Here is a 57,405-nt window from a genome sequence, read left to right as displayed (position 1 = left end):
GAGATTCTCGTCGTCGAGCCACCAATCAGGCGTCGGGCGCTTGAAGTCGCTGCCGGTGCTGTACCAGTGCTCGCCCTCCCACAGGATGGGTTCGCCCGTGCGCGGGCAGCTGACCGAATCACCAGCCCATCCACCGCCGGCTGCGACCCAGACGACGTTCGGTGCGTCGAATGCTGCCGAGGTGACGAGGACGTCGTCGCAGTTGGCGATGACGACGGTCTCGGGATGCCGGGCCAGTCCGGCGCGCAGTTTGCGTTCGATCATGTTGATCTCGCCCACGCGGTCGAGCTGATCGCGACTGAGGTTGAGCAACACGATGGCCGCCGGTTCCACCTCGTCGGACACATGGGGGACGTGCAGTTCGTCGACCTCGAGAGCCGCCAGTTCGGCATCGAAGTGTGCGTGCAGGGCCGCGACGATGCCGGCGTCCATGTTCGCGCCGTCGGCCTGGGTGGCGACATCGCCCAGGGTGGCCAGGGCAGCGGCCGTCATACGCGTGGTGGTGGACTTGCCGTTGGTGCCGGTGACGATGACGGTGCGTCGTCCGCGCCCGAGCCCACCGAGGATGTTCGGATCGATCTTCAGGGCGACGAGTCCGCCGATCATCGAGCCCTTACCTCGACCCGCTTTGCGAGACGCCCAGGTCGCCAGCTCCGCCGCGCGCAGTGCCACACGGCCACGTGCACCGATACGTCTGCGCTCACCCACTTCAACCATCCGCCGAGTCTGGCACAGAAGAGCGTGCAGTTTCACGTCGGCGGTTTCTACCCCTCGGTCATTCCGCAGGCTCCACTCCCGCTACCCCCGGGTCGTTCCGCAGGCTCCACTCCCGCTACCCCCGGGTCGTTCCGCAGGCTCCACTCCCGCCTCTCACACCGGTGCTTTCTCCCGAACTTCGACCGACCGTCGCACGGCCATGCCGCCGAGGCATCCGCCGATCACGACGACGCCACCGATCAGTGCGAGCACGGACGGGTTCTCGCCCAGGAATATCCAGGCACCGGCGATTCCGACAACGGGAACCAGCAGCGAGAACGGCGCGACCAGTCCGGCAGGGTTGCGGCTCATCAGGATGCTCCAGAGACCGCTGCCGACGATGGTGGCGGGAATCACGATGTAGGCCAACGCGACCAACCCGGGCCAGCCCTGAGGACCGAACGAGTCCGCCAGCGCATGCCAGCCGGTGCTCGGGCCCTCGAAGATCGCGGACAGCGCCAGCATCGGCAGCGGCGGAACGACGGTCATCCACAGCATCAGCGTCATCGGCGAATCGGACTTGGCGAGTCGGTTTCCCAGATTGCCGAACGCCCACCCGAGGCCGGCGAGGAGGGTGAGGATCACCGGGAGCAGGGAGGCGTTCTGGGCGCGGTCCCATCCGATCAGGACCATTCCGAGGACGGCGACCGCGATGCCGATCGCCTGTCTGCGAGAGACGTGTTCGCGCAGCAGAACAGCGCCGAGAACAACGGTGAACGGGGCGGACGACTGCAGCACGAGTGACGCCAATCCGGTGGGCATGCCTGCTGCCATCGCCGCGAACAGAAATGCGAACTGCAGAAATCCGAACCCGAAGCCGTAGAGCAGCAACCACTTCAGCGGCACTTTCGGTCTGGGGACGAACAGGACGACCGGGATGGCGATCACCAGGAAGCGCAACGCGCCGAAGAAGAACGGCGGAAAATGATCGAGTCCGACGCGAATGGCGAGGAAGTTCAGTCCCCACAGCACGGCGACGGTCAATCCGAGGAGGCGGTCGCGAGTGGTCATGGCGTCCATCGTGTCCGCTGCAAATGATCAGCACAATCGAATATATCCGCATCAACAGTTAAGATTTACTGCATGAATGTCGAGCGGTTGCGGATCCTCGCGGAACTCGCCGACCGTGGAACTGTCGCAGCGGTGGCCGACGCGATGTCGACGACCGCCTCGGCGGTATCCCAGCAACTCAAGCTGCTGGCCAGAGAAGCGGGTGTGACGCTCCTCGAACCGGACGGTCGTCGGCTCCGGCTGACCGATGCGGGACGCGCTCTGGTGCTGCGCACCGACGAGGTGCTCGCTGCGGTCGCCCGCGCTACAGCCGAGATGGATCGGTACCGTGCGTCCCCGCGGGGACGCGTCCGAGTCGCGCTGTTCCCGTCCGGTGCTGCCCTGCTGCTGCCCGGGGTGCTGACGCGATTGGGGAACTCGGACGTCGACATCGAGGCACGCGACGAGGACCTGCCTGCATCCTCGGTGCCGGAACTGTTGGCCGACTACGACGTGGTGCTCACCCACCGCGACGAGCGGGCCCCGTCGACCGCAGGCCCGCGCATCGAAGTGACGACACTGATGCGTGAGCCGATCGATCTGGTGCTCCCGCCCGGTCATGGCCTGGCGCAACACGAATCGATAGACCTCAGGGACCTGGTCGACGAACGGTGGATCAGTGTTCGCGGCGGATTCCCGGTCGACGACGTGCTGCTCTCGGTAGCCGCTGCCACTGGCGTCGAGCCCCGAGTGGTTCAGCGGGTGAACGATTTTCGCGTCACCGAGGTGTTGGTGGCGGCCGGTCACGGCGTGGCACTGATGCCGCGATACGCCGTGGTGCATCCCGGTCTGGTGCGTCGAGAACTGTCGGGCGTTCGGGCCGGGCGCATCTACGAACTTGCGACCAGGCCCGACGCTCGACGCCTACCGGCGATCGCTGCCGTGCTCGATGCGTTCCGGGCGGAGGCAGACCTCAGGACAGAGCTTTGGCCTTCAGCGTCCTGAATTCGTCCTGATCGATGGTTCCGTTGTCCAGCAACGTCTTTGCGTGTGCGATCTCCTCCGATGCGGACCGACCGGCCACTTCTTTGATGTAGTTCTCCTGCTGGTCCTTGGCGTGCTGCAGGGCGGCAACCTGGCGCTCGGCCATGTTGCCGCCGTTCACGATGAGGTAGATCAGCGCGGTGAAGAACGGCGCGATGATGAGGAAGAGCACCCACGCGGCTTTCACGAGCCCGGATGCTTTGTGGTTTCGGAAGAGGTCTCCGATGATCGACAGCATCACCATGAGGTAAGCCACGAATGCGAAACCGACGATGAGAAGCCAGAGAAAATCCCAGAAAGAATCCATGGCGAACTTCCATTCCTTGTGTGCCCCGACAGCGAAATCATTGTCGCACGGGGCGTAGCATCCGGCCGCGGATCAGCAGCGAAAAGCCGCCCATTCGTGATGAATGGGCGGACGTTCGGCCGATCAGTGTCGATTCGACGCGGTCGTTTCCGGTAGCGATTCGATGGAATCGACGAGGTGGCAGGCAGCCATGGAACCGTCGGCGTGTTCCTCGAGCAGCGGCTCCACTTCTCGGCACAGCTCCACCGCGTAGGGACATCTCGAGACGAAGGCGCATCCAGTGGGTGGGTGCGCCGGATCGGGGGAGTCACCCTCGAGGATGGTTCTGGGGCGTGCCCGTTGGATCGAGGGGTCGGGGACCGGGATGGCTGACAGTAGCGCTTTCGTGTACGGGTGTGATGGACGCTCGTACACCTTTGCAGCGGAACCTATTTCGACTACACGCCCCAGGTACATCACGGCAATTCGATCGCTGATGTGTCGAACTACGCTGAGGTTGTGGGAGATGAATATGCACGTCAGATCGAATTCCTCGGTCAGGTGCACCAGAAGATTGATCACTTCGGACTGGGTCGACACGTCGAGAGCCGAGACCGCCTCGTCGGCGATGATCATCTTGGGATCCAGTGCCAGGGCTCGGGCTATGGCCACCCTTTGGCGCTGGCCGCCGGACATTTCAGCGGGGTATCTGGCAGCGAAATCGCTGCGCAGGCCCACCTTCGACAACAGGTCGGCAACTTTCGCTTCGCATGTGGATCGATCGACGTGATCGTATATCCGAAGCGGTTCGGAAATGGAGGTACCCACCGTCTTACTGGGGTCGAGTGAGGCGAACGGATCCTGAAAGATCATCTGTAGATCTCGGCGCTTCTTCCGCATCGCACTTCGACCGAGAGTCAGGAGGTCGTCGCCGCCATAGATGATCTTGCCGCGTTCGGGCTTCTCCAGCCTCAGGATGGATCGGCCCAGCGTGGATTTTCCCGATCCCGACTCGCCGACTATTCCCAGCGTTTCTCCCTGCCTTACAGTGAGACTGATGTCGCGAACTGCCTGGACCGTCTCGCGGGGCCTACCGAGGAGATCGCGGGAGCGAACGAACGACTTCGACAACCCGACGACATCCAACAGTATCGGCTTTTCGGTGATGGTCATATCCGACCCTTTCTCTCCGCCTCGACCATGGTGGTTCTCGCCGCGGACGTGTCTGCCTGGGTGCTAGGAATCTCGGGCACCAGTGTCGTCACGGTGCCGTCGACGACACGGATGCACCGGGTGCTCCGCTCGTCGTCCCCTGTCACGAGTGCTGGGTGGTCCGCATCGCAGAGTCCTGGAACGGAATAGGTGCACCGTGGGCTGAACCGGCAACCGGGTGGCATGTTCTCGGGCCTGGGTACCATTCCGGGGATCGCAACGAGGTCGTTTCCGGGCTCGATGCGTTGGGGCAGTGATTCGAGCAGTGCGGCCGTATAGGGGTGTAGAGGTCGAGAGAATAGGTCGCCAGCGTGTGCGATTTCGACCGGCTCGCCCGCGTACATAACGGTGACCTCATCGCAGAAGTCGGCGACGACGCCGAGGTCATGCGTAACGAGCAGTACTGCGGTTCCCAGATCTTCCTGCAGCCTGCGGAGCAATTGCAGGATGCCGGCCTGGACCGTGACGTCGAGGGCGGTGGTCGGTTCGTCGGCAATGAGAAGCTTCGGGTCGCATGCGATCGACATCGCGATCATCGCTCGCTGGCGCATGCCGCCGCTGAAGCTGTGTGGGTAGTCCTTCGCCCTTTTGGCCGCTGCGGGTATTCCCACGAGGTCCAGCACTTCCACCGCCCGATTCCAGGCTTGCTTTCTGGACTTGCCGAAGTGGGTACGTACGGTCTCGGCGATCTGCTCGCCGACGGTGAACACCGGGTTCAGACTCGTCATCGGTTCTTGAAAGATCATGGCGATCTCGCGGCCGCGGATTGCGCGCATCTGTCGTTCGGACTTGGTCAGAAGGTCCTCGCCGCAGAAGTCGATGTGGCCGTGCGTTATTCGACTGTTGTGCGCTGGTAGCAGTCCGAGGATCGACAGGGCGGTGACAGTCTTCCCCGAACCGGATTCGCCGACCAAGGCCCGTGTTCCGCCGCGCCCGAGATCTAGCTGGCCACCGAGAACAACGGGGGTCCAGCCGTTCTCGGTGCGAAACTCGACCTGAAGACCCTGGATCGAGAGCAGGCTGTCGGTCTCTGGTCGTTCATGCTCGATATCGAGTGCGGTCATGCCTTTCTCCGTTCCTGTCCGACGGCGTCGCGAATTCCGTCACCGAGCATGTTGAGGGACAGAATCGTCAGCATGATGGCAAGCCCGGGCGGCACCACCATCCATGGACTCTGAAATCTGTTGTCGAACGCACCGCGCAGCATCGAGCCCCAACTGGCGGTAGGTGGTTGCACGCCGAGTCCGAGGAAACTCAGCCCTGCCTCGGCGAGCAATGCCAAGGACAACATCAGGGTGAGTTGCACCAGGAGGGGAGACCGGACGTTGGGCAGTACGTGGACCAGAACCGTTCTCGAAGTAGAACATCCGACCACCTTGCTCGCCTCGATGTAGGTCTCTTCCCGGACGTTCATCGCAGCACCGCGTACTACGCGAAACAGGCGAGGCGCGGTGGCCGCTCCCACCGCCAGCATTGCGTTGGTCAGACCGGGTCCGAAGATCGCGATGATCGCGAGAGCGAGAACCAGAGCCGGTAGCGCAATGAGGGCGTCGGCCACCCGTCCGGCGATCCAGTCGAATTTACCGCCGAGGTATCCGGCCAGTAGGCCGAGAGGCAAACCGGTGAGCGCTGCGAATCCGACCGCGATCAGCGGAGCAACCAGTGAAATCTGTGTCGCGTAGACGAGTCGACTGAGGGTGTCTCGGCCGAGCTGATCCGTTCCGAGTAGGTGATTGTCCGAGAACAACGGCAGAAATGCCGAGGCCAACTTTTGGTAGGCAGGATCGTAGGGTGCGATCCACGGTGCAGCTACGGCCACAACCGCCAGTAGTCCGAGAAATACCAGGCAGACCACGTTGGTGCGGGACTTGAGGATTCGACGGATGAACACCCGTCCGGGAGACGGTGGCGCAGGATTGGAGCGCACTGCGCCGATCGGTGCGCCGACTGTTCTACGGACACCCGGTGCAACGCGCGGTACCGAACGACTGATGGTCATGCCTGCCTGACTTTCGGGTTGAAGTACGCGTAGGAGATGTCCACGGCTAGATTTATCAACAGCACGAACAACGTGATGACCACGACGAATGCTTGGATAACCGGGAAATCTCGTTCCAGAATCGCCTTGAGCGCTACGGAACCCAATCCAGGCATTCCGAAGACCTGCTCGATGATGACGGCACCGCCGACGAGTGCGGCGGCCTGCAGCCCGAAGACGGTGACGACCGGTATGGCGGCGTTCTTGGAGGTGTGTTTGACGACCACTTTCCACCGCGGTAGTCCCTTGGCCGTCGCCGTTCGGATGTAGTCCCGCTCGAGGACGTCTATCACCCCGGCGCGAGCCTGGCGGGCGATCTCAGCGGCGGTGACGGTTCCCAGAGCGAAGGCGGGCAGGGCGAGATGCGCGAACCAGGCGACGAAACCCTCGCTCAGCGGGGAGTACCCGGTGGCGGGGAAGAGTCGGAGCTGCAGCGAGAAGAAGGTCACGAACAACAGGCCGAGCCAGAAGCTCGGCATCGAAATGCCGAGTGTCGTCAGGCCGGTCAGCGTTCGATCGATCCAGGTGCCTCTGCGTAGTCCAGCAAACACGCCTGCGAGGACGCCGACGACGAGCGACCAGGACAACGCAACGAAGGCCAGCGACAATGTGACCGGAAGTGCTTCCAGAATTGCATCGATATTTCGGTGGCTGCTCAGCAACGAGGTGCCCAGATCGCCGGTCATCAGGTTGCCGATCCAGCCGAAGTACTGCACGACGATGTTCTCGTCGAGACCGAGTTGGCTCCTGGTGGCTGCTATCTGTTCGGCGGTGGCTGCATCGCCCGCCGCGACCACCGCCGCATCGCCGGGGATCAGATGAATCATCGAAAAGCTCAGGATCGTGACGATGAACAGGACGGGAATGGCCGCAAGAATTCGTTTGACCATGAAAATCAACACAATTCGATCACCTCTTCTTCGTACGCGGCACAGCTACTTGCTGATGTCGAGTGTTCGTAGGCCGGTTCCACCTGTTTTGTAGAACTCGTAGTTGGCGAGATTTCCCTGTGTAGCAACCGACGCGACGGAGTGGCACAGAACGATCTGGGCGGGCCCCATGTCAAATGCCTCGGCGAGGAGGTCTGCATACGCTTCAGAGCGTTCGTCGACCTCCGTGGAGCGGGCTGTTTCGGCGAACAACTCGGCCATCTCGGGTGTCGAGAGGTTGCCGGGGTTGTCGCCACCCCCCTGCATGTAGGCGGACTGTACGTAGAGGCCGGGGTCGGTGCCGCCGCCGTACTGACCGACCAAAGCGTCTGCGTCGCCGGTGACGAAGCGCGCCCTCGCCTGTGTCGCATCCATTACTTCGATACGCATATCGATGCCGACATCGGCGAGGTTCTGCTGGACGACCTGCGCATTGTTCTGGTAGATCGACAGGCTGGGAACGGCTGCGGTGAAGGTGAACCCGTTCGGCAGTCCGGCCTCGGCGAGTAGCTCTCGGGCGCGGTCGGGGTCGTACGACGACCAACCGGAATCGTCCAATTCGTCGCTGTGCGCAAAGTACCCCTCGGGATACGGCTGAGCCCCGGGGATGCAATCGCCCGAATACAGCACCCTCGATATCGCTTCACGATCGATCGCGAGGTTCATCGCCTGACGTACTTGTTTCTTGGCGAATTCGCTCCGTTCGGTATTCAGAGAAATTCGAGCCATGCTGGTACTCGCGCCGGAGGAGGTGAACACTTGAAGTCCGCCGGCCGCGGCTTCGTCCTTCTGCGGACCCACTACACCGGTCATCGTGGACTCGCCTGCCTGCAGCGAGTTCATCCGAGTAGCGGTATCGAGTTGGATGAGAAAGGTCAGATTGCTGAATCGGTACGCGTCGTCGTCCCAATAGTCCGGTCGGCGCTCGAAGTAGTACGCAGTTCCCGGGATGGAGCGGGTCATTGTGAATGCTCCGGCACCGACGGGATTTTGATCGAGGTCCGGGTTGGCCAGTGCGGCCGGCGACACGAGCATTCCCGGACGAGAGGCGAGCAGCGTGGGGAGCGCTCCACCCGGTCCGACCAGATTGAGTCGAACGGTGCGTGAGTCGAGTACGTCCACCGAACCGATCGTCGTGGCGATCTGTCCCCTGATCGTCGATTGCGGGTCGGTCAGGATCCGATCGAAGTTGGCCTTGACCGCCGGTGCGTCGACAGGGGTCCCATCGGAAAATGTTGCATCCGAGCGCATTACGAGCGTGAACGTCTTACCTGACTCGTCGAGCGACCAGCTCTCGGCGAGCATCGGAATCGGGTTGCCGTCGGTGTCCACGTCGGTGATTCGATCGTAGATGACCGCGAGCAGTGGTAGGTCGTTTTCGGTGACTCCACGATGCGGGTCCAGGCTGCTGGGCACCACGATCTGTCCGTAGACGACTTCGGCCTCGCGATCCAAGGCATTCGGATCGAACGTTCGTTGGTCGATTCCCGCGCAGCCGGTGCCGAGTAGGCAGACGGTGAGAATCGAGACTGCGACGGTGAACAGCGGCCTGGCCGGCATTGGCCCTCCAATTCGATGCAGCGGACCACGTCCCGGTCGGGTGGCGAAGCCGCAGCGTTCCCAGATCGACTGGGAGGGTGGGCCGTCGAGACTTCACTGGTGGTCGGTGCCTGTGTGACAGGCGATTTCTAGAAGGATGTTCTAAAACATCAGGACTGTCAAGGGTTCGGCCGAATTGGTATGAACCGGACACGGGGGTCTTGACAATCGCGGTGCACGTCGGTCACGATTTGCTAGATTTCAGTTCTAGAATCACATTCTGGATGCGCTGCACGCGTCTTCACCACCGATCGAAAGGAAGTCAGGACATGGTCGATTTCGCCCTGAACGAAGAAGAAGAATTGATGCGCAAGTCCGTGCGTGCATTCCTGGAGAAGGAAGTTTTCCCCTTGGAGAACGAGGTACTCAGGAACGAACGAGAGGGCCGACCCGGTTTGCCCGACGGTGAGGTCAAAGCACTGCGGGAGAAGGCCAAGAAGTCGGGATTCTGGGGAATCAACACCCCGGAGGAATATGGTGGCGCCAATCTCGGCCCCGTCATGAGCGCAATCATCGCTGCGGAGGCCGGCCGCACCTTCGTACCGTTCTCCTTCGGTGGCTCGGCCGACAACATTCTCTACGGTGCCAACGAAGAGCAGAAGCAGAGATACCTGATCCCGACGATCGCCGGTGAGCGCCGATCCTGCTTCGCCATCACCGAGCCCGGTGCCGGATCCGATGCCCGCAGCATCAAGACTCGTGCGGTCAAGAACGGATCGGACTGGGTCATCAACGGTGAGAAGATTTTCATCACCGGCGGCAACGAAGCCGATTTCGTCATGGTCTTCGCGGTGACAGACAAGGAGAAGGGGGCCAACGGCGGCGTCACGTGCTTCATCGTCGACCGCGACATGGGGTGGACATCGACTCCCATCCCCACCATGGGTCAGTGGGGTCCTGCTGCGCTGTCCTTCGTGGACGTACGGGTACCCGAGAGCAATGTTCTCGGCGAGGTGGGAAAGGGCTTCGATCTCGCTATGAGTTGGATCGGTCAGGGGCGGTACATGATCCCCGCCCGTGCGATCGGCTCTGCCGAGCGGCTGTTGGACATGGCGATCGAACATTCCAAGAACCGAGTGTCCATGGGCCATCCCATCGCCGAATACCAAGCCATTCAGTGGCAGATCGCGGACTCCCATGTGGAGATCGAGTCGACCAAGTTGCTGACGCTACGGGCGGCCTGGGCGGTCTCGCAGGGCGTCGACGCCCGTCACGTCTCCTCGGTCGCGAAGTTGCACGGCAGCATCATGGCCAACAACGTCGTCGACCGAGTACTGCAGATCCACGGCGGAATGGGCTACACGAAGGAACTCCCGATCGAGCGCTGGTACCGCGAATTGCGCCTGCTCCGAATCTTCGAGGGCACCGACGAGATCCAGCGTCGAACCATCGCTCGAAATCTGATCAAGGGATATGTCAATTCCGACGGCTTCGGACACTGACCACAGACATGCTGGCTCACAACTCGTAGTCACTCGAAGACAGGATTCTTCATGACCAAAGCGACAGTTCAGGGCATGGACCTACGCGCACTGTTCGAACCCCGGTCCATCGCGCTGATCGGAGCCACGGACAAGTCACCGTGGTCGCTCAACACTTATCAGAACATCAAGGACTCCGGTTTCGGGGGAAGCGTCTATCTCGTCAATCCGACCAGCCCGATCGTGCACGGAGAGAGGACGTTCGACGCGATCTCCGGCCTGCCCGAGGTGGTGGACCTGATCTTCGTGATGGTTCCCACCACCGTGGTGTTGCCGACCCTGCGTGCGGCCGTGGAGATCGGCGTGCGGGCCGCGGTCATCCTCACTGCCGGATTCGGCGAGACCGGTCCTGTCGGGCAGCAGATGGAAGACGAGATCATCGATTTCGCTCGATCGAGTGGATTGACCGTACTCGGCCCGAACGGGAACGGCTTCATCAATGCGGCCGAGAACATCACTCCGTACGGTCTGCCGATCGGTCGACCGCTGATCGAAGGAACAGTCGGCTTCGTGCTGCAGAGCGGTGCGTTGGCGAGTTCGGTGCTGCAGTTCGCGCAGTCACGGAACATCGGGGTGAGTTTCCTGACAGCGATGGGAAACGAATCGCTGATGTCGGTCACCGACGTCATGAACTACCTGGTCGACGATCCGAACACCGCGGTCATCGCCTTGTTCCTGGAGTCCGTTCGCGACCCGGTCGAATTCCGGCGAATCGCACTGCGTGCGTTGCATGCCGGAAAGCCGATCGTCGCGTTGAAGATCGGGCGCAGTGTTCTCGGTGCCCGCGCCGCTCTCGCTCATACGGGAGCGTTGGTGGGTGACAACGCCGTCATCGACGCTGCTTTCGAGCAGATGGGCGTCATCCGGGTCCGTTCGCTCGAGGACCTGATCACCACCGCCGGTCTCATGGCGAGCCTCGGAGGTGGTCTGCCGGGCCCACGAATCGGAGTGGTGACGCCGTCCGGAGGTGCCTCCGAGATCATCGCCGATCGCGCGGAGGACGAAGGACTGGTGCTGCCCGGGTTCTCGGAGGAGACCATCGTCAAGCTCGGTGAGATCGTCCCTGCATTCGCGACGGTGCAGAACCCACTCGACGTGACCGGTTACGTTGTCATCGATCGCACGTTGATGCGCCGCTCGCTCGCCGTGGTGGCTCAGGACCCCAATGTGGACTTCGCAGTTCTGCTCTCGGAACTGCCTCGGGTACCGGCCGCCGATCCGTCGCTGACGATGACTGCCTACGGGGAGTCCGCTCGTAACATCCGCGAGACCGACGTACCTACCGTGGTGCTGAGCACAGTACTGACCGACGTGACGGAGTATGGACGCTCGGTCGCCGACGCCGTCGAGTTCCCGCACGTTGTCGGTGGGATCGAACACGGCTTGACCGCGCTGGGCAACGCGGTTCGGTGGTCTGCGCTTCGCGCCGCCGCGTCTGCGACGCCGGAAGAGCTCGATCCTTTTGTGGCACCGGTGGACTTCGAGACCGAGCCGACCGGGATCTGGACCGAGCATCGATCCTCGGAATTGCTCTCCCGCAACGGAATACCGGTGGTCCCTTCGAGTCTGGTCGGCTCCATGGAAGAGGCGCAGGAGCGCGCAGCCGCGTACGGGTATCCGGTGGTCCTCAAGGCGGTGGCCGACGGACTCGGTCACAAGAGCGACATCGGCGGTGTTCGCCTCGATCTACGATCGGCGGACGATGTGGCAGAGGCCTACGACTCGGTGCTCGCCACGCTCGCCGATGTAGGTGCCACCGGGGCTGCGGCGCTGATACAGCCGCAGCGGCCGTCGAACGGCCTGGAGGTGCTGGTCGGCGTGGTCCGCGATCCGGTGTGGGGCCTGACCCTGGCCGTGGGTCTGGGCGGTGTGTGGGTCGAGGTGTTGGCGGACGCAGCGATTCGGGTGTTGCCGGTCAGCGTGGCAGACGTTCGAGATGCGATAGAAAGCCTGCGCGGAATCGCCCTTCTGCGCGGGACCCGGGGTTCCGAACCGGTGGATATCGACGCGCTCGCGACGTGCGTGGCCGAGATCGGCGACTTCGCCTACCGACTCGGAGATCGACTGCAGGCGTTGGAGATCAATCCACTGATGGTTCGCGGCGGCGAGTGCGAGGCGCTCGATGCGCTGATCACGTGGTCGGAGACGAGTAGCGAGACGGAGGAAGTGTCATGACGGGATTGTGCGACGGCCGCGTGGTCGTGGTAACCGGAGCCGGCCGCGGAATAGGCCGCGCTCACGCGATCGAATTCGCGAGGGAAGGCGCGTCGGTCGTCGTGAACGACATCGGTGCGGAGGTCGATGGATCCGGTAGCGCCGAGGGGCCGGCCGGCGAGGTCGTGGAAACGATTCGTGCCGCCGGTGGACAGGCTCGCGTGGACGGGTCCGATGTCTCCGACGACGACGGCGCACGACGGCTGATCGAGAGCACCATCGAGCATTACGGGGACCTGCACGTACTGGTGAACAACGCCGGCATTTTGCGCGATCGCATGATCACGAACATGACTGTCGCAGAATGGGACGACGTCATCAGAGTGCACCTACGAGGCACGTTCCTGACGCTGCATCACGCCTCGAATCATTGGAAGACACAACATAAGTCCGGATCCGTAGTGGACGCACGGGTGATCAACACGACGTCGTCGTCGGGGATCTACGGCAATATCGGACAGGGAAACTACGGTGCCGCGAAGGCGGGCATCGCCAGCCTGTCGATCATCGCATCAATGGAGTTGGCCCGGTACGGCGTGACGGTCAACGCCGTCGCACCGGCCGCACTGACCCGAATGACCGAGAACTTGAACGGCAACCTTTCGCGTTCGGTTCCCGCGCAGGGTGAGTTCGATGCGGCTGCGCCGGAGAACATCTCACCCCTCGTGGTCTGGCTGGGCAGTGACGAGTCACGGAGCGTCACCGGACGGGTGTTCAATGTGCGAGGGGGATGGATCAGTGTCGCCGAGGGCTGGAAGTCCGGGCCCGAGATGGACAAAGGTGCCAAGTGGGCACCGGGTGAGCTCGGCGAGGTGATTCCTCGCCTGGTGTCCGAGGCGGCGGGAAATGCCGCCATGAACGGGCGCGTCCCGGAGCAGGTGCCCTGATGACACTCGATCACGGCGTCATCGGCGTACCGAGCCCGCCGAGTCGCAAGGCCTGGACGTCGAAAGACGCACTCCTGTATGCGATAGGTGTAGGAGCAGGTCAGGACTCGGCGTTGGACGAACTGGCATTCACGACCGAGAATTCGGCCGACATCGAGCAGTTGGTGCTTCCGACCTTCGCCGTGCTGGCCACCCAGGCCCCGTCGGGTCGCAGGCTCGGTGACTTCGATCCGGCCAAGCTGGTTCACGCCGAACAGGCCTTCGAGCTCTTCGGAACCCTCCCGGTGGAGGGTTGTGTCGACGTCACGTCCACTGTGACCGCAATCGAGGACAAGGGTTCGGGGGCCCTGGTGGTCAGCGACGCCGAGGCTCTCGACGCGCAAACCGGCGGAGTCCTCGCGACATCGCGCTCCTCGGTGTTCATCACCGGGGAGGGAGGCAGTGGCCGTCGAGGGTCGTCGACATCGGCGGCACCGATGCCCGATACGGCCCCCGACTCGCAGGTGACGTATTCCACCCGTCCGGAACAGGCTCTGCTGTATCGACTGTCAGGCGACAGAAACCCGTTGCACTCCGACCCGAAGTTTGCTGCAAGGGCGGGCTTTGCACGCCCGATCCTGCACGGACTCTGCACCTACGGTGTCACCGGACGGGCGCTGTTGCACGAACTGTGCGGATCGGACCCCACGCGGCTTCGGTCGATGGCGGGCCGGTTCACCCGTCCCGTCTACCCCGGTCAGGACGTGACGGTCTCGCTGTGGGACACCGCGGACGGAATCCGTTTTCGAACCTCGCTCGAGGACGGCACGACGGTGATCGACCGCGGAACCGTGGCAATCCGATGATCGAGGCATCGGTGCGGGCCGACGAGACCGTGTCGAGAGAATCCGAATCGTTCTCGGCGGGCGAGGCCTTCTTCGAATCCGACGGCGTTGCATTCGTCCCCCGGATTCATGCGCGCAGTCCGTGGTCCGAGAATCTCGTTCACGGCCGACTGGTGTCGGGCTTGATGGCACGCGAGGTCGAACGACGGCATCTGGGGGCCGATCTGCATCCCGCACGGATGACCACCGATCTGTTCAGGCCGATACCCATGTCGCCGTTGACGATCGACACCGTGGTCCGCCGAGAGGGTAAGCGGTTGATCGTGGTGGAGGTGACCGTGCGGTCGGGTGATGTGCCGGTCGCGCTGGCGACCGTACAGATCCTGAGGTCCGGCGCGCCGGGCCCTGACGTCGCGTGGGTACCCGAGTACTACGCTGCTCCGTCCCCTGAGGTGACCGGCCCACCGCCTCGGGTGGCACCGAAGCACTTCGGAGAGGTCCGACGCGTCGAACAGTCGGTCGGTGGTCGTCGCTTCTCGTGGTTCCGCGAGACGTGCGAGCTACTCGAGGGCCACCGAGACACCCCGTTCGGGACGTTGGCCGCTGCAGCGGACTGGGTCAGTCCCTTCACGAACATGGGCAAGGACCGATTGGCGTACATCAACGCGGACGTGACCCTCTACTGCAGTCGACTGCCGGTGGGCCCGTGGGTCGGCTTCGAGAACCTCGACCACGTTCAGAGCGGCGGTGTGGCGGTCTCGGTGTGCGCCCTGCACGACACTGCCGGACGCATCGGGTCGGCGGCATCCGCTGCACCTCCCTATTGAGCACAACTTCTGCACGACACAAGAATTCGACGACAGAATCGAGCGACCGATCATGACCGGAACGATCGAAGAAATCCGAGGCAAGGCCGAGAGGGTCAAGCGACCACGCGCGAAGATGGCACCGGCACCCACCCCGGAAACGAGACCCTACTGGGACGCGGCCGCGGACGGGCGTCTGTCCGTCCAGCGCTGCCGGGCGTGCTCCCACGTGTACTTCTACCCCCGGGGCTTCTGCCCGGCATGCAGCTCGGACGTCGTCGAGTGGATCGACTGCTCGGGCCGTGCCACCTTGTACTCCTACGTGATCGAACATCGACCGGGGCCTGGATTCGAGAACGACGGTCCGTATGTCGTAGCGGTCGTTCAGCTCGAGGAGGGCCCGCGCATGATGACCAATATCGTGGGCGTCGAACCGCTTCCGGAGAATCTGCCGCTGGATATGGAGTTGACCGTGCAGTTCGATCCGCGCGGTGAGATGTGGGTTCCCGTGTTCGCGCCCGCGGGAGAATCGGCATGAGCGGCGGGGTGGTCATCGTCGGAGCGGCGGAAACCGACGAGATCGGAACTCTGCCGAATCATTCGACGATGAGACTGCACACCGAATCTGCTCGTAATGCTTTGCAGGACTGCGGAATCGACAAGAGTGAGGTAGACGGTGTCGCGGGCGTGTCGATGCCGGGACCGATTTCGGTCGCGCACAGTCTGGGGATCGAACCACGTTGGGTGGATACCACCAGCGTCGGAGGAACATCGTTCCTCACTCATGTTCGGCACGCAGTGGCGGCACTCGAAGCCGGGCACTGCTCCGTCGTGCTGATCACACACGGTGAGTCCGGTCGATCACAGGTCGGTGCGCCTCGCTACACCCCCGATCCGGCCTCGGTCGTCGGACAGTTCGAGGCTCCCTACGGCGTGACCGGGCCACCGAGTAGATTCACCGTCCCGTTCCTCCGCTTCATGAAGGAGACCGGAACGCAGGCGCGGCATCTCGCCGATGTGGCCGTGGCGCAACGGACGTGGGCCGCGATGAATCCACGGGCCAAGTTTCGCGACCCGATAACGGTCGACGATGTGCAGAACTCTCCGGTCATCGCGTGGCCGTTCCACCTCCTCGAGTGCTGCTTGGTCACCGACGGTGGTGGCGCTCTGGTGCTGACCACCGAGGAACGGGCGAAGGATCTCGACGTTGCGGCGGTTCGTGTTCTCGGCACCGGCGAGGGGTACGAAGCCTCAGGGATTTCGATGATGGAGGATTTCACCACCTTCAAGGGATTCAAGAATTCGGGTGCCGATGCGTTCCGTGCGGCACAGATGACGCCCGCCGACATCGACCATCTGATGATCTACGACGCGTTCGCGCACCTGCCGTTGTACGGCCTGGAGGACTTGGGTTTCGTCGGGAGGGGAGAGGCAGGCGAGTTCGTCCGGGCGGGGCACACATCGCCGGGTGGCGCACTGCCGATGAACACCAACGGCGGCGGACTGTCCTATACACACACCGGGATGTACGGCATGTTCGCCATCATGGAGTCGGTTCGTCAACTACGAGGAACGGCTCCGGCGCAGGTGAAAGGCGTACAGACCAGCTTGGTTCAGGGCAACGGTGGAATGTTCGCGGCCGGCTCCACGCTCATCCTCGGCGCGGCGGCCTGACGGCGGCGCGCAGGTTCGGCTTGACCCGGCTCCAATTCTAGAATTACGCTTTACCTTCGGGTGGGTGAAGTAGAAGAGGATTGGTGGGGATCATGAGCGAACGGGCCGGTTCGACGACGTGGCAGTGGAGCAAGACCGGCGAGACCCAGCGCAAGCTTCTCGATGCGGCACAGGAGGTCTTCGCCGAGGCGGGTTTCGTCAATGCCAGCATCTCCGACATCGTCGAACGGGCCGGATCGAGTACGGGCAGTCTCTACCACCACTTCGGCGGCAAATCCGAGCTGTTCACCGCGTTGTGGGACCGCCACAACACGGCACACCTCGAACAGGTCAGGGCGTCGGTCATCGCCGAGCGTAGGGGCGGAACCACGGATCCTCTCGACCTGTTCTGTGTCGGCGCACGCGCGTTCCTCAATGGGAGTTGGCAGCGTCGCGAGGTTGCGTTGGTCTTCGTGGACAACGACGGTCCGCCCGGGTTCGAGAAGCTACGGAGGGACAACCGTATCGAGTGGATCAGGCAGAACTCTGCGCTGCTCGGCCCCGGTGACGACAGTGCGCAGCGTATTACCGTCGGGGTCTTGACCGACATCATCGTCGAATCGTCCCGCGAGGTCATTCTGAACTGTCGGACGAAGAAGCAAGCGGGCGTCGTCGCCGACATCATGTGTGGCCTGATCCGAAAGATCGCCTCCGAGTAGAGTTCAACCTGCCGGCCCGGTGCGCAGTTTCGTTGCGCACCGGGCTTTTTGGGCTTCGTAGCTTCAGTATCCTGCCGTTTCGGTCGTTCCGCGGTCCAATTAGAGAGTACGATTCTAGAAGTTGCTTCTAGAGAGGGCGCGTATGTCTGAATCGAGTGGGGCGATACCGCTGCCTGGTGTCGCCGTTCGGGTTGCACCCCGTGTCGAGCGACTGCTGGCTCCCAACGCCGGGGCGTGGACGTTCGAGGGCACCAATACGTGGTTGATCGGTTCGCGCGATGCCATGGAGTGCGCGGTGATCGATCCTGGCCCGGCGGATGCCGAACACCTGGATTCGATCGTCGCCGCGGCGGGTCATCGGACGGTGACGGACATCGTGCTGACGCATGGACACAACGATCACGCGGACGGGGCGCACGCGCTCGCCGAGCGGACGAAGGCAAGGGTGCTGGCGCAGCGGGCGGTGTTCGGGCGAACTCCGATCGAGCACCTGCAACGAATTGTGTTGGCAGGGAGCGTGACGGCCCGTGTCCTGGGCACGCCCGGTCACACCAGGGATTCGGTGTGTCTGAGTTTGCCGGACGACGACGTGGTGCTGACCGGCGACACCCTGCTCGGTGCCGGGTCGCCGGTCGTTCATCCGGCGTTGCTGTCGGACATGATCGAGAGTCTGCGCATGTTGGCCGACATCGGTCACGGTGGATCGGTGGTCGGACTCCCGGGGCACGGTCCGGTGATCGAGGATCTGGAGGCCGCGGCACTGTATCGACTTGCCGCGCGACGGCGCCGTATCGAACAGGTTGCCGCCCTGCGTGATTCGGGTACGACGGAGATCGAGGATTTGGTCACCGCCATGTACCGGCACATCGAGCACCCGGACGTGTTGAAAGCTGCACACTCGTCCGTCGAGTCCATGGTCGTATTCCTCGACTCGGGCTTCGGCTCGTCCGTGACGGATTCGGGTCGCAGGCGATGACGGCTCGCTCCGATACGGAATGCGCCGGGGCGCAGACGGAGTCGGATCCGCGGTCCGAGCGCCAGGCGATGCGCGATGCGTGGCGAACGCTGTCGGTGGTTGCGTTCGCCAGCATGGTGTCCGGGATGTCGGGCAGTGCACTCAACGTTGCGTTACCGACGGTCGTTCGCCATTTCGACGCCAGCAGTGTGGCCGCCAGTTGGATCCTGCTCGCGTACCTGTTGACCAATACCGTGTTGCTGGTTGCGTTCGGACGAATGGCCGACATGTTCGGCCGTCGAACCATGTATCTCACCGGTCTCGGCTTGTACACCACCGGCAGCATTCTGTGCGGTCTGGCTCCGAATGCCTGGTGGCTCGTGGCTTTTCGCGTGTTGCAGGCCGCAGGAGGTGCCATGTTGCTCACCAACAGTGCAGCGCTGGTGACCGCGGCCTTCCCTCGTCACAGACTCGGGGAAGGGATGGGTATCTACCTCGCGTCGTTCTCCATCGCGCAGTTGTGCGGCCCGACGTTGGGTGGATTGATTGCGCAGCAAGCGGGTTGGCGCTGGGTATTCTGGTTCAACGTTCCGATCGGGATTCTGTGCCTCGTCTGGGGTGCCATCGCGCTGAAATCTCCCCCGCGCGATGGTGCGAAGGGCTATTCGCTCGACCTGCGAGGCAACGCCATGATTCTCGTGGCGTTGACCAGTGGTCTGGCCGCACTGTCCCAAGCCACGTCACTGGGTTGGTCGCACCCGCTGGTGGTGGGCGGTCTGGCGGTGGCCGTCGTGGTGGTGCCGCTGTTTCTGTGGTTCGAGCGACGTGTTCCCGACCCGCTCATCGACGTCGCGCTGTTCAAGCACTGGCCCTTCGGATTCGGACTCCTTGCCTCCTTCATGAACTCGATTTCCCAGAGCGGGATAGTGCTGCTGTTCGCGCTGTACTTTCAAGCCGTATCGGGAGCCAGCCCCCTCGAAGCCGGACTGATGGTGCTGCCCGTGGCCGTCGCGGCCCTGGTCGCGTCACTCGGCTCGGGGCCGCTGCAGCGGAAGATCTCTGCGTCGTCACTGTCCGTCGCCGGAAACATCCTGACGGTGCTGGCACTGCTGATACTTCTGGTTTCGACGACGGGTCGGATGCACTCGGCAGTCGTCCTGACCGGGCTCGCACTCGCAGGATTCGGATCCGGGTTGTTCATGCCCTCGAACGCGACGGCCCTGATGCGTGATCTACCCGACGAACGACTCGGCATCGCCAACGCCATGCGGCTACTGCTGCAGACCAGTGGGTTCGTGGTCGGGACAGCGGTGATCCTGTCGGTGGTGACCAGCGCCATGCCCCTCGAACTGCGCAAATTCGTGTTCGCTGGAACCGTCAGTGACGTGTCGGAAGCCGCGGTGGATCAGCTACTCACCGGATACGGCCGCACCCTCGGCGCGATGATCGTCATCGCGTCCCTCACGGTGGTCGTCTCCATCGCAGCCAGACACTCCAGAACGGCCGAGCAGCGGTGACATCGTGGACTGTTCCGGACAGGTCGCTCCGGACAAGTGACACGCCGCCCACTCGAAGCGAGTGGGCGGCGTGCCGTCGAGCAGAGAACCTATTTCAGTGCACGGTTCACGGCCGAGACCACCGCGCGCAGTGATGCGGTGGTGATCGAGGTCGCGATGCCGACGCCCCAGACGGTGGTGGCGACACCGGCGGGTGAGGTGACCGAGGCCTCGACGTAGGCCGCGGCCTGGGCGTCGTCGCCGGCGGACATGGCGTGCTCGGAGTAGTCGAGGACGCTGACGTCGTATCCGATGGTGGACAGTGCGTCGACGAACGAGGCGAGGGGGCCGTTGCCGGATCCGGAGATCTCCTGCTCCACGCCGTCGACCTTGACCGTCGCGGTGATCGTGTCGGTGCCACCGTCGTGCTCGGCCGCGATGACCGACTGCTTGATGCGCTCGAGGGGGCGGATCGGGGTCAGGTACTCCTCGGCGAAGACGTCCCACATCTCCTTGGGCGAGACCTCGCCGCCCTCACCGTCGGTGATGCGCTGGACGGCCTGGGAGAACTCGATCTGCAGGCGACGCGGCAGGTTCAGTCCATGATCGGACTTCATGATGTACGCGACGCCGCCCTTGCCGGACTGCGAGTTGACGCGAATGACGGCCTCGTAGGTGCGACCGACGTCCTTCGGGTCGACGGGCAGATACGGAACCTGCCAGGTCACGTCCCCGATGTCCGAGCCCTGTTCGTCCGCAGTGACTTTCATCGCGTCCAGGCCCTTGTTGATGGCGTCCTGGTGGCTGCCGGAGAAGGCGGTGTAGACCAGGTCGCCGCCGTAGGGGTGACGCTCGGCGACGGGAAGTTGGTTGCAGTACTCCACGGTTCGACGGACCTCGTCGATGTTGGAGAAGTCGATCTGCGGATCGACGCCGCGGGTGAACAGGTTCAGCCCGAGCGTGACCAGGCAGACGTTGCCGGTGCGCTCGCCGTTGCCGAACAGGCAGCCCTCGATGCGATCCGCACCGGCCTGGTATCCGAGTTCTGCTGCGGCAACACCGGTTCCGCGGTCGTTGTGCGGGTGCAGCGACAGCACGATGCTGTCGCGGCGATCGAGGTTGCGGCTCATCCACTCGATCGAGTCGGCGTAGACGTTGGGTGTCGCCATCTCGACGGTGGCAGGCAGATTCAGGATCAGCGGCTTGGCGGGCGTGGGATCGATGATCGCGGTGACCGCGTCGCACACCTCTTTGGCGTAGGACAGTTCGGTGCCGGTGTAGGACTCGGGGGAGTACTCGTAGCGCCAGTCGGTATCGGGGAACTTGGCTGCTTCTTCGAGGACCTTGCGGGCACCGTCGGTGGCGATCTTCTTGATGACGTCACGCTCGGCCCGGAACACCACCCGGCGCTGCAGGATGGACGTCGAGTTGTAGAAGTGCACGATGACGCTGCGGGCACCCTCGCACGCGACGAAGGTGCGCTCGATCAACTCGGGACGGCACTGCGTCAGCACCTGGATGGTGACGTCGTCGGGGATCGCACCGTCTTCGATGATCTCGCGGACGAAGTCGAAGTCGGTCTGGCTGGCCGACGGGAAGCCGACCTCGATCTGCTTGTAGCCCATGCGAACCAGCAGGTCGAACATGCGACGCTTGCGGGCCGGGCTCATCGGATCGATCAGCGCCTGGTTGCCGTCGCGCAGATCGACGGCGCACCACTGCGGGGTGCGATCGATGATCTTGTCCGGCCACGTGCGGTCGGGAAGGGTGACGTGCTCGACCTCCTCGGCGAACGGCCGGTAACGGTAGGTCGGCATCGAGGAGTTCTTCTGGGTGTTCCAGGCGGGCTGGTCGCTGGGTGCGGGCCGCGAGGGCGGGGTGATGGTGCGAGTTCCCGAGGTGAATGCGTCGGCTGGTGACATGGTCTTCGTCTCTCCGTACAGATCAGAGCAATGTGTTCGACCGGCGCAACGAACCCCGCGACGGGAAGCCAGTCTGGTCTCAGACCCCGTCGCGGCTGTTAAGAAGGAGAGCTCGCAGCATGGGCTGAGTGTACTACCGCGCGCCGACCGCCTACCCCAGGGTTGACGAGTGGAATTCTGCAGTTGCTGCATCGACTCTGCGCTGCCAGTGCCCGATGTCATTCATTCGTCCGACGTCGGTGATCGTCCAGCAGTGCGCGAGGAGTTCGTACCCGAGGCGATCGACCTCGGCATGCTGCGACCACACCCGATGAGCCCACCGCCGATCGTTGTGTGCGGCCTCGGCACCGGCCAACGCGGACCCGACCAGCTCGAACTGGACGTCGCGCCGGGCGGTGAGAGCGCTCGATCCGGCCACGTCCTCGGTGCGCAAGACCGTCAGCAGATCCGCGCTGAGCGTCAGGACTCGGCCGTCGGACCACTGCAATGCGCGCCTGAACGCCCCGGGAAGCAGCAACCACAGCGCAGCGAAGGCCAGAGCGACGCCCACCGTGGTTTCCACGATCCGGTCCGCGACGATGTCCTCCAGAACAGCTCCCGGATGCGTCAGTGTCCCCATCAGCAGGGCGAGCGGCGTGATGAACGTGACGGCCAACCCGTAGTTGCGCGCCACCGAGACCTCGATCGCGAACTGCAACACCATCAACACCACGATGACGGCCAGACCGGTCAGCGGCGAGAGGAAGATGGCGGAGAACAGGGCCACCCCCGCGAGGGTTCCGCCGAGCCGCTGCAGGCCCCGATACGTGCCGTGCACCCGGTCGGGACCCTGTTGCAGTACCAGGACGGCACCGAGGATCGCCCAGTCCGGACGGCTCAGATCCAGCGCGACGCTGATCCCGCCTGCCGCCGCTGCCGCGCAGAAGACCCTGATCGCCGTGGACGATGCGTGTGAATCCCGGTGCAGCGAGCGCCGCAACCGGTAGGCGATGCTCGGCCTCGCGAGCGGCAGCTGATCCGGCACCGAGTCGACTGCCTGGTCTGCATCCATGGTTCGAGAGGTAGTGGCCGCAAACGCCCGATGGGCGTCGAACAGCCTCTGCACCAGCACCGGCCTCGACGACAACCGTGCGGCACCTGCGTCGTACACGGCGGCCCAGGCTGCGTGCAGACGCGCGGCCGCGACGTGACGATCCGCAGCAGACGGCGTCGGCGAAGTCGTGTATTTCTCGATCGCGCCCACCGCTGCTCCGACGGCCTCGCGCTCGGGTCCTCGCGGATCCCACAGCACCCCGGACATCGACACCAGTAGCGCCGACGCCACGCCGATCGCCGCGCAGACCGCTCCGTGAACGGCGCCGATGCCGGCCCCGGGGATGTACGACGACACCGCGCACACCAGCACGAAGAAGAACGCACCCGGCGGTCCCAGTCGCAGCGCAGCGATGACGTAGACCGCCACGAGAGCGAGGAGCGAGAGCAGGGTCACCGGGATCATCTGCGCCCACCCGGTGCTTCCGAGATCGAGCGCCACCTGCCCGGCCGTCGCCCCGAGCCACACCGATGCCACCAGTGCGCCGCCCGCGGTCAGGACGACCCACCAACGCGAACGATAGGGACGCCCCTCGCCGTAGATGACGGCGAAACTTCCCGAGACCACCAGCAGGGCCTCGGTGTGGAACCCGAGAACCCACGCCGCGATCGCGGGGATGCCGAATGCCAGAGCCGAGCGCAGTCCACCCGGCCAGCGGCGGCCGACGGCAGGGAGCCCGAAGAGCACCCGCAGACCTCGCGGGGGTGGGGGTGGGCGGTGCTCGGGAAGGGTCACCCGAACATGTTAGGTCAGGCGTATCCGCAGGCGAACCGCCCTAAAGTCCCAGCTCGGAGCTACCCGGCACACTGCTCGGGGTGCCGGATCGGTAAGGTGACCCCGGAACATTTCCCCGACATTCTCGTGATCGTCGGCTATCCAGCGGAGGTAAACACGCGTGGCTCTCATCGTCCAGAAGTACGGTGGATCGTCGGTGGGGACCGCCGAACGTATCCGACGCGTCGCTGAACGAATCGTCGAGACCAAGAAGGCCGGCCACGACGTCGTCGTGGTCGTGTCGGCCATGGGCGATACCACCGACGAACTGCTCGACCTGGCCCAGCAGGTGTGCCCGGCCCCGCCGGCCCGCGAGATGGACATGCTGCTCACCTCGGGAGAGCGCATCTCCAATGCTCTGGTCGCGATGGCCATCCACTCGCTCGGTGCCGAGGCGCGCTCGTTCACCGGCTCTCAGGCAGGCGTCGTCACCACCAGCGTGCACGGCAACGCCAAAATCATCGACGTCACCCCCGGCCGCGTGCGCAGCGCACTCGACGAGGGCTCGATCGTTCTCGTCGCCGGCTTCCAGGGCGTCAGCCAGGACAGCAAGGACGTCACGACGCTCGGTCGCGGTGGATCGGACACGACCGCCGTCGCACTCGCCGCGGCTTTGAACGCCGACGTCTGCGAGATCTACACCGACGTCGACGGCATCTTCACCGCTGACCCGCGCATCGTCCCCAACGCGCGGCACCTCGAGACCGTCTCGTTCGAGGAAATGCTCGAAATGGCGGCCTGCGGCGCAAAGGTGCTGATGCTGCGCTGCGTCGAATATGCCCGTCGCTACAACGTTCCCGTTCACGTGCGCTCGTCGTACACCACGAAACCCGGAACGATCGTCTCCGGATCTATGGAGGACATTCCAGTGGAAGAAGCAATTCTCACCGGCGTCGCACACGATCGCAGCGAGGCGAAGGTCACCGTCGTCGGTCTGCCCGACACCCCCGGCTACGCCGCCAAAGTGTTTCGCGCCGTGGCGGATTCCGAGATCAACATCGACATGGTGTTGCAGAACGTGTCCAAGATCGACACCGGCAAGACCGACATCACCTTCACCTGCCCCAAGGCCGACGGCCCGACGGCAGTGGAGAAGCTCACCAAGCTCCAGGCCGAGATCGGCTTCGCTCAGGTGCTCTACGACGACCACATCGGCAAGGTCTCCCTCGTCGGTGCAGGCATGAAGAGCCACCCCGGCGTCACCGCGACGTTCTGTGAGGCACTCGCCGACGCCGGCATCAACATCGACCTGATCAGCACCTCGGAGATCCGTATCTCGGTGCTGTGCAGTGACACTCAGCTCGACGAAGCAGTGCGCGCGCTGCACGCCGCCTTCGATCTGGGCGGCGACGAAGAAGCCGTCGTACACGCAGGAACAGGACGATAGACGATGACCACAGTTGCAGTCGTAGGAGCCACCGGTCAGGTCGGTGCCGTCATGCGAACCCTGTTGGAGGAGCGTAACTTCCCCGCCGACACCGTTCGATTCTTCGCCTCCGCCAGGTCCGCGGGCAAGAAGCTGCCGTTCCGCGGCGAGGAGATCGTCGTCGAGGACGCCTCCACCGCAGACCTCGCCGGAATCGACATCGCACTGTTCTCCGCGGGTGCCACGCTCTCGCGTGAGCAGGCACCGCGCTTCGCCGCGGCAGGCGCCACCGTCATCGACAACTCCTCGGCGTTCCGCAAGGACTCGGACGTGCCGCTGGTGGTCAGCGAGGTCAACCCCGAGGATGCGAAGAACCCGCCCCGCGGCATCATCGCCAACCCCAACTGCACCACCATGGCCGCAATGCCGGTGCTCAAGGTGCTGCACGACGAAGCAGGCCTGCAGCGCCTGATCGTCTCGAGCTACCAGGCCGTGTCCGGCAGCGGACTCGCCGGTGTGGAAGAACTCGCCACCCAGGCGCGCGCCGTCATCGGCGACGTCGAAAAGCTGGTGCACGACGGTTCGTCGGTGGATTTCCCGGCCCCGAACAAGTACGTCGCGCCCATCGCCTTCAACGTCCTGCCGCTGGCCGGTGCGTTGGTGGACGACGGATCCGGCGAAACCGACGAGGACCAGAAACTGCGCAACGAATCGCGCAAGATCCTCGGCCTGCCGGACCTGCTGGTCAGCGGCACCTGCGTCCGCGTGCCCGTGTTCACCGGACATTCGCTGTCGATCAACGCCGAGTTCGCCAACCCGCTCTCGGTGGAACGCGCTCGTGAGCTGCTCGCCTCCGCCCCGGGCGTCTCGCTGGTCGACGTGCCGACGCCGTTGCAGGCCGCAGGCGCGGACGATTCCCTCGTCGGCCGCATCCGCCAGGATCCGGGCGTCCCCGAAGGACGCGGACTGGCCCTGTTCGTCTCGGGCGACAACCTGCGTAAAGGTGCCGCGCTCAACACGATTCAGATCGCCGAGCTGCTGGTCTGAGGTCGTGCGCGTTGTGCGTCCCCAGGGGTACGCACAACGCGCACGACGGTCAGTTCAGGCGGTGACCCTCGGCGGAGGCGTCGAAGATGTGCGCGTGCGCGTCGTCGATCCGGACGTGAACGCGGTCTCCCTTCTCGGGTGGGCTGCGCCAATCGGCCCGGGCGACGATGGTCTCGGTGCGGCCGTTGATGTCTGCACGGCCGAACACGAACGCCTCGGAGCCGAGTTCCTCGACCACGTCGATCTCCAATGCGATTCCGCTGCTCGCGATCTCGATGTGCTCGGGCCTGATGCCGAACATCACCTCGGTGGCCGAGCCGAGAGTTTGCCGCGGCACCGGTATCACCTGATCGGCCAGGCGAACGCCGCCGTCGGTGACCGGGACGCGGAACAGATTCATCGACGGTGAGCCCATGAACCCGGCGACGAACGCATTGACCGGCTTCCGGTACAGCTCACGCGGAGTGGCGCACTGCTGCAGCACACCACCTTTCAGGACGGCGACGCGATCGCCCATCGTCATGGCCTCGACCTGATCGTGGGTGACGTACACCGTCGTCGTCCCGAGCCGGCGCTGCAACTGCGCGATCTGGGTGCGCGTCTGGACCCGCAGTTTGGCGTCGAGATTGCTCAGGGGCTCGTCCATCAGGAACACCTGGGGTTGACGAACGATGGCGCGGCCCATGGCAACTCGCTGACGCTGGCCGCCCGAGAGCGCCTTGGGCTTGCGGTCGAGATACGGCTCGAGGTCGAGTAGCTTCGCGGCCTCCTCGACGCGAGTGCGAATGTCGTCCTTGTTCGCCTTCGCCAGCTTGAGAGCGAAGCCCATGTTCTCCGCGACGGTCATGTGCGGATACAGCGCGTAGTTCTGGAACACCATCGCGATGTCGCGATCCTTGGGTTCGGAGTGGGTGACGTCCTTGCCGCCGATGAGGATGCGACCGGAATTGACCTCTTCGAGCCCCGCGAGCATCCGCAGCGACGTCGACTTTCCGCAACCCGACGGGCCGACCAGAACGAGGAATTCACCGTCCTCGATGTGCAGGTCGAGCTCGTCCACCGCGGGGGCGTCGGAGCCCGGAAACAGCCTGGTGGTGCGCTCGAAAGTTATCGTTGCCATGACAGATAGATCCCTCCACCGGCAGGAACGTGCCGGACGATCCGAGTGTGGGGTGACGGCGGGAGCCGACGGGCACATAGTATGGCCCCAATCACAACAAGGAGAGAGGAGGCTCGGTGAGCGGATCTGTGTCCAGGCGAACCGCCCTTCGTGGGCTCGCCGTCGCCGCAGTAGCCGCTGGTGCCGCTGCACTCCCGGTGGCGTCGACGACGCGCCGCGCGATGGCCGACGACTTCCTTCGTGGCCAGAGCCCCCTGCTGTTCCACTCACCGCCCCTCACGCCCTTCCGGGACGAGCTGCCCAGGTTGCCGCTGATCAGCGGTACCGAGGTGACGTTGGACGCGCACAGCTCCACCCACGTGTTCCACGCCGATCTACGGCCGGCACCCACCTTCGGATACGGCCAGTGCGACTACCTCGGACCCACCATCGAGTCGCAGACCGGCCAGCCCTGGACGCTCAAGTACTCCAACACCACCGCGGGCAACCCGCTCGCCGCCGACATCGACACCTCGCTGCACGGCATGAGCGAGATGGACCGCACGATGACACCGACGGCGCTGCACCTGCACGGGGCCGTCACCGAACCGGCGAGCGACGGGCACTCCGAAATGCTGGTGCGCCCGGGGGAGTCGATGACGCACAACTTCTCGGGGCTCAACGACGCCGCGGGACTCTGGTACCACGATCACGCCATGTCGATGACGCGCATCAACGTGTACGCGGGCCTGCTCGGCATGAACCTCGTGCGGGACCGTTGGGACACCGGTACGTCCGACAATGCGCTGGGTCTGCCGTCGGGTGAGTTCGAGCTGCCGTTGGTGCTGCAGGAAAAGATCATGAACCCCGACGGCAGCATGAGCATCCGTTCCAATATCACCGTGCCGCAGGGTAAATGGGAAGGCGGCGGCACCGGAGACGTGGGCGTCGTCAACGGCAAGATCTGGCCGACGATGGAAGTCGCCCGGGGAATGTACCGGCTGCGCGTCGTCAACGCCGGGTCGTACAGCGTGTGGAACCTGTTCTTCACCAACAGGCTTCGCTTCTGGGTCATCGGGAACGACGGGGGATTGCTCGACGCTCCTGTGGAAGCCACCAGCATCCGACTCGCCCCGGCCGAGCGCGCCGACATCCTCGTCGACTTCGGTGCCGTCGAGGCAGGTGCTCTCGTTGAACTACTCAACGACGAGCCGCCGCCGGCGCAGGCCGCGTCCCTCGGAGCCGTCCCGATGCCGATGTTCTGCCAGTTCCGCGTCGCGTCCGCGGCCGGGTTCCGGGGCGGTATGCCGACGTTGCTGCGCGGCGGCAAGGGACAGCCGGATGTGTTGCCGCCGTTGCCGACCGCGACATTCACGCGAACGGTCACCGTCAACCAGCCGTCCGGCGGGCTCAACCTGGACATGACTCTGATGAACCTGAACAACCTGAGGTACTCGGACCCGGACATCGAGATGCCCAAGCAGGGGACCGTGGAGATGTGGAACATCGTCAACACGACGGTGGAGCCGCACCCGATTCACCTGCACCTGGCCCACTTCCGGACGCTGGGACGCATCCCGATCGACCTCGCCGCCTACCAACGTGATTTCCCCAGGCCAACATTCGGTACCAGATGGGCTCCGCCGGTGGAGAAGTTCCTCACCGGTCCGTCGGTGCCGCCTGCGGCGTGGGAAGCCGGGTGGAAGGACACCGTCAACACCTACCCGGGCACCGTCACGCAGATCCTCGTTAGATTCCCGACGGCCGACGAGCTCGGCTTCGACCCCGACGCCACCTTCGCCGGTCCGGCCGCGCACCACGGCGGCGAGCACGGTGGACACGACATGGGTGGGGGCGGCGAACTGCAGGGGTACATGTGGCACTGCCACATGCTCGATCACGAGGACCACGAAATGATGCTCAGGTACCGCACCGTCGCTCCGTGACAAAGCTTGTCGGTGGGTGGGTATAGCTTTCGTGGTGTGAAGACATGGGGGGATGTGTTCGGGCTCGGTGACCAGGATTTGGTCTCCGAGCTCGCTGGCGTGTCCTCCCTCGAAAGTGAGCTCGCTGCAACGAGATTGACGCTGCTGGCGGAGATGGACCGACGCGGTCTTGCCATGAAACTCGGGTACTCGTCGGTCACCCGGTGGTACGCGCGATCGGTGCGTATCACCGACGGGTCCGCGGCCCGTCAGGTGGAGCTGGGGCAGTGGCTCACCGACCGGCCCAGCGTGTTGGGTGCCCTCGCAGGTGGCGATATCCACGCCGCGCACGCCTCGGCGATCGCCGACGGTTACGCCACCGTGGTGGTCGCCGACCCCACCCTCGACGAACGACGCCGCGACGCTGTCGTCGCCGAACTGCTCGAAACCGCCATGCGCAGCACCGCCGGGCAGGTCGCCTCCCGCGCGCAGGCACTGGCGCATTCCGCGGCCGAGGACGCCAGAGCCCGCCACGAGCAGGCCGAGAAGCAACGACAAGAACGGGAGCGGACACAGGAGCGGGAACGGGAGCGAGACCCTGCGAGCCGAGCTGACGCGGGTGGCGCGGGTGATGCAGGTGGCGCGGGCGAGCCCGAACCTGCTGGGCCCGAACCTGTTCCAGCTGGACCGCCGCCGATACCGGTGTCGGAGAACCCGGAGTTGAACCGTTTCGATGTTCACCCGCTTGCCAGTGGCCGCTTCCAGATGGGTGGCAACGTCGACCGGCTCCTGGCCGAGAAGCTGCTCACCGCGCTGTCGGCGTTGACCGCGCCGCAGCCCGGCCCTGGAGGTGAACGCGATCTACGTGGTCCGTCGAAGCGGCGGGCGGATGCACTCGATCGGATCCTCGACCGGCACCTGAGCGGTGGTGGCCGCGGATCGGCGGGCGGGTCGCGGGCATCGGTGCACTTGATCGTCCCGCTGCGGGACCTGCTCGCCGACCGCGGACACACGCAATCGAACAGCGCAACAACGGGTTCGACGACAGACGGTTCCGGTGGCGACTCACGGGCCGGCGATACCGATACGGGTCCCGTTGCCGGCGCTGACGGCGGGCACCACGTCAGTGAGAGTCCCGAAGCCGGCGACAGTTTGCGGACCGGTGATGTCGACGCGGGTCCCGTTGCGGGCGCTGACGGCGGTCACTACGTCGGGTGCGGTGCCGGCGACAGTTCACGAGCCCGCGATACCGAGGCCGGTCCCGATCGTGGCACTGGTCGTCGGGTCAGCGGGAGCAATGCTGGTGCCGGCGGCAGTTCACGAGCCCGCGATACCGACGTCGGTCCCGATCGTGGCAACGGTCGTCGCGTCAGCGGGAGCGGCGCGGGTGCCGGCGACGTCTCACGGACCGGCGATACCGAAACGCCTCCCGCGGCTGGCGCTGATGGCGGTCACCAGGTGAGTGAGAGTGCCGGTGCCGGCGACGGTTCATGGAACGGTGATACCCGCGGCGATCGTGTCGGTCCCAGCACTGGTGCCGGTGACCATCGCGGACAGAATTCTGCACCCGACCCCGGTGATGCCGACTGGCCGTTCCACTTCGACTGGACCGGGCCGATGAGCCGCGCCTTCGCCGAACTCCTCACCTGCGACGCCGACCTCACCCCGGTCATCGTCGACCACCACGGCGTCCCGCTCGCCCTCGGCCGCAGCACCAGACTCGCCAGCGACGACCAACGCATCGCCCTGACCATCCGCGATCGGTGCTGCGTGATGTGCGGCCGCCCCGCACAGTGGTGCCAAGCCCACCACGTGAAATTCTGGGAACACGGCGGCCGCACCGACCTGAACAACCTCGCGCTGGTCTGCGGGGAATGCCATCGCCTGGTCCACCACGGCGACTGGCAACTGCTCATGGGCGACGACGGACACCCCTACGCCATCCCACCCGAATCCATCGACCCCACACGACAACCCATCCCCAGCTACCACCGCCGAAAACGTCGCGCAGCCTGACAACACATCAGTCGCGCCACTCGGCCGCCCAAGCCATTCCCTCTCTCGAAGCCGTGCGCCAGCCGCGCGGCTTCGGCGGGCTGGCCCCCTACGCGCACGGTGCTGTCGATCAGCGCTGACGGGCCAGGCACCTCACGCATCAGCAGTTCTCCTGCCCGCCCGAGCTTTCACCGACGACCGGCTGGCTTTCAACAGTCGGTAGGCATCCATGTGGACCAGGTCGCTGGCGGCACCAGCGGTGGACTGTCCGTCGCCTATCGGTCGCGCAGCGGTCGACGGCCGGTGTCCGAGGGAGCTACGAGACCGCGGTAGTGCGTGGCGATCTCGCCCGGTGTGGTGAACCAGACGCCGTCGCTGTTGTCGAGCATGTGTTGCAGGGCGGACCGGAACCGGCGAAGTCGGTAGGGCTGTCCGGTAAGAAACGTGTGCAGAGAGATCGCGAGCACAACGGGTTGGTGTTCCGAGTTCTCCTTCAGTTCGTCGAAACTGTCGATTATGTTGCGCTCGAACGTCGCTGCGGTCTGGTGATGGTGAACGAACACCGGAAGGTCGTTCACCTCGTGCGGGTACGGAACGCTGAGCAAGGGGCCACCACGGGTCCTCAGCCAGACCGGCTGATCATCGATGGGCCAGTCCAAGGTGTATTCGTAGCCACGTTCGGCCAGCAGGTCCTCGGTCACTCGGCTGGGGTTGGCACCGGGGCTCATCCAACCCCGAGGAGGTTCTCCCTCGTGGCGCTCGATGGCGGTCGTCACCTCGTCGATCAAGCGTCGTTCGGCTTCCTCGTCTTGATCGTTCGGTTGCACGGCGTTCGTTCGTCCGTGCGCGACGACCTCCGCATCGAGGGCGCGGAAGGCGTCGACCAGCTGCGGCGCATGGTCGTACACCTCGGTGTTGACCAGCAAAGTCGGGCGAACTCCACTCCGGTGCAACGTCTCTGCGATCCGGAAGCCGCCGACGCGGTTGCCGTACTCGCGCCAACCCCAGTTGTAGGTGTTCGGCTGATCCATCCCGGGTGTGTAGCCCAGCCCTGGCCCTCCGTCGTCGTACGGAAAGTGCTCGCAGTTGACTGCCACGTACACCGCGAGGCGCGCCCCACCCGGCCACTCGAACTGTGGGCGATCGCCGATGGGGGAGTAGTCGAAGCGGCCATGAGAAGCGAGGGGCATGGCGACAGAATTGCCCATGGTCGATCAGCGCAAACTGTGGTGCCAGCTTGTCTGCGGTCGCCGAGTCGGAGCCACTGCTGCAGCCGGCCGAGGTGAACGCGTGGATCACCACGACTGCGCATGCGGCCCCACGAACAGCGACGGTAGAGATTGTCATCGGCCCTCTTTCGTCTGCTTCGATGCACCATTCGTGCGGCTAAAGCAGGTCGAACCGACCGGATCGTAGAACCGAGACAGTGGAAATGGCTTGGAAAGTGGTGCGCACAGTCCAGTCGACTTTCCGGACAACCGGTGAGATCCAGACCGACTGCTTCCCGAGGCGAACTTAAAGTCAGGCTGGACTGTTTGTTGATTTAGCGCTACTGTGCGAAGTGTGACTACCGACACAGGGCTCGACGACTCAGCGCCCACCGAGCGCCGGACGCAGGCCGAACGCACCGCGGGCACTCGGGCGAAGCTGCTCGACGCCGCGATCGATTGCCTGGTCGAACTGGGCTTCGCCAAGACCAGCACCCAGGAGATCGCGCGGCGTGCCCGTGTCTCGCGGGGAGCGCAGCTGCACCACTTCCCGACCAAGGAATCCTTGCTGATCGCGGCCGTCGAGCATCTCGTCGATCGTCGTCTCTCGGAGATCCTCGAAGCCGAACCGGACCCCGAGCGGGGACCCGAGATCCTCGCCGACGCATTCTCCGGGCCCCTGTTTTACGCCGCGCTCGAGCTCTGGGTGGCTGCCCGTACCGACCCGGCGCTGCACGAGGCGATGATCCCCTTGGAGCGGCGCGTCGCCGAGGCCATTCAGGGCGGTGCCCAGATCGTCATGGGTAGCCGGATGTCCCCCGAATCCATCGAGCTCAGTGTCGAACTCGCCCGCGGGCTGGCCGTCTCGGCGCTGTTCCGCACTCCCGAAGCCGACGCGCAGCTGCGCGGGCGGCTCCTTCCCGTCTGGTCCGAAAAGGTGATGGATTCGTGAACGCAACTCTCCCCGAACAGCTCGACGTGCTGGTGGTCGGAGCCGGCTTCGCAGGCCTGGCCGCGGTGGCGAAGATCCTCGCCGCCGACCCGACCGCCGACGTGACCGTCATCGAGCGCGCGTCCGACGTGGGTGGCACGTGGCGAGACAACACCTACCCGGGGTGTGCATGCGACGTGCCGACCTCGCTGTACTCGTTCTCGTTCGCCCCGAGCCCCAAGTGGAGTCACACCTTCGCGCGTCAGCCCGAATTGTTCGACTACCTGCGTTCGGTGGTGGATCGTCTGGACCTGAACGATCGCATCGTCACGAACTGTGAATTGCAGTCCGCGACCTGGGACGAGGTGAACAAGCGTTGGTCGGTGCAGACGTCGCAGGGTTCGGCGAGCGCGCGTGTTCTGATTGCTGCCACCGGGGCGTTGTCCACTCCGAAGATCCCGGACGTCCCCGGCATCGACACGTTCTCGGGCACCGTGTTCCATTCCGCGACCTGGAATCACGAGCACGACCTCACCGGCGAGCGGGTCGCCGTGATCGGCACCGGTGCGTCTGCGGTGCAGTTCGTCCCCGAGATCGTCGACCGGGCCGAGCGGCTCACCGTCTTTCAGCGCACCCCCGCGTGGGTGATTCCGCGCCTGGACCGCACCATCGGCCGGCTCGAGCGCACGCTGTACGAGCGAATCCCTCTGGCGCACCGCGCGGTTCGCGGTGTCATCTACGGCTACCGCGAGGCCTACGTGACCGTGCTGGCGGACAACCCGTGGCTGCTGCCCGCGGTGAAGGTGTTCGCGAAATCGAATCTGAAGCGTCAGGTCAAGAACCCGGTGAAACGTGCGGCGCTGACGCCCGACTACGCGCCCGGCTGCAAAAGGCTTCTGCTGTCCAACGATTGGCTGCCGACACTGGACCGGCCGGACGTCGACCTCGTCACGTCGGGGCTGACGTCGGTGACCGAGAACGGCGTCGTCGACGCCTCGGGCCGCAACCACGAGGTGGACACCATCATCTTCGCGACGGGGTTCACCCCCACCGAGCCGCCGGTGTCGCATCTGCTGCGCGGCAACGACGGTCGGACGCTCGCGGAGCACTGGGGCGGTAGCCCGCAGGCGCATCTCGGCACCACCGTCGCCGGCTTCCCGAACCTGTTCCTGATGTACGGCCCCAACACCAATCTCGGGCACAGTTCCATCGTCTACATGCTCGAGTCGCAGGCCAACTACGTGGTGTCCGCGCTGCACGCGATGAAGGATCGCAGGATCGCGGCCGTGGAGGTCAACGAATCCGCTCAGCGGCAACACAATTCGTGGGTCGATTCCGCGCTCGACGGCACCGTGTGGAATGCCGGCGGGTGCTCGAGCTGGTACCTCGACGCCAACGGCCGCAACTCCACGATGTGGCCCACCTACACATTCCGGTTCCGCAACAAGACGCGCGAGTTCGACGTGCCGAATTATCGGCTCGTCTCCGACGCTCTCGACTCAGACAACGAGGTGGTATCCGCATGAGCGACTACGACGTATTGATCATCGGCTCCGGTTTCGGCGGCAGCGTTGCTGCGTTGCGGGCCGTCGAGAAGGGGTACCGCGTGGCGGTTCTCGAGTCCGGTCGACGGTTCGAGGACGACGAGCTGCCGAAGACCAGCTGGCGGTTGCGCAAGTATCTGTGGGCTCCGGCGTTGGGTTGCTATGGGGTGCAACGTATCCACCTGCTGCCCGATGTGCTGGTGATGGCCGGTGCGGGTGTGGGCGGCGGTTCGCTGAACTACGCGAACACGCTGTATCAGCCGCCGGCGAAGTTCTTCGAGGACCCGCAGTGGGGTTCGATCACCGATTGGCAGCGCGAGCTGAATCCGTACTACGACCAGGCCCGCCGGATGCTCGGCGTCGAGACCAACCCGACCATCACCGCCTCGGACAAGGTGATGAAAGAGGTGGCCGAGGACATGGGGGTGGGGGACACGTTCACCTCGACCCCGGTGGGCGTGTACTTCGGAGATCGCGGCCGCACCGCGCCCGACCCGTTCTTCGGCGGTGCCGGGCCCGAGCGCACCGGCTGCACCGAATGCGGAGCGTGCATGACCGGCTGCCGCGTCGGCGCGAAGAACACCCTCGTCAAGAATTACCTGTACCTCGCCGAACACGCAGGCGCGCATGTTCTTCCGTTGACCACCGTCGTGGACGTGCGGCCGAACGGCGCGGGCTACGACGTGGTGACGCGTCGGACCGGTGGCAAGCTGCGTCGCAAGGAGAAGACGATCACCGCCGATCAGGTGATCTTCTCGGCCGGCACCTACGGCACTCAGAAGCTGATGCTCGCGGCCAAGGAGAAGGGCTCGCTGCCGAGACTGTCGGACAAGATCGGCTCGTTGGTGCGCACCAACTCCGAGGCCGTGCTCGCCGCGACCGCTCGCGGCCGTGAGGTCGACTACCACGAGGGCGTGGCCATCACGTCCTCGTTCCACCCGGACGATCACACGCACATCGAGCCGGTGCGATACGGCAAGGGCAGCAACGCAATCGGCCTGCTGCAGACCGTGCTCAGCGACGGTGGCGGGAAGATGCCGCGCGTGCTCAAGACACTCGGCGTCGCGCTGCGTCACCCCGGCGCTGCCGTTCGGAGCCTGTCGGTGCATCGTTGGTCGGAGCGAACCGTCATCGCGTTGGTGATGCAGACCGACGACAACTCCCTCGAGCTCGGATCGAAGAAGGGGCCGTTCGGGCGTCGCCTCACCAGCAGGCCCGGCGCGGGTGATCCGCCGCCGCAGTGGATTCCGCAGGGGCACGAGGCGATTCGCCTGCTCGCGGACAAGATCGGCGGTGACCCGGGCGGATCGATCGCCGAGATCGTCAACATTCCGATGACCGCGCACTTCCTCGGTGGCTGCGCGATCGGCGACTCGCCGCAGACCGGCGTGATCGACGGTTACCAGCGGGTCTACGGCTACGAGGGATTGCACGTGCTCGACGGTTCTGCCGTCAGCGCCAACCTCGGCGTCAATCCGTCCCTGACGATCACCGCCCAGGCCGAGCGAGCAATGGCGTTGTGGCCCAACAAGGGTGAGCCCGATCGGCGACCCGCGGTGGGCTCGGGCTATCAGGAGGTCGCACCCACTCAGCCCGTGCAGCCGGTGGTACCGGTATCGGCACCGGGTGCCCTGCGGCTTCCCCTGACCGTCGTGGGGAGGGATTCCTGATGTGGAGTGTCACCGAATCCGATACCGATCGCACCGACTGGCCGGTCAGTCCGGCAGCGCCGTGGCCGGCGAACGTGCGGGCCACGATCTGGTGGCATCGGGCCCGTTCGTCGGACTTCGCACCTGTCGGTGCCAAGACGTTGCCGATCACGATGGCGATGGTCGTCGACTACGTCACCTCACCGGTCGGCCCGTACCGCGAGATCCTGGCGAGCCCGGTGCTGCGCCGCGATGTCGGACGCGTTCCGCGGATGTCGGTGCCGTTCATCGCCGTCGATTCCGCGACTTCGGTCCACGGCGGCCGGACCAACTGGCACCTGCCCAAGGTGCTGGCCGAGTTCGAGGGTGACGTGCTGGGCGAGGCCGGGGTGAGCGGCGACGAATGGTCGGTGCGGACGACGTCCCGCGCCGTGGGACCGCAGTTCCCGATGCTCGGATCCCTCGGTTTCGCACAGCCGGTGTCCGGCGGCTCGGCCATCGCCACCGCAAGCTTGAAGGGCAAAGCCAGGTTGGCGCGCGTCGAGGTGGACGCGAAGGGCCCGACGCTGAGTCGCTGGATGCCGTCGGGCACGTATTTCGGCTTGCAGATCGTGTCGGGTTCGATGCGGACGGGTGAAGCGCACCTGGTCGGCCAGCCGTGATCCCCTTTTCTTGACTTAGTCCAGATTAGGGGCATACTGGAGTACATGCAGCTCACCGAACGCGTCGACCCCGTAGCGCAGTTGCGCTCGGTCGGTCTCCGCGTCACCGGACCCCGAGTTGCAGTTCTGAATGCGGTCACAGCCCGACCGCATTCGGACGCCGACGACATCGCTGCCGCCGTCCGTGAGGACGGTGGTTCGGTGTCGACTCAAGCCGTCTACGACGTGCTCAGGGCCTGCGTCGATGCAGGTTTGCTCCGTCGCATCGAACCCGCCGGCTCGGCCGCGCTGTACGAGAGCCGTACGGCGGACAATCACCACCACCTCGTGTGCCGAGAGTGCCGCGTGGTGGCCGATGTCGACTGCGCCGTCGGAGCGTCGTCGTGCCTCGTACCCGGGGACACGCACGGATTCGTCGTCGACGAGGCCGAAATCGTGCTCTGGGGTTTGTGCGGCGACTGCACGAGGCATTCCGTCTGACATTGCGGTCCAGCGTACGGCCGCTCGGTTTCACAGCTTTTTCGAAGAGCAGCCCTCTTCGGACTCTATTCAGCCCTTCAGGAGGCTTCGTATGACCAAGCCGATCAGCAACAAGCCGACCACCAGCAACTCGGGAATCCCCGTCCCCAGCGACGATCAGTCGCTGACCGCCGGGACGCAGGGACCGATCCTTCTCCACGACCACTACCTCATCGAGAAGATGGCGCAGTTCAACCGCGAGCGGGTCCCGGAGCGCGTCGTGCACGCCAAGGGCGCAGGCGCGTTCGGTGAACTCGAGATCACCGGGGACATCAGCAAGTACACCAAGGCGAAGGCGTTGCAGCCCGGTGCCAAGACCGAGATGTTGGCGCGCTTCTCCACCGTCGCCGGCGAGCAGGGTAGCCCCGATACCTGGCGTGACCCGCGCGGATTCTCGCTGAAGTTCTACACCGAGGAAGGCAACTGGGACCTGGTCGGCAACAACACCCCGATCTTCTTCGTCAAGGACCCGATCAAGTTCCAGGACTTCATCCGTAGCCAGAAGCGCATGCCCGACTCCGGTCTGCGCGACAACAACATGCAGTGGGACTTCTGGACCCTCTCGCCCGAGTCGGCGCACCAGGTGACGTGGCTCATGGGCGACCGGGGTATCCCCAAGTCGTTCCGCCACATGGACGGGTTCGGTTCGCACACGTACCAGCTCATCGCCGAGGACGGCACGAAGACCTGGGTCAAGTTCCACTTCAAGACCGATCAGGGCATCGACTTCCTGACGCAGGACAAGGCGGACGAGGTTGCGGGTACGTCCCCCGATCATCACCGTCAGGACCTCTTCGGATCCATCAAGAACGGCGACTTCCCCAGCTGGACCCTCAAGGTGCAGCTCATGCCGTACGACGAGGCCGAGAACTACAAGTACAACCCGTTCGACCTCACCAAGGTCTGGTCGCAGAAGGACTACCCGTTGATCGAGGTCGGCAAGATGACCTTGAACCGCAACCCGGAGAACTTCTTCGCGCAGATCGAGCAGAGCTCGTTCGAGCCGTCCAACACCGTGCCCGGCATCGGCTTCAGCCCCGACAAGATGCTGCTCGGCCGCGTCTTCTCCTACGCCGACGCGCACCGGTACCGCATCGGAGCGAACTACGCGCAGCTGCCGGTCAACGCCCCGAAGTCCGAGGTCAACTCGTACTCCAAGGACGGCAACATGCGGTACTCGTTCAACTCCCCGGAGACGCCCGTCTACGCGCCGAACTCGTTCGGCGGCCCGTCGGCGGACACGAACAAGTACGGCGACGACGGAGCATGGGACTTCGAGCCCCGCTTCGTGCGCACCGGGTACATCGAGCATCCCGAGGACGGCGACTTCGTGCAAGCGGGAGCCCTGGTCCGCGAGGTCATGGACGACGCGCAGCGCGAGCGCCTCGTCGGGAACATCGTGGGGCACGTCCTCAACGGCGTCAGCGAGCCCGTTCTGAGCCGCGTGTTCGAGTACTGGACCAACGTCGATCCCGAGCTCGGTAAGAAGGTCGAGGAAGGCGTTCGGTCGCAGCAGAACGAGACCGCACCGACCACGGGTGCAGGCGCAATCGACGATCCTGCCGACGAAGCAGCCAAGGTCTGATGTTGGGATCGGCGTCACAGCGGATGTGACGCCGATCCGGAACAACGCGGGTCGACCTGCCGTTGTGCAGTACAGACGAAAGAACAATAATGGTGTGCGATGCATACCGTCGTCCAACGGCAGGGAGGCCACATCATGACGAACCCCATCACCAGCACCCTCGACGCAGGCCAGCAGAAGATTGCCGGCGACGCGCTTCAGGGAACTGTGGTCGATCTCATCGACCTTTCGCTCATCGCCAAGCAGGCGCACTGGAACGTGATCGGCAAGAACTTCCGGTCGGTGCACCTCGAGCTCGACGAGTTGGTCACGGCCGCACGTGAATTCACCGATCAGGCCGCCGAGCGCGCCACGGCTATCGGCGTCAGCCCCGATGGCCGCGCAGCCACCGTCTCCTCGACGGCAGGAACCAAGGGCTTCGGTGCCGGATGGACCAAGGACAGCGAAGTCGTCCCGGCCGTAGTCGACAACCTCGCCGCGGTCGTGGAGCGTCTTCGCGGACGCATCGCCGACACCGGTGAAGCCGATCCGGTGACCCAGGACCTGCTCATCGGCATCACGGCTCGGCTCGAGCAGCTGCACTGGATGTGGCAGGCCCAGGCCAGCTGACGTTTTCCCACCCGACAGGCCCCTCGCGCACAGCGGGGGGCCTGTTGTTTGCCTGCACCACCCCCGGGTATCCGAAAACCATGCCTGTTTCCAAGCCGACGGTCGACGCGGTCCTGCTCGACATCGACGGCACCCTCGTCGATTCCAACTACGTGCACGTCGACGCGTGGTCGCGCGCGTTTCGTGAGGCCGGTGGTTCTGTTCCTTCCTGGCGTGTTCACCGCTGCATCGGGATGGACGGGTCGAAGCTGCTCGAGACGCTCGTCGGTTCCTCGGACAGCGCGCTTGCCCACGAAGCGAAGAAGCTGCACGGCGAGTACTACGCTGCTGCCTCGGCGGATCTCGAAGTGCTGCCGGGTGCCCGTGAACTGTTGGCGGACTTGAACTCTCGCGGCATCACCGTGGTGCTTGCAACCTCGGCTCCGGAGAGCGAACTGTCGACGTTGCGCGATCTGCTCGACGTCGAAGACTCGGTTGCCGTGGTGACGAGCGGCGAGGACGCCGACGTAGCCAAGCCGGAGCCCGACATCGTCGCGGTTGCACTCGAACGGGCCGGTGTCGAGGCCTCCAAGGCGGTGATGGTCGGCGACAGCGTCTGGGACATCGAGTCGGCCGGTCGCGCGGGTGTACGCGCCATCGGTGTTCGCAGTGGCGGCATCTCACGTGGGGAGTTGCTCGACGCGGGGGCGGTAGCAGTGTTCGACGACCCCGCCGATCTGCTCGCCAACATCGAGGACAGTCCCTTCTACTCCGATGAAAAGGCAAGTGCTTGAGCGAGTTCCGCAAGCCGCACCCCAGGGTCGACGGTTATGTCCCCATCGAGAGCTACGGTGCCATCGGTGACGGCCGCACCGTGGCGATGATCGCCGACGACGGCCGGATCGATTGGTTTCCGGTTCCGAACCTCGATTCGCCGCCGCCGTTCGCAGCGTTGCTCGACGCTGGGAACGGTGGATACATTCAGCTGACGCCGCTGGAGGAGTTCACCGTCCAGCGTGAATTCGTCCCCGGGACAAATGTGCTGAGCACGACGTTCCGTACCGACACCGGCACCGTCCGAGTCACCGACTCGCTGAACACCGGTGTCGCCGGGCGTCTTCCGTGGGTAGAGTTGGCCCGCCGCGTCGAGGGTCTCGACGGCAACGTCGAGCTGTCGTGGTCCGTGGCGCCGGGCACCATGCTCGGCATCGCGTCGCCGTGGGCGTACGACACCGAGCACGGCACCGTGCTGCGGGTCGACGGATTGACCCTGGCCGTGCGGACTCTGGGCATCGAGGAGGTGCACGTCGCGGACCGCGACATCGGTGGTGTGTTCACCGCCCGCCCGGATTCTCGGCATGTGCTGGGCGTCGTCGGGACGGAGAACGAGCCGTTGCCCCTGCCCGATCCGCAGCACCTCGACGAGGGGATCGACCGGACGATCGCCAACTGGCGCGTGTGGTCCGACGAGTTCTCGTACCAGGGGCCGTGGTCGGAGCATGTGGCGCGGAGCGCGCTGGCTCTGAAGTTGTTGCTGCACAGCCCCTCCGGTGCCATCGCTGCCGCTGCCACCACCTCTCTGCCCGAGAACAGGACCGGTGGCAAGAACTGGGACTACCGCTACGCGTGGGTTCGCGACGCCGCGTACACCATCCGTGCGCTGCAACGGTTCGGCCTTCGCGAGGAGATCCATGCTGCTGTGGCATGGCTGCTGAAAGTGATCCGAGTCAACGATCCGTTGGTCAACGTCTTCTACACCCTCGGCGGTGAATTGCCCGGTGGCACGGAACAACCCGACGTTCCCGGCTGGCGAGGCATCGGGCCGGTGGTCAACGGCAACGCTGCCGCGGATCAGCTCCAGCTGATGATCTTCGGTGACCTGTTCTCCATCATCCGGCAGTACGTCGACGCGGGGAACATCCTGGACGCGCAGACGGGGCGTCTATTGGCCGCCATCGCCGACGAGGCCTGCGATTCGTGGCAGCGCAAGGACGCCGGGATCTGGGAGCTCGAGGACGAACAGCACTACACCAGCTCCAAGCTCGGTTGCTGGCAGGCGCTCGACTGCGCCGTGCACCTGGCGGAAGCCGGCGAGATCCCGGGGATACCGGATCGATGGAAGGCCGAGAAGGAGCGCATCCGGCTCTACATCGAGACCGAGTGTTGGTCGGACGAGCGGCAGGCCTACCTGGCGTACCCGGGTGCCGACGGTCTCGATGCGTCGGTACTGCTCGCGGCCGAGATGGATTTCGATCGGGGAGAACGCCTTTCGTCCACCATCGATGCGCTCGTCGAAGAACTCGGTGCCGGTCCGTTGATGTACCGCTACAGCGGGGTCTCGAAGGAAGAAGTGACCTTCGTGGCGTGCGCCTTCTGGCGAGTGTCGGCGCTGTCCTGCGTCGGCCGAGACGACGAAGCCGCAGCTTTGATGGACCAACTGGTGGAGCTGTCCAACGACGTCGGTTTGTACAGCGAAATGATCGATGCTTCGGATGGATCGTTTCTGGGTAACTTCCCACAAGGCTTGAGCCACCTGGCCCTGGTGAATGCGGCGCTGACCATTGCGCGCTCGCACGACGCCACAGCCTGACCGCGATCTCTTACACAAGGTGGGATTCAATGGATTTGGGAATCAACGGTAGGACAGCATTGGTCACCGGAGCAGACTCCGGTATCGGCTGGCACACCGCGAAAATGCTGCTGGCCGAGGGTGTTCGCGTCGTGATCAGCGACAAGGATCAGACCTCGCTCGACGAGGCCGCAGCGAAACTCGGCGCAGCGGAGGGGCAGTTGTTCGCGTTCGCCGCGGACGTGACCGACACCGACGCGGTCGAGAACCTGGCAGCACGGACGCAGCAGGCAGTGGGCGACATCGACATTCTCGTCCAGTCCTCGGGAGTGACCGGAGCGCAGGGGCTGTTCCACGAGATCGACGAGGAGGGGTGGCGCTCCACCCTCGACATCGACCTGATGGGGCCGGTCCGGCTACTGCGGGCATTTCTGCCCGCACTCCGCCGCGGTGGCTGGGGACGCATCGTGTTGCTGACCTCCGAGGACGCCGTGCAGCCGTACGACGACGAATTGCCCTACTGCGCAGCCAAAGCCGGCGTGCTGGCCCTCGCCAAGGGGCTCTCGCGCAGCTATGCGTCCGAGGGACTGCTGGTCAATGCAGTCTCTCCCGCGTTCATTCACACCCCGATGACCGACGCGATGATGGACAAGCGCGCCGAGGAGAAGGGAACCGACCGCGACGGTGCCATCGAGAGCTTCCTCGACGAGGAGCGTCCGTACATGGAGCTCGGACGCCGTGGCGAGCCCGAGGAAGTCGCCTCGGTGATCACGTTCCTGTGCTCGGACCGCGCGTCCTTCGTCAACGGATCGAACTACCGAGTCGACGCCGGTTCCGTCGCAACTATCTAGGAGACACGCATGACCAATTTCGGATACACCTTGATGACCGAGCAGAGCGGCCCGAAAGAGCTGGTGCAGTACGCAGTCGGTGCCGAGAGAGTCGGCTTCGATTTCGAGGTCGCCAGCGATCACTACTCGCCGTGGCTGTCCTCCATGGGGCACTCGCCCTACGCCTGGACCACATTGGGCGCGGTGGCTCAGGCCACCGAACGCGTCGAGCTCATGACGTACGTGACATGCCCGATCATCCGGTATCACCCGGCCGTCGTCGCGCAGAAGGCTGCGACGATGCAGATCCTGGCCGACGGCCGCTTCACCCTCGGCCTCGGCAGCGGTGAGAACCTCAACGAGCACGTCGTCGGCGAGGGCTGGCCGTCCATCGACAAGCGGCAGGACATGTTCGTCGAGGCGCTCGAGATCATCAGGGCATTGCACGCCGGTGGCTTGGTCACGTACGACGGTAAGCACTTTCGCGTCGACTCCGCCCGGATCTGGGACCTGCCCGAGGGCGGCGTGCCCATCGGCATCGCAGCCGGTGGCGAGAAGGCCGTCGCGCGATTCGCCGAGTACGGTGATCACCTCATCGCCACCGAGCCCGACGCCGATCTCGTCAAGGCATGGTCGGACAACCACGAGGGCCCGGCGCGGTCCATCGGACAGATCCCGATCTCCTGGGATCCGGACAAGGACGCGGCCGTCGATCGCGCGCACGATCGCTTCCGCTGGTTCGCGGGCGGTTGGGCCGTCAACGCCGATCTGCCGACGACGGCTGGATTCGCCGGAGCGACCAAGTTCGTACGCAAAGAGGATGTGGCCGAAACGATTCCGTGTGGACCGGACCTGGACGCCATCGTCGAGGCCGTGAAGCCGTACTGGGAGGCCGGGTACACCGACATCGCACTCGTGCAGGTGGGCGACGAGACCCAGGAGCGCTTCCTCGCCGAGGCCGCAGGCCCGCTTTTGGAGAAACTGCGCGCTGCGTCCAGCTGACTCGACGTTTCACGAGGCCCCGATCGAGAGCATTCGGTCGGGGCCTCGAGCTGTCACTGGACGTGAATGTCCTTGCGGTCGAGTGCCCTGCCTGCCGATGCGACGACCGCGACAGTGAGCAGCGCCGTGGCCGTCAGGACCGACAGTGCGGCCCCGGTGGTGAGCGAACCCGAGTCACCGAAAGTTCCGGAGGTCAACTGGGTTGCGCGAGTGGCCAGGGCATAGGGCAGCACGAAGATCGCCCCGGTCACCTCGGCGGTGAGGAGGAACACCGATGTACCGGCCCCGACGAGAGCGATGGCAATCGGCACCGCGAACGACCTGACGGCCATCGACAGAGCGGAGTGCAGTGCCGCGACCGGTAGTGACCCCACCACTATCAGCGCACCGGTCGCGAAGAGCTCGGAGGGGAGCGCTCCGTCGAGCGAGAACACCACCTTGCCGAGAACAACGACGGCTGCCAGCATGACGATGTTCATGGCCGCGGTCAGTGTTGCCACCACAGCCGTCTTGGCGATCACGATGCGCACCGACGGTACCGGCCCACTCATCAGGGCATTCCAATTCCCGCCTCGGTGTTCGGATTTCCAAACCAGTGATGCCAGTGCCGCAACTCCGAGTGCGAGTGGGAACAGGCCGTAGAACACGACTGTGCGCAACCACAATGTGCGCCATCCCTCTGTCAGCTCTGCGCCCGACGCGATCGTGTTGAACGTTCCGACCCCCGCGATGATCAGCGGGAGGAGAACGACGACCGCCCATGCCTGCGAGCGCCTGAGCTTGATCATTTCGGCCGAGAACGCATTCATGCTCGTACCTCCTGTCGATCGAGTCGAACGGTCATGAACCAGAACGACACTGCTCCGACAACTGCGAGGGCGGCGACGCTGGCGTAGGACGGGTTCAGCGTCACCACTTGTTCGCCTCGGTAGTCGGCGGCAGACGCCAAGGAGTAGTAGCCCCACGGCGTCAGGTGTGCTGCCCAGGAGGGAAATCCGGAGGCGCAGATCGCGATGACGGTACCCACGATGCCGATTCCCAGCGCGACCAGTTGGTTGTCCACACGCGCTGAGATCAGCAGGTGCACAGCGAGTATCACGAGGTTGGTCGTCACCGCCGCCGCCGTGTAGCCCAACCACAGGTCGGCAGGCAAGGGTTGGGTCACTCCGACTGCGATTCCCAGAAATACACCTCCAGCACTGGCCGCAACCGTTGCGCCGGCAACGACGAGGCCCGTCGAGACGAGCTTCGCGCGCACGAGGGCTCCGCGCCCGGCTCCATTGGTCCGGTTCAGCAGCCAGCCGTTGGATTGGTGCTCGACTTCCATTGTGCGGCTGGCCATCACGGCGATCAGCAGCGGGGATGCGACGGGGACGGCAAGGGACAGCCCGGCCAGTAGCAGCGCCCAGGAGACCGTGGTCGAATCCTTCGACGCTGTTGCGGTGATAGCGCCGACGAAGGTCAACCCGACGATTGCGGCGACCAACACAGCGGCGATCGCGCCGATGTGCAGGTGCCTGAGTTTGGCGAACTCGTTGCGTACGGTCGTCACAATCGGCCACCCTTCGTCAGATTCATGAATACGTCTTCGAGCGACTGATCGTCGCGCCGAACGCCGTAGACGCCTGCGTTCGCGCCGACGAGTTCTGCCACCACCTGTGCGGCACCTCGATCGTCGATGCCGGACAGCCTCAGAGTGTGATCCTCGACCTCGACCGAAATGCGCTGTTGCAGAACCGAACGCGCACAAGTCGGATCGATGACGTCGATGAGTACATCCGGAGTGGAGGCGGCGAACAGCTCGTCGCGGGTGCCTTGGAAGATCAAGCGCCCCTGGCTCAGGATCCCCAGCATGTTCGCCGTCTTGTCGATCTCGCCGAGCAGATGGCTCGAGACCATCACTGTCACGCCGTGTTCGGCGAGATGGCGAAGCAGTCCGCGGATCTCTTCGATGCCAGCCGGGTCCAAGCCGTTGGTGGGCTCGTCCAGGATCAGAAGTCGTGGTTCGCGCGCCAGCGCCATCGCGATGCCCAGGCGCTGTTTCATCCCCAGCGAGTAGTTCTTCACCTTCTTGTCGAGGTGCTCCTGCAGCCGGACGGTGGCCACCGCCCGGTCGATCTGTTCGGCGTGCAATCCGAGCGAGCGTTGCACGATGCGAAGATTTTCCGCACCCGTGAGATGGCCGTATCCGGGTGGAGCTTCGATGAGTGATCCGATGTGTGAGAGCAATTCGCGGCGGGTCCCGTGATTCATCGGTTTCCCGAGGATCTCCACCTCACCGGAGGTCGGTCGGATCAGGGACAGCAACATTTTCATGGTCGTCGACTTGCCCGATCCGTTCGGACCGAGAAAGCCGTAGACGCAGCCCTCAGGAATGCGAAGGTTCACGTCGTCGACAACGGTATGGGCGCCGTAGCGCTTGCCGAGGCTGTGAGTTCTGACGATGTCCATGCCTCGACCGTCCCGCATTCGGCGGCGAGAATCGTCGGTCCCGAGTATGTCCGGTGTCCTACTCGGGTATGACTTGCCGCCGGGTGGCGGCGCTACGGAGCCAGGGTCGACAGATTCTTCGAGATGCTCGACGTCAGTGCCTTACCGACGATCGCGGCGAGGCCGGGGACGGGTGCGTCGAATCCGATCGTGTAGTCGAGCTCGGTGCCGCCGTCGGCGGTGGGGGTGAACTTCTGCACGCCCCAGTGGCCGCGCAGCGGACCGCCCTTGGTGATGCGGTACTCGATCAGCGAATTGGGCTCGGAGGTGATCGTGGTTTCCTCGAACGCGGGAAGCGGACCCAGCTTCAGGCTGCGCGTCGACCCGACGCCGTTGCGGGAGGTGTCACCGTCCCGGACGCGGCCGATCTTCGCCATGAAGAGCGGGCCGAGGTTCTCGTGCTCCGACAACGCCGCGAAGACGACCTCGGGGGGAGAGACGAACCGGTGCTTGACGTGAACGCGGGTGGGGGTCGGCATGGGTCGTGAGATCCGTTCGCTCGGGGTCGACAGAGTCGACTCACAGTAGCCGTCCACCGCGTGAAAAAAGGGACCCATTCGATCGAATCGAATGGGTCCCTCTTCGTGGTCCAACTGTCGGGGTGGCGGGATTCGAACCCACGACCTCTTCGTCCCGAACGAAGCGCGCTACCAAGCTGCGCCACACCCCGTGTACTGCTGGAGAAGTCTAACTCACGACTGCCTCGGAACGCGAAACGCCCTCGTCGGAGACGTTTTTCGGACCCATTCTCGGGGCCGGAGTCAGCGTGATCAGGGTGGCCTCGGGGCGGCAGCAGAACCGTGCAGGCGCGTACGGCGACGTTCCGATGCCTGCGGAGACGTGCAGTTGGGTGTGCGCGCCCCACTTGGACGGGCCCTTGACCCGCGAACGGTCGATCTCGCAGTTCGTCACCAGCGCGCCGTAGAACGGGAGGCACAGCTGGCCGCCATGGGTGTGTCCGGCGAGGACGAGGTCGTATCCGTCCTGGGCGAACTTGTCCAGCACTCGCGGCTCCGGGGAGTGCGTGATGCCCAGACGTAGGTCTGCGAGGGGATTGGGCTGGCCGGCGATGGTGTCGTAGCGGTCGCGCTTCAGATGTGGGTCGTCGACGCCCGCCGACGCGATCCGTACCCCGGCCACCTCGAGCTCGCGACGCACATGCGTCACGTCGAGCCAGCCCCGCTCGGAGAACGCGGCCCGCAGGTCGCGCCACGGCAACGAGTCGCCGGTGGTGCGCTTGTGGTTCTTGTCGAAGTACTTGAACGGGTTCTTCGGCTTGGGCGCGAAGTAGTCGTTGCTGCCGAACACGAACAGACCCGGCCGAGCCAGCAGCGGCCCCAACGCCTGCACGACGCTGGGCACGGCGCGCTGGTGCGAGAGATTGTCGCCGGTGTTCACGACCAGATCGGGTTCGAGGCGGTCCAGCTCACGTAGCCAGTTCTGCTTCATCCGCTGGCCGGGCATCATGTGCAGGTCGCTGATGTGGAGCACTCGCAGCGTCGCCGAACCCGGCTCGAGCACCGCCATCGACGTCTCGCGCAGCGTGAACGCATTGCGTTCGATGAGTGTGGCGTATCCGAGACCCAACGCCGCCGCGCCCGCCGTTCCGATCACGGAACTCTTCAGCGGCGCTGCTCTGACGGCGTCGCGCGCCTGCTCTGCGGCGGAGCGCAGTTGCGAGGACGCGCTGCGCAGTTGTGTGGAGGCACTGCGCAGTTGCGTCGACGTGCTGAGAAACGAGGGACTGAATTGTGCGGACACCTCATCCACGATACGGCAGCAACCGGATATGGACGTGCGAGCCGAGGACTGTGCCGCGTAGCGTTTCCGCCATGTCCGAACTCAAGGCCCGCCTCCGAACCGACCTCACCGCAGCGATGAAGGCAAAGGACAAGCTCCGCCTGGCAACGCTGCGCATGATTCTCGCCGCCATCCAGACCGAGGAGGTCTCCGGCAAGGAGGCCCACGATCTGACCGACGACGACGTTCTCAAAGTGCTTGCCAAGGAAGCGAAGAAGCGCGGCGAATCGGCCGAGATCTACACGCAGAACGGCCGCGGCGAACTCGCTGCGAACGAGCGCGCCGAAGCACAGATCATCGACGAGTACCTGCCCACGCCCTTGACCGACGAGGAATTGGCGAACATCGTCGACACCGCGATCGCCCAGGTCGCCGAAGACCTCGGGGAGCGACCGGCGATGAAGCAGATGGGTCAGGTCATGAAGATCGCGTCGGGACTCGCCGCAGGCAAGGCCGACGGATCGCGACTGTCGAAGGCTGTCAAAGACCGCCTGTAGTGCGCTCCGCGCAGTGGTGCGGTTATGTCCCCTCTGGGGCACCCAACCGCACCACTGCCGCAGGCACTAGCGAGGTGCCGTGATCCCAGGGATCGCCGGAATCTGGATGCCCGGCGGTAGGTCCGGGATCTGGATGTTCGGCAGCGCGGGTGCCGGAGCCGGCGCAGGTCGAACCGAACCGTCACTGACGTAGATCGTGATGTTCGATCCGGGGACCGCCGAACCCGACGGCGACGTCGACACCACGGTGCCGCGAGCCGCCTGGTCGGCCGTGGTGGCCACCGTCACCTGGAAGCCTGCGCCCTGCAGGGTCGATGTCGCCGACGACTGGCTCTGGCCGGTGACGTCGGGTACCTGGCCGTTGGCCGAGCCGCGGACGTACTTCTGGTCGACGGGTGGCAACGCGACGGGTCCGAAGTTGGTGGCGATCGGTGTCATGGCGTCGAACCACGTTCGAGCCGGCTCGTTACCGCCGTACAGGTTGCCCGAGCTGCATGGCCGCAGCGGGAACGAGCAGATCTCGCTCGGCGTCGGTGAGTCGCCGTACGTGTACACGGCGGCGGCGTAGTTGTTGGTGAACCCGAGGAAGCCGGAGGACCTGTTCGACTCGGTGGTGCCGGTCTTGCCTGCCATCGGCAGGGTCCAGCCGGCGGAGCCGGCCGCTGCGGCGGACGTGCCGCCCGGCTGGTCGTCCTTGCTCATGGCATTGGCGAGGGTGTTCGCCAGTCCGGGCTCGACGACCTGCTCACACGCCTGGTGAGCAACCGGAACGGGCTTGCCGTCGCGGTCGAAGATCGAGTCGATGGGGGTGGGCGGGCACCACATGCCACCCGAGGCCAACGTGGCAGCCACGTTGGACAGCTCCAGTGGGTTCACCCAGGTCGGTCCGAGGGTGAACGAGCCGAGATTCTGATCCTTCTGGAAATCGGCCATGGACTGGTCGGTGCCCGACGAGCCGGGATCGTTGTACGACCGCAGGCCCAGACGAACGGCCATGTCGACGGTCGGGGTGACGCCGACCGACTCGATCAGCTTGACGAACGCGGTGTTGGGGGACTGCGCCAACGCGTCGGTGATGGACAGCGACGCCGGGTAGTTGCCCGCGTTCTCGACGCAGTAGGTCGCTGCCGGGCAGTTCCGTGCACCGCCGTCGCCGACGCCCTTGACCTCGACGCGCCTGGGCACCTGCAGCGTCGCGCTGGTTCCCAGCCCGCGCTCCATCGCCGCGGCGGTGGTGAAGATCTTGAAGATGGAGCCCGCTCCGTTGCCGACCAGCGAGTGCGGCTGCGGCTGCACCGTCTCGTCGTCGTCGGCATTGAGGCCGTAGGTGCGGCTGCTGCCCATGGCGAGAACTCGGTGCTGGTCCTGGCCCGGTGCGACGACGTTCATGACGGTGGCAACGCCGTCGAGGTTCGGGCTGGTGTTCTCCACCAGGGCGGCCTTGGTGGAGTTCTGTACCGCGGGGTCGAGCGTCGTGCGGATGAGGTACCCGCCCTTGTCGATCTGTTCCTGGCTGATTCCCGCCTCGGCCAGGTACTGCAGTGCGTAGTCGCAGAAGAATCCGCGGTCGCCTGCCGCGATGCATCCGCGGGGCAGGGTCTGGGGAACGGGCAGCACACCGAGCGGCTCGGACTTGAGCGCGGCGAGCTCGTCGGCGCGTTCGGGGAGGTTCTGGATCATCGTGTCGAGCACGGTGTTCCGGCGCTCGAGCACGCCCTCCTCGTTGGTGTACGGGTTGAGTGCGGAGCTGGACTGCACCATGCCTGCGAGCATCGCGGCCTGGACGGCGCTGAGCTGGCTCGCATCGATACCGAAGTAGGTCTGGGCGGCGTCCTGGATGCCGAAGGACGCGTTGCCGAACGGAACGAGGTTGAGGTACCGGGTGAGGATCTCGTCCTTGGTCAGTTCCTTGTCGAGCGTCAACGCCATGCGGATCTCGCGGATCTTGCGAGCGGGCGTCGTCTCGATGGCCGCTCGGCGCTCGGCGTCGGTCTTGGCCACCACGAGCAGCTGGTAGTTCTTCACGTACTGCTGATCGATGGTGGATGCGCCCTGCTCGACCTGCCCGCTGGTGGTGTTGGTCAGGAACGCTCGGAGCGTGCCCTGCCAGTCCACGCCCTGATGTTCGGCGAAGCGGCGGTCCTCGATCGAGACGATGGCGAGCTTCATCTCGTTGGAGATCTGGTCGCTCGGCACCTCGAATCGGCGCTGCTCGTACAACCAGGCGATGGGCGTGCCGTTGACGTCCGTCATCGTCGAGACGGCAGGCACTGCGCCCTCGACCAACTCGGCCGAGACGTTGTCGACGGTATCGGCGGCACGGTTGGAGGCGTACCCGAACCCACCGGCCAAGGGGAACATCACGCCGGCGAGCAATGCACCGGCGAGTGCTGAACATCCGGCGAGCTTCGCCACGGTTTTTCCAACTGACACAGAGCACAGCGTACGTGGGTGTGGCTCGGACCGGCAGAGGCCTGCATGCGCCGTGTGCTGCGCCCCTGCTCGGGACGGCCGTACCAGAAATGTGACCCCGCCGTCTTGCATTCGGGGCTCGCTTTACCTAAATTATGAGCACGGTGTGATTCGCATAACACTTGATAATGAATGTGGGGCAGCTCCTAGAATTTGTGCTTCGCCTGACGAGGTACAAACCGCTTCGAGCCTCCGGGACGTCCAGCGAGGACGTCCGCAACGCAAAGGGGTATCCGCATGCACACGACAACCGCGCCGACGCGACTCGATGTAGAAGAAGCCGAGGCACGCATCGCCTGGGTGTCGCACGCCCGTTGCAAGGGCACTGACCCGGACCAGCTCTTCGTCCGGGGTGCAGCGCAGCGCAAGGCCGCAACCATCTGCCGGCACTGCCCGGTACTCATGCAGTGCGGTGCGGATGCCCTCGACAATCGAGTCGAGTTCGGTGTCTGGGGCGGCATGACGGAACGCCAGCGCAGGGCGCTGCTCAAGCAGCACCCCGAGGTCGACTCCTGGTCCGAGTTCTTCGAGACCCAGCGTCAGCAGCAAGCAGCCATCTAGTCGCCTGCCGGGCAGGGCCGATTCAGCCTTTGCGAGTCAGCTGATCGGCCACTGCACGCAGCGCGGCGAGGTCGGAGACCTCGAACGGCAGTGACGGAACACCGACGATGGGCACGCGGGGGTGCGCACCGGTGAACCGGCGAAGCAACCGCACCTCACGCGCGGCCGTGACGGCGCGCTGGGCGTGGATCCGGAGGACAGCGGCGGTCAGATCCGCACCCGGGTCGTCGATCCGATCGAGTAGATCGGCCGCCGTCGCGGCGTGATCCGCCTGCACCGACGACAGCGTCGGGTGCGTCCGGTTCACCACCAACCCGGCCAGGGGCATCTTCTCCGCAGACAAGCGCTCGACGAAGAAGGCCGCCTCGCGCAGCGCGTCGGGTTCTGCGGCAGCGACGACGAGGAAGCTGGTGCCGTCCTCGCGAAGCAGCTGGTAGGTACGCGTCGCCCGCTCGCGGAACCCGCCGAACATGGAATCCAGCGATTGCACGAAAGCTGATGCGTCGGACAGCATTTGGCTGCCGATCACCGTGGAGACGCCGCGCATGGCCAAGCTCATCGCGCTGGTGACCACGCGGGTGATGCCGCGGCCGGGAGCGGTGAGCAGCCGGATGAAACGGCCGTCGAGGAACGAGCCGAGTCGCTGCGGTGCATCGAGGAAGTCCAGTGCGTTGCGCGACGGCGGAGTGTCCACCACGATCAGATCCCACGACGAGTCCAGGGACAACTGCCCCAACTTCTCCATCGCCATGTACTCCTGCGTGCCCGAAAAAGACGACGCCACAGTCTGATAGAACGGATTGGCCAGCACCTGCTCGGCCTTCTCGGGCGTCGAGTGCTCGATGACCATCTCGTCGAACGTGCGTCGCATGTTCAGCATCATCGCGTGCAGTTCACCCTTGGCACCGGCACCCAACTTCACCGGCTGCGGGCTGTTGTCGAGATCACCGAGACCGAGAGCCTGAGCCAGGCGGCGGGCCGGATCGATCGTCAGCACCACGACCCGCCTGCCCTGCTCGGCAGCGCGCAGCGCCATCGCGGCCGCGGTGGTGGTCTTGCCGACTCCGCCTGCCCCGCAGACGACGACGATCCGCGACGTGGGATCGGTCAGGATGCGGTCGACATCGAGTTCGGTTGCTACTGGTCGAGTCATCGGACACCCTGTTCTGCAAGCTTGGCGGCGAGCTCGTACAAGCCGCCGAGATCGACACCATCGGCCAACATCGGCAGCGACATCCGCGCGACGTCGAGTTCGTCGAGCGTGGTTGCGCTCTCCACCTGAGCCGAGAGCGTTGCCGCGTGCTCGATCGATTCGGTGAGCAACCCCGCGAAGTCCGCCTCGGAGAGCGTGATTCCGGTTTTGGCGAGACCGTCCTGAATGGCGACGGCATCGATCTCGCCCTCGGCGATGGCCTCGAGCGACTCGGCGGGCAGGTACGTCGGTTCGGTGCGATTGACGATGACCGCGCCGAGTCGAAGATCTGCCGCCTCTAGCTCACGCACCGCGTCGGCCGTCTCCTGCACCGGCAGTGCCTCGAGCAACGTCACCAGGTGTACGACGGTGTCGGCCGAGTGCAGCAACCGAACCACGCCCTCGCTCTGCGAACGAACCGGTCCGCCCTTGGCCAGGTCGGCCATGGCCTTGGTGACGTCGAGGAAGTTTCCGATGCGGCCGGTCGGCGGCGAGTCGACGACGATCTCGTCGTAGGCCCGGTTGCCCTTCTTGTCGGTCCGCACCACACATTCCTTGACCTTGCCGGTCAGCAACACGTCGCGCAGACCCGGTGCAATGGTCGTCGCGAATTCGATGGCACCGATCTTGCGCATCGCGCGGCCGGCGAAGCCGAGGTTGTAGAACATCTCGAGGTATTCGAGGAACGCGGTCTCGATGTCGATGGCCAGTGCGTAGACCTCGCCGCCGCCGTCAGCCGAGGCGACGCGTGTCTCCTTGGGCGGAAGCTGCGGCACGTCGAACAGCTGCGCGATGCCCTGCCTGCCCTCGACCTCCACCAGCAACACCCGTCGACCACCGGCTGCGAGCGCCAGTGCCAATGCGGCAGCGACCGTCGTCTTGCCGGTCCCGCCCTTACCGGATACGAAATGCAGCCGCGCGGCGTCTGCCTTCGCCGGCCATCCCTCTTCGTTCGCTATGCCCACACCCCGACCATATAGAGATCGTCCCCGGGCGTCCGACCGAAGTGTCTAACTCTGTTCGGAGTGTCGGCGGAGTCGGTCGACCAATCCCTGGGTGTACGCGTCGAGATTCGGTACTGCGTCGGGACAGGCGACCATCGCGATCGTCACCACGTCGCCCAGGCCGAAGATTCCGTGATTGAGACACCGGCCGTCTTCGAGGAACGGAAAGCCTGCCGAGAAACGCGCGACGGCACCACACAGCTCGAGGTCCGCGCGGCCACGGTCGACACTGACGACGGTCGTCTGGGCACCGACGTGCGACGGAGAGCGGTCGTGTTGTCGGAATCGGCGTCCCTGTACGAACCGGACGATCGGTGCAGGCACTCGCTCGTCCGCGCGCGCGACGCGGAGCAACGGTGCAGCCGTCACCCTGGCTCGTTCGGCCGCGAGCGACCGAGTGATCAGCTCGGCTCGCTTCGCGATATCGGGTTCTCCGACGTGGAGGTCGACCGTTCCGACCACCGCTCGATTCGCTGCCGGCCACTCCACGTCGCGCGGTAGGGCCATCGGGACGAACGCCGCGACGGTGCCTCCGGTCGCGGACAGCGGCTCGTCGGCGTCGCCGAGATATCGATCGAGGCACGAGCCGACTGCACACAGAGCGGACACTGTCACCGACGCGGCACCCGCGCGGACTTCCGTCTTCTGCATCGGCACTATGCGAACGACCCGATACGGCCCCACGGCCCGGTTCAGCGCCGTGGCCGGCACCGACGGCGGGCCGGGCTGCGACCCCCGGTAGGCGCGAACAGCTCGACGGGCCTCCCACCGTGATCGAACGAGATCGACCGGTGCCCGGACCACCGCGCCAAGAGTGCTCGAAACGGGGTTCTCCCGCTCGGCAGTGAGATTCGGCGACGGCGCCCCACCTGTCGCGGACTGTGGTTCGAAGAGTGCGCGAACCATCCTCGATACGCCCAGCCCGTCGGTCAGGGCGTGCCCGACCTGCAGTATCACCACCGTCACCGCGCCCTGCACCAACGGAGCAGAACCGATTCCACGGACCACGTGCAGGTGCCAGGAGTGCTCTCGGAGATCGAGACGAGTGCGGAGCAGGTCGCCCATCAAGATCTCGAAGTCGGCCCAGGGCGCACCGCCGAGATCGTGATCCGACATCCGCTCGGACAGCGGGGACGTATCGGGTACCCATCGCGGGTAGTCCAGGTTCAGTGGCGCCTCCCGAAGCCGCAGTCCCAGGCCGGGGACCAGCGGTGCGCGGGCCTCCACGTGCGCGACGATCTCGTCGAACGAGGGCGCGGGGCGTTCGACCGAGTCGAACGCCGTCAGTGAGAACTGGTCTCGAGAATCACCGCGGTCACGCGCGAAGTGATAGATGGCGTCCTTGATATCGAGCCGATCCATGCGACGACTGTAGTTCCGGCACCGCGTCGGTGGAACCGAACGATAGGCTCACCAGTCATGAGCGAAAAGATCATCTGGGAGTACTTCACCGCGCCGGTCCTGATTCACGCCACCAAGCAGATTCTCGACAACTACGGCTCCGAGGGCTGGGAGCTCGTCACGATCATGGCGGGACCCAACGGCGGAGACACGTTGGTCGCGTACTTCAAGCGCCCGAAGGTCTGAGCGCGCGTGGCGAATTGGAGCGAACGACTGTCCGAGCTGGGCATCGAGCTGCCCGACGTCGTCCCGCCGCTGGCGGCGTACGTCCCGGCGGTGCAGGTGGGCTCGCTCGTCCACACCTCCGGCCAGTTGCCGATCGTGGACGGAAACCTGACGTCGGTGGGCAAGGTCGGCGGCGACGTCACCGCTGAGGACGCCACCGCAGCGGCGCGCCTCTGCGCCCTGAATGCGCTCGCCGCCGTGCACGCGCTCGTCGGCATCGATTCGGTGGCCCGAGTGATCAAGGCGGTCGGCTTCGTGGCCTCCGCTCCGGGATTCACCGGCCAGCCCGGGGTGATCAACGGGGCGTCGAACGTCATCGGTGAGATCTTCGGCGATGCGGGCAAGCATGCGCGCTCGGCCGTGGGTGTCGCCGAACTGCCACTCGGTGCTTCGGTGGAAGTGGAGCTCATCGTCGAACTGCGCTGACGCGCAGTGGTGTGGCTAGGTGCCCTCTGGGGCACTCAACCACGCCACTGGGGCGGCAGCCGCACTGATCACTTTCTGCAGGTGTAGGCCTCGGTGTACCGAGCATTCGTGATCGACACCCTTGTCGACCGACTCGAGGAATTCGTCCAGCAGGACGGCGAAGCAGTCGGTCGACGAGGTGGATCGATCGGTCAGAGTGGCGATACCGTCGGTGCCGCTGAGCTCGATGCGCATCAGGGACGGCATGATCGGCGTCCGCAGCGACAACTGCACGGTGCTCGTTGCGCCGCCCTCGTGCTCGAGCACCACGGTCCAACTGTCCGACGCCACCTCGCGGTGCGAGTAGGCAACGCGGACAATGGTTCCCAGTGCGGCGTCGAGCAGATCGAACACGTGCGGGCCGATGTCGAGGATCGCCCCGTCGTCGTGTCGCCACTGCGAGTTCGCGTACGCCCCACCGAGGACGGCACCGGAGAACCAGGTTCCCGAGCCCGCTGCCCACGGTCGTCCGGCGACCTCGTCGAGGAATTTCCTTGTCTCCGGGGCGAACCGGAGCGTCAGCGTCACCATCGAGCGCACGCCTGCTGCCGTCACTGCCGCGGCCAGTTCTTCGGCCTCGGCCACCGTTGCGGCAATCGGCTTGTCCAGCAACACATGTTTGCCCACCTGCACCGCGCGGACTGCGTATCCGGCTTGCACGGCCGGTGGTACCGCGAACGCCACCGCATCGACGGCACCCAGCAGGTCGTCGAACGACTCGAAGACCGGTGCCCCCAGATCGGCTGCCGCTTCGGGTCTACGCGCCCATACTCCGGCGAAGTCGATGGCGGGATGGGCGAGTAGCGAGGGGGCTTGAGTCTTACGGGCCCAGGGCCCAGCTCCGACGAGTCCGACCTTCATGAATATCGACGGTAGTCCTCCCGGACACGGCGTGGAGAAGGCGACCTACAGTACTTTCATGGCCGACTCGAACCCCCAGCATCCCGCGTACGGACTTCTCCGGCAGGTGACGCCCACCGCGTCGGTTCTGCTCGCCGACAACCCGGGCAAGATGACGCTCGACGGGACGAACACCTGGATTCTGCAGGCACCGGGGTCGGACGAGTGCATCGTGGTCGATCCCGGGCCGAAGGACAAAGC

53 protein-coding genes and 1 tRNA gene (2 of these 54 cut by a window edge) are annotated in these 57,405 nt (G+C 65.0%); 31 read left to right on the top strand and 23 right to left on the bottom strand.

Translation table 11 applies throughout. The features are described 5' to 3' along the window. Window positions 1-717, bottom strand: the 5' portion of a protein-coding gene (locus tag AB0362_RS11005) for a Mur ligase family protein (RefSeq protein WP_366235604.1). 546 nt of this gene lie to the left of the window's left edge; the window shows 717 of its 1,263 coding nt (coding positions 1-717); its start codon is at window positions 715-717; the stop codon falls past the left edge of the window. Window positions 718-870: 153 nt separating this feature from the next. After that, window positions 871-1,767, bottom strand: a complete 897-nt coding sequence (locus AB0362_RS11000) for an EamA family transporter (protein ID WP_366235603.1) — start codon at window positions 1,765-1,767, stop codon at window positions 871-873. 72 nt (window positions 1,768-1,839) lie between these two features. Between AB0362_RS11000 and AB0362_RS10995 the strand changes: the two genes are divergently transcribed. Next, the gene (locus tag AB0362_RS10995) at window positions 1,840-2,751 is read left to right on the top strand and encodes a LysR family transcriptional regulator (protein ID WP_366235602.1); all 912 of its coding nucleotides are present in this window, start codon (window positions 1,840-1,842) and stop codon (window positions 2,749-2,751) included. On the opposite strand, the gene AB0362_RS10990 is transcribed toward AB0362_RS10995, so the two are convergent. The 6 genes from AB0362_RS10990 to AB0362_RS10965 all read right to left on the bottom strand — a co-directional run bounded on the left by AB0362_RS10990 (window position 2,720) and on the right by AB0362_RS10965 (window position 8,815). Beyond that, window positions 2,720-3,097: an SHOCT domain-containing protein gene (locus tag AB0362_RS10990; RefSeq protein WP_094638721.1), complete on the bottom strand. Its 378-nt coding sequence runs from the start codon at window positions 3,095-3,097 to the stop codon at window positions 2,720-2,722. The two genes, AB0362_RS10995 and AB0362_RS10990, sit on opposite strands and share 32 nt — an antisense overlap. A gap of 123 nt (window positions 3,098-3,220) precedes the next feature. Next, on the bottom strand, window positions 3,221-4,249 hold the full coding sequence (locus AB0362_RS10985; RefSeq protein ID WP_366235601.1) for an oligopeptide/dipeptide ABC transporter ATP-binding protein: 1,029 nt from the start codon (window positions 4,247-4,249) through the stop codon (window positions 3,221-3,223). Continuing rightward, window positions 4,246-5,352 (bottom strand): ABC transporter ATP-binding protein, encoded by a 1,107-nt coding sequence (locus AB0362_RS10980; RefSeq protein ID WP_366235600.1) that lies wholly within the window; start codon window positions 5,350-5,352, stop codon window positions 4,246-4,248. Before AB0362_RS10980 ends, AB0362_RS10985 begins: the two co-directional genes overlap by 4 nt. After that, the gene (locus AB0362_RS10975; RefSeq protein WP_366235599.1) at window positions 5,349-6,287 is read right to left on the bottom strand and encodes an ABC transporter permease; all 939 of its coding nucleotides are present in this window, start codon (window positions 6,285-6,287) and stop codon (window positions 5,349-5,351) included. Before AB0362_RS10975 ends, AB0362_RS10980 begins: the two co-directional genes overlap by 4 nt. After that, window positions 6,284-7,228, bottom strand: coding sequence for an ABC transporter permease (locus tag AB0362_RS10970; protein WP_366235598.1), 945 nt, complete (start codon window positions 7,226-7,228; stop codon window positions 6,284-6,286). Before AB0362_RS10970 ends, AB0362_RS10975 begins: the two co-directional genes overlap by 4 nt. 33 nt (window positions 7,229-7,261) lie before the next feature. After that, window positions 7,262-8,815: an ABC transporter substrate-binding protein gene (locus AB0362_RS10965; protein ID WP_366235597.1), complete on the bottom strand. Its 1,554-nt coding sequence runs from the start codon at window positions 8,813-8,815 to the stop codon at window positions 7,262-7,264. A gap of 308 nt (window positions 8,816-9,123) precedes the next feature. On the opposite strand from AB0362_RS10965, the gene AB0362_RS10960 reads away from it, so the two are divergent. The 10 genes from AB0362_RS10960 (at window position 9,124) to AB0362_RS10915 (ending at window position 19,910) form a co-directional block, all read left to right on the top strand. Next, window positions 9,124-10,296 (top strand): acyl-CoA dehydrogenase family protein, encoded by a 1,173-nt coding sequence (locus tag AB0362_RS10960; protein ID WP_366235596.1) that lies wholly within the window; start codon window positions 9,124-9,126, stop codon window positions 10,294-10,296. Between the two features lie 51 nt (window positions 10,297-10,347). After that, window positions 10,348-12,510 (top strand): acetate--CoA ligase family protein, encoded by a 2,163-nt coding sequence (locus tag AB0362_RS10955; protein ID WP_366235595.1) that lies wholly within the window; start codon window positions 10,348-10,350, stop codon window positions 12,508-12,510. Next, a complete protein-coding gene (locus AB0362_RS10950; protein ID WP_366235594.1) occupies window positions 12,507-13,436 on the top strand; it encodes an SDR family oxidoreductase in 930 nt (309 codons plus the stop codon). The genes AB0362_RS10955 and AB0362_RS10950 overlap by 4 nt, the downstream gene beginning before the upstream one ends. Next, a complete protein-coding gene (locus AB0362_RS10945; protein ID WP_366235593.1) occupies window positions 13,436-14,281 on the top strand; it encodes a MaoC/PaaZ C-terminal domain-containing protein in 846 nt (281 codons plus the stop codon). The genes AB0362_RS10950 and AB0362_RS10945 overlap by 1 nt, the downstream gene beginning before the upstream one ends. Continuing rightward, window positions 14,278-15,087 (top strand): acyl-CoA thioesterase domain-containing protein, encoded by an 810-nt coding sequence (locus AB0362_RS10940; RefSeq protein WP_366235592.1) that lies wholly within the window; start codon window positions 14,278-14,280, stop codon window positions 15,085-15,087. The genes AB0362_RS10945 and AB0362_RS10940 overlap by 4 nt, the downstream gene beginning before the upstream one ends. Window positions 15,088-15,139: 52 nt before the next feature. Next, window positions 15,140-15,604 carry a Zn-ribbon domain-containing OB-fold protein gene (locus AB0362_RS10935; protein WP_366235591.1) on the top strand — a complete coding sequence of 155 codons (465 nt, stop codon included), beginning with the start codon at window positions 15,140-15,142 and terminating at the stop codon, window positions 15,602-15,604. Next, a complete protein-coding gene (locus AB0362_RS10930) occupies window positions 15,601-16,740 on the top strand; it encodes a thiolase (RefSeq protein ID WP_366235590.1) in 1,140 nt (379 codons plus the stop codon). Before AB0362_RS10935 ends, AB0362_RS10930 begins: the two co-directional genes overlap by 4 nt. A 92-nt stretch (window positions 16,741-16,832) precedes the next feature. After that, window positions 16,833-17,438, top strand: coding sequence for a TetR/AcrR family transcriptional regulator (locus tag AB0362_RS10925; protein WP_366235589.1), 606 nt, complete (start codon window positions 16,833-16,835; stop codon window positions 17,436-17,438). A 142-nt stretch (window positions 17,439-17,580) separates the two neighbouring features. Next, entirely contained in the window at window positions 17,581-18,414 is an 834-nt protein-coding gene (locus AB0362_RS10920) for an MBL fold metallo-hydrolase (protein ID WP_366235588.1), read from the top strand. Further along, entirely contained in the window at window positions 18,411-19,910 is a 1,500-nt protein-coding gene (locus AB0362_RS10915) for an MFS transporter (protein WP_366235587.1), read from the top strand. Before AB0362_RS10920 ends, AB0362_RS10915 begins: the two co-directional genes overlap by 4 nt. A gap of 89 nt (window positions 19,911-19,999) precedes the next feature. On the opposite strand, the gene leuA is transcribed toward AB0362_RS10915, so the two are convergent. Then, the gene (leuA, locus tag AB0362_RS10910) at window positions 20,000-21,811 is read right to left on the bottom strand and encodes a 2-isopropylmalate synthase (protein WP_068053950.1); all 1,812 of its coding nucleotides are present in this window, start codon (window positions 21,809-21,811) and stop codon (window positions 20,000-20,002) included. Between the two features lie 151 nt (window positions 21,812-21,962). Then, window positions 21,963-23,639, bottom strand: a complete 1,677-nt coding sequence (locus AB0362_RS10905) for an FUSC family protein (protein WP_366235586.1) — start codon at window positions 23,637-23,639, stop codon at window positions 21,963-21,965. A gap of 160 nt (window positions 23,640-23,799) precedes the next feature. On the opposite strand from AB0362_RS10905, the gene AB0362_RS10900 reads away from it, so the two are divergent. Beyond that, the gene (locus AB0362_RS10900) at window positions 23,800-25,065 is read left to right on the top strand and encodes an aspartate kinase (protein ID WP_269596777.1); all 1,266 of its coding nucleotides are present in this window, start codon (window positions 23,800-23,802) and stop codon (window positions 25,063-25,065) included. A gap of 3 nt (window positions 25,066-25,068) precedes the next feature. After that, window positions 25,069-26,091 (top strand): aspartate-semialdehyde dehydrogenase, encoded by a 1,023-nt coding sequence (locus AB0362_RS10895; protein ID WP_068054019.1) that lies wholly within the window; start codon window positions 25,069-25,071, stop codon window positions 26,089-26,091. A 49-nt stretch (window positions 26,092-26,140) separates the two neighbouring features. On the opposite strand, the gene ugpC is transcribed toward AB0362_RS10895, so the two are convergent. Then, the gene (gene ugpC, locus AB0362_RS10890; RefSeq protein ID WP_094670568.1) at window positions 26,141-27,211 is read right to left on the bottom strand and encodes a sn-glycerol-3-phosphate ABC transporter ATP-binding protein UgpC; all 1,071 of its coding nucleotides are present in this window, start codon (window positions 27,209-27,211) and stop codon (window positions 26,141-26,143) included. Window positions 27,212-27,327: 116 nt separating this feature from the next. Here ugpC and AB0362_RS10885 point away from each other — a divergent pair, with 116 nt between their 5' ends. Together AB0362_RS10885 and AB0362_RS10880 are read left to right on the top strand one after the other, a co-directional pair. Next, a complete protein-coding gene (locus AB0362_RS10885) occupies window positions 27,328-29,136 on the top strand; it encodes a multicopper oxidase domain-containing protein (protein ID WP_269596779.1) in 1,809 nt (602 codons plus the stop codon). A 36-nt stretch (window positions 29,137-29,172) separates the two neighbouring features. Beyond that, entirely contained in the window at window positions 29,173-31,131 is a 1,959-nt protein-coding gene (locus AB0362_RS10880) for an HNH endonuclease signature motif containing protein (protein ID WP_366235585.1), read from the top strand. A gap of 254 nt (window positions 31,132-31,385) precedes the next feature. Here the strand turns inward: AB0362_RS10880 and AB0362_RS10875 are convergent, their stop codons facing one another. Continuing rightward, on the bottom strand, window positions 31,386-32,300 hold the full coding sequence (locus AB0362_RS10875) for a polysaccharide deacetylase family protein (protein ID WP_366235584.1): 915 nt from the start codon (window positions 32,298-32,300) through the stop codon (window positions 31,386-31,388). A gap of 373 nt (window positions 32,301-32,673) precedes the next feature. On the opposite strand from AB0362_RS10875, the gene AB0362_RS10870 reads away from it, so the two are divergent. The 11 genes from AB0362_RS10870 (at window position 32,674) to AB0362_RS10820 (ending at window position 44,197) form a co-directional block, all read left to right on the top strand. Further along, window positions 32,674-33,270, top strand: coding sequence for a TetR/AcrR family transcriptional regulator (locus AB0362_RS10870; RefSeq protein ID WP_366235583.1), 597 nt, complete (start codon window positions 32,674-32,676; stop codon window positions 33,268-33,270). Beyond that, on the top strand, window positions 33,267-34,775 hold the full coding sequence (locus tag AB0362_RS10865; RefSeq protein WP_366235582.1) for an NAD(P)/FAD-dependent oxidoreductase: 1,509 nt from the start codon (window positions 33,267-33,269) through the stop codon (window positions 34,773-34,775). Before AB0362_RS10870 ends, AB0362_RS10865 begins: the two co-directional genes overlap by 4 nt. Beyond that, window positions 34,772-36,463, top strand: coding sequence for a GMC family oxidoreductase (locus AB0362_RS10860; protein WP_366235581.1), 1,692 nt, complete (start codon window positions 34,772-34,774; stop codon window positions 36,461-36,463). The genes AB0362_RS10865 and AB0362_RS10860 overlap by 4 nt, the downstream gene beginning before the upstream one ends. Further along, window positions 36,463-37,104, top strand: coding sequence for an acetoacetate decarboxylase family protein (locus AB0362_RS10855; RefSeq protein WP_317785287.1), 642 nt, complete (start codon window positions 36,463-36,465; stop codon window positions 37,102-37,104). The genes AB0362_RS10860 and AB0362_RS10855 overlap by 1 nt, the downstream gene beginning before the upstream one ends. Before the next feature lie 45 nt (window positions 37,105-37,149). Next, complete coding sequence (locus AB0362_RS10850; RefSeq protein WP_366235580.1) at window positions 37,150-37,584, top strand: Fur family transcriptional regulator; 435 nt, start codon at window positions 37,150-37,152, stop codon at window positions 37,582-37,584. 91 nt (window positions 37,585-37,675) lie between these two features. Further along, window positions 37,676-39,208: a catalase gene (locus AB0362_RS10845; protein ID WP_283347339.1), complete on the top strand. Its 1,533-nt coding sequence runs from the start codon at window positions 37,676-37,678 to the stop codon at window positions 39,206-39,208. A gap of 135 nt (window positions 39,209-39,343) precedes the next feature. Continuing rightward, entirely contained in the window at window positions 39,344-39,817 is a 474-nt protein-coding gene (locus AB0362_RS10840; protein WP_068054046.1) for a DNA starvation/stationary phase protection protein, read from the top strand. 80 nt (window positions 39,818-39,897) lie between these two features. Beyond that, window positions 39,898-40,590: an HAD family hydrolase gene (locus AB0362_RS10835; protein WP_366235579.1), complete on the top strand. Its 693-nt coding sequence runs from the start codon at window positions 39,898-39,900 to the stop codon at window positions 40,588-40,590. Beyond that, a complete protein-coding gene (locus tag AB0362_RS10830; protein WP_366235578.1) occupies window positions 40,587-42,386 on the top strand; it encodes a glycoside hydrolase family 15 protein in 1,800 nt (599 codons plus the stop codon). The genes AB0362_RS10835 and AB0362_RS10830 overlap by 4 nt, the downstream gene beginning before the upstream one ends. A gap of 29 nt (window positions 42,387-42,415) precedes the next feature. Then, window positions 42,416-43,216 carry an SDR family oxidoreductase gene (locus tag AB0362_RS10825; RefSeq protein WP_366235577.1) on the top strand — a complete coding sequence of 267 codons (801 nt, stop codon included), beginning with the start codon at window positions 42,416-42,418 and terminating at the stop codon, window positions 43,214-43,216. A gap of 9 nt (window positions 43,217-43,225) precedes the next feature. Beyond that, window positions 43,226-44,197: an LLM class F420-dependent oxidoreductase gene (locus AB0362_RS10820; RefSeq protein ID WP_366235576.1), complete on the top strand. Its 972-nt coding sequence runs from the start codon at window positions 43,226-43,228 to the stop codon at window positions 44,195-44,197. Window positions 44,198-44,250: 53 nt separating this feature from the next. Here the strand turns inward: AB0362_RS10820 and AB0362_RS10815 are convergent, their stop codons facing one another. The 6 genes from AB0362_RS10815 to AB0362_RS10790 all read right to left on the bottom strand — a co-directional run bounded on the left by AB0362_RS10815 (window position 44,251) and on the right by AB0362_RS10790 (window position 48,313). Next, complete coding sequence (locus AB0362_RS10815) at window positions 44,251-45,006, bottom strand: ABC transporter permease (RefSeq protein WP_366235575.1); 756 nt, start codon at window positions 45,004-45,006, stop codon at window positions 44,251-44,253. Further along, window positions 45,003-45,749 carry an ABC transporter permease gene (locus tag AB0362_RS10810; protein ID WP_366235573.1) on the bottom strand — a complete coding sequence of 249 codons (747 nt, stop codon included), beginning with the start codon at window positions 45,747-45,749 and terminating at the stop codon, window positions 45,003-45,005. The genes AB0362_RS10815 and AB0362_RS10810 overlap by 4 nt, the downstream gene beginning before the upstream one ends. Next, entirely contained in the window at window positions 45,746-46,648 is a 903-nt protein-coding gene (locus AB0362_RS10805) for an ATP-binding cassette domain-containing protein (protein WP_317797831.1), read from the bottom strand. Before AB0362_RS10805 ends, AB0362_RS10810 begins: the two co-directional genes overlap by 4 nt. Before the next feature lie 92 nt (window positions 46,649-46,740). Then, window positions 46,741-47,166: an SRPBCC family protein gene (locus AB0362_RS10800; protein ID WP_366235571.1), complete on the bottom strand. Its 426-nt coding sequence runs from the start codon at window positions 47,164-47,166 to the stop codon at window positions 46,741-46,743. 117 nt (window positions 47,167-47,283) lie between these two features. Then, window positions 47,284-47,357, bottom strand: a tRNA-Pro gene (locus tag AB0362_RS10795). Between the two features lie 17 nt (window positions 47,358-47,374). After that, the gene (locus AB0362_RS10790) at window positions 47,375-48,313 is read right to left on the bottom strand and encodes a metallophosphoesterase (protein ID WP_269596531.1); all 939 of its coding nucleotides are present in this window, start codon (window positions 48,311-48,313) and stop codon (window positions 47,375-47,377) included. A 206-nt stretch (window positions 48,314-48,519) separates the two neighbouring features. Between AB0362_RS10790 and AB0362_RS10785 the strand changes: the two genes are divergently transcribed. Next, window positions 48,520-48,984 (top strand): GatB/YqeY domain-containing protein, encoded by a 465-nt coding sequence (locus AB0362_RS10785; RefSeq protein ID WP_032395267.1) that lies wholly within the window; start codon window positions 48,520-48,522, stop codon window positions 48,982-48,984. 66 nt (window positions 48,985-49,050) lie between these two features. Here the strand turns inward: AB0362_RS10785 and AB0362_RS10780 are convergent, their stop codons facing one another. Further along, window positions 49,051-51,399, bottom strand: coding sequence for a transglycosylase domain-containing protein (locus AB0362_RS10780; RefSeq protein WP_317809699.1), 2,349 nt, complete (start codon window positions 51,397-51,399; stop codon window positions 49,051-49,053). 294 nt (window positions 51,400-51,693) lie between these two features. Here AB0362_RS10780 and AB0362_RS10775 point away from each other — a divergent pair, with 294 nt between their 5' ends. Continuing rightward, window positions 51,694-52,017, top strand: a complete 324-nt coding sequence (locus tag AB0362_RS10775) for a WhiB family transcriptional regulator (RefSeq protein WP_008712729.1) — start codon at window positions 51,694-51,696, stop codon at window positions 52,015-52,017. Between the two features lie 22 nt (window positions 52,018-52,039). On the opposite strand, the gene AB0362_RS10770 is transcribed toward AB0362_RS10775, so the two are convergent. Genes AB0362_RS10770 through AB0362_RS10760 form a run of 3 tightly spaced genes read right to left on the bottom strand, consistent with a single transcriptional unit; the run spans window position 52,040 to window position 55,575 of the window. Continuing rightward, a complete protein-coding gene (locus tag AB0362_RS10770) occupies window positions 52,040-53,170 on the bottom strand; it encodes an ArsA family ATPase (RefSeq protein ID WP_094638698.1) in 1,131 nt (376 codons plus the stop codon). Then, window positions 53,167-54,174: an ArsA-related P-loop ATPase gene (locus tag AB0362_RS10765; protein ID WP_068054088.1), complete on the bottom strand. Its 1,008-nt coding sequence runs from the start codon at window positions 54,172-54,174 to the stop codon at window positions 53,167-53,169. The genes AB0362_RS10770 and AB0362_RS10765 overlap by 4 nt, the downstream gene beginning before the upstream one ends. A 45-nt stretch (window positions 54,175-54,219) precedes the next feature. After that, the gene (locus AB0362_RS10760) at window positions 54,220-55,575 is read right to left on the bottom strand and encodes a wax ester/triacylglycerol synthase domain-containing protein (protein WP_366235570.1); all 1,356 of its coding nucleotides are present in this window, start codon (window positions 55,573-55,575) and stop codon (window positions 54,220-54,222) included. Window positions 55,576-55,632: 57 nt separating this feature from the next. Between AB0362_RS10760 and AB0362_RS10755 the strand changes: the two genes are divergently transcribed. Both AB0362_RS10755 and AB0362_RS10750 read left to right on the top strand, forming a co-directional pair. Beyond that, window positions 55,633-55,800 carry a DUF4177 domain-containing protein gene (locus AB0362_RS10755; RefSeq protein ID WP_094638696.1) on the top strand — a complete coding sequence of 56 codons (168 nt, stop codon included), beginning with the start codon at window positions 55,633-55,635 and terminating at the stop codon, window positions 55,798-55,800. A 6-nt stretch (window positions 55,801-55,806) separates the two neighbouring features. Then, window positions 55,807-56,265: a RidA family protein gene (locus AB0362_RS10750; RefSeq protein WP_068054093.1), complete on the top strand. Its 459-nt coding sequence runs from the start codon at window positions 55,807-55,809 to the stop codon at window positions 56,263-56,265. 15 nt (window positions 56,266-56,280) lie between these two features. Here AB0362_RS10750 and AB0362_RS10745 read toward each other — a convergent pair whose 3' ends face one another. Beyond that, complete coding sequence (locus tag AB0362_RS10745; RefSeq protein ID WP_366235569.1) at window positions 56,281-57,165, bottom strand: Gfo/Idh/MocA family oxidoreductase; 885 nt, start codon at window positions 57,163-57,165, stop codon at window positions 56,281-56,283. A gap of 58 nt (window positions 57,166-57,223) precedes the next feature. On the opposite strand from AB0362_RS10745, the gene AB0362_RS10740 reads away from it, so the two are divergent. Then, window positions 57,224-57,405, top strand: partial view of an MBL fold metallo-hydrolase gene (locus AB0362_RS10740; protein WP_366235568.1) — the 5' portion only. The gene runs 610 nt beyond the window's last position; only the first 182 of its 792 coding nucleotides appear in the window; it begins with the start codon at window positions 57,224-57,226; the stop codon falls past the right edge of the window.

The organism is Rhodococcus sp. NPDC079359 (assembly GCF_040702585.1).
Classification (GTDB): domain Bacteria; phylum Actinomycetota; class Actinomycetes; order Mycobacteriales; family Mycobacteriaceae; genus Rhodococcoides.
This window is presented reverse-complemented; position numbering and strand designations above follow the sequence as displayed.

Bases quoted from the DNA above. Each gene is read 5' to 3' on its own strand.
- AB0362_RS11000 (WP_366235603.1), bottom strand. From the start codon at position 1,767: ATGACCACTCGCGACCGCCTCCTCGGATTGACCGTCGCCGTGCTGTGG.
- AB0362_RS10995 (WP_366235602.1), top strand. From the start codon at position 1,840: ATGAATGTCGAGCGGTTGCGGATCCTCGCGGAACTCGCCGACCGTGGA.
- AB0362_RS10990 (WP_094638721.1), bottom strand. From the start codon at position 3,097: ATGGATTCTTTCTGGGATTTTCTCTGGCTTCTCATCGTCGGTTTCGCA.
- AB0362_RS10985 (WP_366235601.1), bottom strand. From the start codon at position 4,249: ATGACCATCACCGAAAAGCCGATACTGTTGGATGTCGTCGGGTTGTCG.
- AB0362_RS10980 (WP_366235600.1), bottom strand. From the start codon at position 5,352: ATGACCGCACTCGATATCGAGCATGAACGACCAGAGACCGACAGCCTG.
- AB0362_RS10975 (WP_366235599.1), bottom strand. From the start codon at position 6,287: ATGACCATCAGTCGTTCGGTACCGCGCGTTGCACCGGGTGTCCGTAGA.
- AB0362_RS10965 (WP_366235597.1), bottom strand. From the start codon at position 8,815: ATGCCGGCCAGGCCGCTGTTCACCGTCGCAGTCTCGATTCTCACCGTC.
- AB0362_RS10960 (WP_366235596.1), top strand. From the start codon at position 9,124: ATGGTCGATTTCGCCCTGAACGAAGAAGAAGAATTGATGCGCAAGTCC.
- AB0362_RS10955 (WP_366235595.1), top strand. From the start codon at position 10,348: ATGACCAAAGCGACAGTTCAGGGCATGGACCTACGCGCACTGTTCGAA.
- AB0362_RS10950 (WP_366235594.1), top strand. From the start codon at position 12,507: ATGACGGGATTGTGCGACGGCCGCGTGGTCGTGGTAACCGGAGCCGGC.
- AB0362_RS10945 (WP_366235593.1), top strand. From the start codon at position 13,436: ATGACACTCGATCACGGCGTCATCGGCGTACCGAGCCCGCCGAGTCGC.
- AB0362_RS10940 (WP_366235592.1), top strand. From the start codon at position 14,278: ATGATCGAGGCATCGGTGCGGGCCGACGAGACCGTGTCGAGAGAATCC.
- AB0362_RS10935 (WP_366235591.1), top strand. From the start codon at position 15,140: ATGACCGGAACGATCGAAGAAATCCGAGGCAAGGCCGAGAGGGTCAAG.
- AB0362_RS10930 (WP_366235590.1), top strand. From the start codon at position 15,601: ATGAGCGGCGGGGTGGTCATCGTCGGAGCGGCGGAAACCGACGAGATC.
- AB0362_RS10925 (WP_366235589.1), top strand. From the start codon at position 16,833: ATGAGCGAACGGGCCGGTTCGACGACGTGGCAGTGGAGCAAGACCGGC.
- AB0362_RS10920 (WP_366235588.1), top strand. From the start codon at position 17,581: ATGTCTGAATCGAGTGGGGCGATACCGCTGCCTGGTGTCGCCGTTCGG.
- AB0362_RS10915 (WP_366235587.1), top strand. From the start codon at position 18,411: ATGACGGCTCGCTCCGATACGGAATGCGCCGGGGCGCAGACGGAGTCG.
- leuA (WP_068053950.1), bottom strand. From the start codon at position 21,811: ATGTCACCAGCCGACGCATTCACCTCGGGAACTCGCACCATCACCCCG.
- AB0362_RS10895 (WP_068054019.1), top strand. From the start codon at position 25,069: ATGACCACAGTTGCAGTCGTAGGAGCCACCGGTCAGGTCGGTGCCGTC.
- ugpC (WP_094670568.1), bottom strand. From the start codon at position 27,211: ATGGCAACGATAACTTTCGAGCGCACCACCAGGCTGTTTCCGGGCTCC.
- AB0362_RS10875 (WP_366235584.1), bottom strand. From the start codon at position 32,300: ATGCCCCTCGCTTCTCATGGCCGCTTCGACTACTCCCCCATCGGCGAT.
- AB0362_RS10860 (WP_366235581.1), top strand. From the start codon at position 34,772: ATGAGCGACTACGACGTATTGATCATCGGCTCCGGTTTCGGCGGCAGC.
- AB0362_RS10855 (WP_317785287.1), top strand. From the start codon at position 36,463: ATGTGGAGTGTCACCGAATCCGATACCGATCGCACCGACTGGCCGGTC.
- AB0362_RS10850 (WP_366235580.1), top strand. From the start codon at position 37,150: ATGCAGCTCACCGAACGCGTCGACCCCGTAGCGCAGTTGCGCTCGGTC.
- AB0362_RS10845 (WP_283347339.1), top strand. From the start codon at position 37,676: ATGACCAAGCCGATCAGCAACAAGCCGACCACCAGCAACTCGGGAATC.
- AB0362_RS10840 (WP_068054046.1), top strand. From the start codon at position 39,344: ATGACGAACCCCATCACCAGCACCCTCGACGCAGGCCAGCAGAAGATT.
- AB0362_RS10835 (WP_366235579.1), top strand. From the start codon at position 39,898: ATGCCTGTTTCCAAGCCGACGGTCGACGCGGTCCTGCTCGACATCGAC.
- AB0362_RS10825 (WP_366235577.1), top strand. From the start codon at position 42,416: ATGGATTTGGGAATCAACGGTAGGACAGCATTGGTCACCGGAGCAGAC.
- AB0362_RS10820 (WP_366235576.1), top strand. From the start codon at position 43,226: ATGACCAATTTCGGATACACCTTGATGACCGAGCAGAGCGGCCCGAAA.
- AB0362_RS10815 (WP_366235575.1), bottom strand. From the start codon at position 45,006: ATGAATGCGTTCTCGGCCGAAATGATCAAGCTCAGGCGCTCGCAGGCA.
- AB0362_RS10805 (WP_317797831.1), bottom strand. From the start codon at position 46,648: ATGGACATCGTCAGAACTCACAGCCTCGGCAAGCGCTACGGCGCCCAT.
- AB0362_RS10800 (WP_366235571.1), bottom strand. From the start codon at position 47,166: ATGCCGACCCCCACCCGCGTTCACGTCAAGCACCGGTTCGTCTCTCCC.
- AB0362_RS10785 (WP_032395267.1), top strand. From the start codon at position 48,520: ATGTCCGAACTCAAGGCCCGCCTCCGAACCGACCTCACCGCAGCGATG.
- AB0362_RS10775 (WP_008712729.1), top strand. From the start codon at position 51,694: ATGCACACGACAACCGCGCCGACGCGACTCGATGTAGAAGAAGCCGAG.
- AB0362_RS10770 (WP_094638698.1), bottom strand. From the start codon at position 53,170: ATGACTCGACCAGTAGCAACCGAACTCGATGTCGACCGCATCCTGACC.
- AB0362_RS10760 (WP_366235570.1), bottom strand. From the start codon at position 55,575: ATGGATCGGCTCGATATCAAGGACGCCATCTATCACTTCGCGCGTGAC.
- AB0362_RS10755 (WP_094638696.1), top strand. From the start codon at position 55,633: ATGAGCGAAAAGATCATCTGGGAGTACTTCACCGCGCCGGTCCTGATT.
- AB0362_RS10745 (WP_366235569.1), bottom strand. From the start codon at position 57,165: ATGAAGGTCGGACTCGTCGGAGCTGGGCCCTGGGCCCGTAAGACTCAA.